Source organism: Pseudomonas sp. 31 R 17, assembly GCF_900004915.1.
Classification (GTDB): Bacteria; Pseudomonadota; Gammaproteobacteria; order Pseudomonadales; family Pseudomonadaceae; genus Aquipseudomonas; species Aquipseudomonas orientalis_A.
In genome coordinates this window covers 1-51,486 of record NZ_CVTN01000041.1, presented here as the reverse complement: position 1 = coordinate 51,486, position 51,486 = coordinate 1, and the positions used below count along the sequence as shown (strand labels likewise).

Below are 51,486 nucleotides of genomic sequence, written 5' to 3'. Positions count from 1 at the left end.
AGAGCCCTTTGGTTACTTTGGGGCTTTTCCAAAGTGACCCGCCGTCAGGGCGGAACCCTAAGTGGCCGTTACCGCAGAAACGGATATGTACTCGATCTGATCCAACATCCTGGTCGGCCCAAAGGCCGCCATCGGGGGCAAGCCCCCTCCCACATTGGATCATGGAGCACCAGTAAGATAGCTACAGGCTGCCGGACCAGGACAGGAGGCAAGCCCCCTCCCACATTTTCAGTGCCCGCCTGGGGTCAGGCGATTTCAGCAACGACCGCCGCCAACGCCTTAGCCGGATCGGCCGCCTGGCTGATCGGACGGCCAATCACCAGATAATCCGTTGGTGCTGAAGGTCAGCTGACACACGCCATTTACAACTGTGGGAGGTGGCTGGCTCCAATGCCAGTCAAGGCTTTTTGTAGGAGCGAGCTTGCTCGCGAAAAACTCACAGGCACCGCGTTTATTCAGGAAGCACGCGTTATCGTTGACGTTTTTCGCGAGCAAGCTCGCTCCTACAGAGGGCGGTGTACGCTTAACTGACTGGCATAGGTACCCACACCACTCCACGATGCGAAGCGAGACGCTTTTGATCTTAGGCGCCCCGTTAAACCACGCTGGCCGAACGCAGGCTTGAATCCGTGGGCAACCCGGCAGGACGCCGGATTAGCCGCCCCGCGCCATGGATGGCGCGTGGCGGCGGCCCACGGATTCAAGCCTGCGTTCGGGCACACCGAGCCTAGGCGAGGTGCCGAGTGGTGGGGCAAGAGCGTTTTGCTTACTTTTGCGCTTTTCAAAAGTGAGCCGCTGTAAAAGCGGAACCCATAGCAGCCATGACCGCAGAAACGGATATGTACTCGATCTGATCCAAAATACTGGCCAATCCTGAGACCGCCATCGGGGGCAAGCCCCCTCCCACATTTTTCAGTGCCCGCCTGGGTATCAGGCGACTTCAGCAACGACCGCCGCCAACGCCTTCGCCGGATCGGCCGCCTGGCTGATCGGACGGCCAATCACCAGATAATCCGAACCGGCATCCAGCGCCTGACGCGGCGTCAGAATACGGCGCTGATCATCCTGGGCGCTGCCCGCCGGACGAATGCCTGGCGTGACCAGTTGCAACGACGGATGAGCCGTCTTGAGCGCCTGGGCTTCCAGCGCCGAACACACCAGGCCGTCCAAACCAGCTTTCTGTGCCAGAGCGGCCAGGCGCAGCACCTGCTCCTGCGGCTCGATATCCAGGCCGATACCGGCCAGGTCTTCGCGCTCCATACTGGTCAGCACAGTTACCCCAATCAACAGCGGTTTCGGCCCGCTGCGCTGCTCCAGCACTTCACGACAGGCACTCATCATGCGCAGGCCACCGGAACAGTGCACATTGACCATCCACACGCCCATCTCGGCCGCAGCCTTGACCGCCATGGCGGTGGTATTGGGGATATCGTGGAATTTCAGGTCGAGAAACACTTCGAAGCCCTTGTCACGCAGGGTGCCGACGATTTCCGCCGCGCAACTGGTGAACAGCTCCTTGCCGACCTTGACCCGGCAAAGCGCGGGGTCCAACTGGTCAGCCAGCTTCAGTGCGGCGTCACGGGTGGGGTAGTCCAGGGCGACGATGATAGGAGTCTGGCAGACGGACATTGGAATGGGCTCTCAGGCAAGTCGAAATCGGCGCGGATTGTAGCGCAAGCGGCGCCGTTGCGGGATCCGATGATCGGGAAATACTGATTCTGCGTGGATTGGCGCAGGTTTGCGGCCATTGTTTCAAAGTCGATACATTCACGACATGCCCCCAACACGCCCCACCACTAGCCTCGCCGCACGACCGACCGTCCAGCACTTCCAGCCATGGGGCTGGGCGCCTATGCTGACCGTAACAATCAGGCAGATGATCGCACTATGCATACTCCTTCCGTCCCGGTAAACGATGCGCACACAGGCGCGGTGATCGCCGACGACAAGCGCTGGAACACTCGCGCGCTGATCGTCGATGACGATGTGCCGATTCGTGAATTGCTGATCGATTACCTGGCGCGCTTCAATATTCTCGCCACGGGTGTGACCGACGGCGCGGCGATGCGCCAGGCCATGCAAGGCGAAACCTTCGATGTGGTGGTGCTCGACCTGATGCTGCCCGGCGAAGACGGCCTTACCTTGTGCCGCTGGCTGCGGGCTGAATCGGACATTCCGATCCTGATGCTCACCGCCCGCTGTGAACCGACCGACCGGATCATCGGCCTGGAACTGGGCGCCGACGACTATATGTCCAAGCCGTTCGAACCGCGCGAACTGGTGGCCCGTATCCAGACCATCCTGCGCCGGGTGCGCGATGATCGTACCGAGCAGCGCGCCAATATTCGCTTCGACAGCTGGCGTCTGAACAGCGTGTTGCGCCAACTGGTGGCCGACAACGGCCTGGTGGTGCCACTGTCCAACGCCGAATTCCGCCTGCTGTGGGTGTTCATCGAACGCCCGCGCCGCGTATTGAGCCGCGAGCAATTGCTGGATGCCGCGCGCGGACGCTCCATCGAAGCCTTCGACCGCAGCATCGATCTGCTGGTCTCGCGCCTGCGCCAGAAACTGGGAGACGACCCCAAGGCCCCGCAATTGATCAAGACCGTACGCGGCGAAGGCTACCTGTTCGACGCGCGGGATATCGGTTGATGCGCGCCACCTTCAATACGTTGTTCGGGCGGCTGTTCGGCGTGCTGCTGGTGGCCATCGTGCTCGCGCATCTGCTGGCGTTTTTCTGGTTCCATCATTACGGTCCGCCACCGCCACCGCCGCAGGACACCTTCGTCGACCAGCCGGATGGCTCGATGAAGCCGCTGGTCAAGCCTCACCGTCCCTGGTTCGGTGGCCCGGTGGTGCCGCTGACGTTTCAATTCATCTCGCTGATCATCGCCGCGTGGTACGGCGCCAAGCTGCTGAGCCGGCCGATCCAGCGCCTGAGTGCGGCGGCCGAGCGTTTGAGCCTTGACCTCGACAGCCCGCCCCTCGAAGAGTCCGGGCCCCGCGAAGCGCGCCAGGCCGCGTCGACCTTCAACCTGATGCAAAGGCGCATCCGCGAACAAGTCAGCCAGCGCGCGCGCATGCTCGGGGCGGTCTCCCATGACCTGCGCACGCCGCTGTCGCGGCTCAAGCTGCGCCTGGAACAGATCGAAGATACCCGGCTGCAAGGTCAGATGCGCCAGGACCTGGACGACATGATCGGCATGCTCGACGCCACCTTGAGCTATCTGCATGAACAGCGCACCAGCGAGACCCGACACTGGCTCGACGTGCAGGCCCTGGTGGAGTCGCTGAGCGAAAACGCCCAGGACCAAGGCAGCGATGTGCACGTTGGCGGCACCTGCGCGCCGTTGCACGTGCAGCCCATGGCATTGCGTTCGTGCCTCAACAACCTGATCGACAATGCCTTGCGCTATGCAGGTTCAGCCCGTGTGGAACTGGCGGACAGCCGCGGGGCGCTGGTGATCCGGGTGATTGACCATGGCCCCGGCATCGCCGCCGACAAGCGCGAAGCGGTGTTCGAACCGTTCTTTCGCCTGGAGGGCTCACGCAACCGTAATTCCGGCGGCGTCGGCCTGGGCATGACGATCGCCAGGGAAGCGGTCGAGCGCCTCGGCGGCCACCTGAGCCTGGAAGACACGCCAGGCGGCGGATTGACCGCAGTGATGTGGCTGCCCAGGGCTTAAAGCGGCTTGTCTTCGCGCCGCGCCTGGGCCTGGGTCGCGCTCCAGTCCGTCAACAGGCTGTAGGCCACCGCGAGCAAGGTCGGGCCGATAAACAGGCCGATAAAACCGAACGCGATCAAGCCGCCGAACACGCCCAGCAACACGATCACCAGCGGCAGGTTGCCGCCACGGCTGATCAGGTAAGGCTTGAGCACGTTGTCGACACCGCTGATGATGAAGGTGCCCCACACGCCAAGGAACACCGCGTAGGTGTAGTCGCCCTTCCACGCCAGCCAGGCCGTGGCCGGGATCCACACCAGCGGCGGGCCCATGGGAATCAGGCTGAGCAGGAACGTCACGCCGCCCAGCAGCAGCGCACCGGGCACCCCGGCGATCAGGAAACCGATCAGCGCCAGCACCGCCTGGGCCGCAGCCGTGCCGATCACGCCGTTGACCACCCGCTGCACCGTACCGGCCACCAGTTCGATGTAGTAACTGGCACGGTCGCCGATCAGGCGTTCAAGCAGCCGATGCACGAACATCGCCAGGCGCGGCCCGTCGCGGTAGAAAAAGAACACAAAGACCAGGCTCAAGGTCAGTTCGAGGATACCGCCGCCAATCTGCGCACTGCGCGCCAGCAACCAGTTGCCGACCTGGCCGAGGTACGGCTTGATGCTGAGCATCAACGCCGCGCCCTGTTGGTCGATGCTGTCCCATGTCGCCACCAGCCGCTCGCCGATAACCGGGATCGAGCCCAGCCAGCTCGGCGCATCGGGCAGGCCGTCGACCTGGATATCCTTGATCAGCACCACGGCATCGCGCACATGGTCCGCCAGGTTGAACCCCAGCCACACCAGCGGCAGCGCTACCAGCAACATCCAGCCCAGCGTCAGGATACCGGCCGCCAGCGATTCGCGACCGCCCAGCCCGCGTGTCAGCAGTACCATCAGCGGCCAGCTCGCGAATGCCAGCACCGCGCCCCAGAACAGCGCCGACCAGAACGGCGCCATGACCCAGAAGCTGGCACCAAACAGCACCAGCAGCAGGATTTGCACCAGCAGGCGATCGTTATTGAGCATGGGGTATCTCGAAAAGAGTCGGTAGAAGAGAGCTTAGGCGAACGGCGCGGGTCCGTTCGCCCAGTGACGTTAGCGTATCAGACGCACGTGCAGGCCCTCGGCGTCACCCGAACTGTTTTCCAGGCGTGCGGCGCGCACACCGTTGTCGATCAGCCCCTGACGCCAGGCTTCGGCGTTGGGGCCGGACAGGCTGACACGCAAGGTGGTGTCGAGGTTCAACCCCCTGGAGATCAACGTCAGCCACGTGTCATCAGGCTCGGCACCGAGGGTGGGGAAGTCCAGCTCACCGGTGCTTTTCAACTCACGCAACAGCGTTGCCGAGGTGGGCAGAAGACTCCCCAGCGGCGTGCCGGCGTCCATCTGCTCGACATGCAGATAGGCGCGGCGATTGCCACGGGTGATGCCGTACAGCGCCACCAGCGTGTTGTCCTGCGGGGCCGCCAGACGTAAAAGCAGGTATTCCTGCTGGCCGTCGGCCCCTACCAGCTTGGCGTTGCCGAACACTTCGTTGGCCCACAGGCTGCTTTCGCCACAATCGCGGGCCTGGCACCAGAACAGCAGCTGTGCGCCCTTGGCCTGCAGGGCTTCGCGGGTGGCGGTAAAGGCGGCACTGGAGCTGTGTTCGGCAGGCAGTTCGTAGGTGATCGCGGTGGTTTGACCGCGTGCGGTGGCCTGGCCTTCGGAACGCAATTGGCCGCTGATCTTGCGGATAGCGCCCATGGGGTAGATGCGTTCGCGGTCTTCAGCGGGGCGATAGTCGACGATCTGCGCGTCCACCTGGCGGGCAATGGCCGGCAAGTCCTGGCTTCCCGGCACATCGGCGGCGAACACGAGCGGGCTGAAGCAGCACAGCCCAACGGCACGTAAACATCCTTTACCCAGGCTCATCGGATCACTGAGCCGTGGCCATGGAGGGTCGCAGCGGTTTGAAGATGGTGCATGGTTGACTCCCTTTCAATCCGCCCAGCCTCGGCAGTTGACCGCGTCAAGTCAAGGCGTGGAGAAGAACCGATTGAAACAGTCTGCAACAAGAACCGCACCGGGCTCGTCATTCAGGTGCAAATGATGACCACCCGGCAGCGTCGTCACGGTAAAGGGCAGCCGTGAAAGCAATTCAGGATGTTTCGCCACCATACCGTCAGCCGCCACCACTAACTGCGTAGGGCAACTCACGCGTCGTACGAAAGCCATGGCTTGTTCGTCGGTCAGGCGCATCGGTGATGCCAGGGTCAGGCGACTGTCGCTGCGCCAGGTATAGCCGCCCGGCACCGGCATCAAACCGCGCTGGGCCAGCAGTTCTGCGGCTTCGCGGCTGACCGCGACCACGCCATGCATGCGCGCCTCGACGGCCCGGTCCAGGCTGGCATACACCGGTTTGCGCTTGCCTTGCAGGCTCAATTGCGCCTGCAAGGCCATGCCCAGCCGTTCAGCTGCGTTCTCGCCGCCGGCGGTCGGCGGGATCACGCCGTCAATCAATCCAAGATGCGTCACGCGCTCCGGTAACGCCCCGGCGAGCACCAGGGAGACGATGGCGCCCAGGGAATGGCCAAGTAATGCAAAACGTTGCCAGCCCAGTTGCTCGGCCACTTGCACTACATCGTGCACGTAATCCCACAAGGCATAACCGGCCCCCGCCGGACGATGGGCCGAGTGCCCGTGGCCGGCCATATCCAGCGCGACAATGCGTAAACCCTGGAGCTTGGGTGCCAGGCGCGCAAAGCTGTTGGCGTTGTCCAGCCAGCCATGCAGGGCAATGACCGGCAAACCGTCTTCAGGTCCAAATAGATGTGCGGCCAGCTCGATATGCGGCAGGCTCAGGCGTACTTCTTCCTCCGGCGTACTCATGCGCAACTGCGCTCACGGGCCTGCCAGCGGGAAAACAGCTGTTTGATCAACATGGCGGTGTCCTGGGGTCGCTCGAGGGGGAACATATGGCCGCCGGGCATGGTGAGCATTTCACCCATGGGCAGGCGACCTACGCCGCTGGCATGATGGCGCATCACCACACGGCTCTGACGGCCGCGCACCACGGCCAGCGGTACTTTCAACCGGCGCACCTGGCCGGGGCTGGTGTGAGGCACGCCTCGATAGATGCTGATTTCGGTCGCCGGGTCGAAACGCAAGCGCAGGCGGTCGCCCACTTGCTGCAGGCCATGTTGCAGATACGCCTCAAAGCACTCGGGGTCGAAACTGCGAAACAGGGTCTTGCCGGCGAAGTAGGCACGCGCGGCGTCCAGGTCGCTGAATTCCTCGCGGCGGCCCAGGGTGCGTCCGGCCGGGGTCAGGCGGTCGATGAAGCCAAAGCGCTTGGCGGCGCGAATCACCCAGCGATCCGCGCGGGTCAGCACCGGCGAGTCCAGCATCACCACGCCACGGTACAGCTGCGGGCGGCGCATCGCGGCATGCAAATGCAACACTCCGCCCAGGGAATGGCCGACGCCCCAAACCGGCTCCGGTTGCTGCTGCAGATGATGGATCAGTTCATCCACCAGGTTCTGCCAGTTGTCGTCCACCGGGAACCTGGGGTCATGGCCGTGCTGCGGCAGATGCGCCACTGCATACTCCGGGGCCAGGGCGTCGAACAACTTGCCGTAGGTGGCCGACGGAAAGCCATTGGCGTGGGCGAAAAATACAGGCTGCGACATACCGGCTCGCTCTAGAGGAACAGACCTCGATTGTCACCAAGCCCGGCCCCTTCGGCAATGACCGTAACCGCCAGGAATGATGACACTCACGCCATGCCTATCGCGCCGGTGGCTGCTCGCCCAGCGGCACCACGGCCACGGTCAGACGCGAAATGCAACTGGCCTTGCCCTCGTCATTGGTCAGGCGGATGTCCCACACTTGGGTCGTACGGCCAATGTGGATGGCCTTGGCCACCGCCGTTACTCGCCCACTGCGCACGCCGCGCAGGTGATTGGCGTTGACCTCCAGGCCCACGCAGTAGAATTTGCTGGCATCGACGCACAGGTAGGCCGCCATGGAGCCGACGCTTTCGGCCAGCACCACGGAGGCGCCGCCATGCAGCAGGCCGTAGGGCTGATGGGTACGGTGGTCGACCACCATGCTGGCGGTGAGGGATTGGTCGTCGAAGCTTTCGAAGCGGATGTCGAGCAATTCACCGATGGTGTTTTTCTGACTCGCGTTGAGGTGTTCGATATTCGGTTGCGTGCGCCACAGGCTCATAGGGGTGTCCTTATTGGTTTTATTACGACCCTAATCCTGCCACAAAACAGAGCGCACGCGCACAACCTGTCGATATCGCCTACGGGTTTTTCACGCTGACCAGGCTCATCAGCCCGGCCAGCGGGAAATCCCCTTCCAATTCCGCCAGGCTGGCGGTGTGCATCGGTTCTGGCTGGCGCTGATGACCATGCTGCGCAACGCTGATCAGGCCACCCACCAATGGCTGATGGCTGACCAGCAGCACGTTGTCATCGCTGTCGAGTTTTTCCAGCACCAGCAGCGGGTTGCCCTCCGGCGTCAGCCACGGCACCGTGCGAATGTCCAGCTCAAAGCCCAGCGCCTCGCGCACCAGTTGCGCCGTCTGCTGCGCACGCACATAGGGGCTGGCGATAATGGCGCCGAGCGGCTGGCCGATCAGATGCGCAGCGCTGCGCAACACTTCGGCCCTGCCGTGCGCGGTCAGGTTGCGCTCGGGGTCGGTGCGAGCGTGTGCCTCGGCTTCACCGTGGCGCAGAATCCACAGCTTCATAGCTTGGGCTCTTCGTCACGCACCGGGTGCGGTGCCGGCGGCACGCTATGAGCGGCTTCGCCTTCCGGTGCACGTGGGGTTGGCCAATCGGCAAACGGCCAGGGTTTTTGCTCGGTGTGGAAGCTGCCGAAGCGACCGATCTGCGCCAGGAACTGGCTGAGGCTGTCGCCTAAGTTCATCAGGCCCAGGTTCGGCGCGCCGTAGATCAGTCGGTAAATCAGTTGCACAATCACCAACGCGCCGAGCAGGAACTGCGCCACCTGCCACACCAGGGCAAACACCAGCATCCACAGGATGCGCAGCACAATGGACTCATACTTGGGGGCTGCTTTGGAATCGTTCATGCCGCGTTCCTCAGTTGAAACCGCTGGTGGAAATAAAGTCGACATCGGTTTTCGGCTCGGCGCGCATCAGCAGCTCGATGACCTGGCTCAAGGTGCGTCCTTCGAACAGGATCGCGTGCAGCCCGGCCACCAGCGGCATATACACGCCGACTTCCTGGGCCTTGGCTTTCAGCACTTTGAGGGTGTTGACCCCTTCGGCCACTTCGCCCAGGCGTGTCACCGCCTCTTCCAGGCTCAACCCCTGGCCCAGCGCGAAACCGACTTGATAGTTACGGCTCTTGGGCGACGAGCAGGTGACGATCAGATCGCCGACGCCCGCCAGGCCCAGGAACGTCATCGGGTTGGCGCCCTGATTCACGGCGAAACGGGTCATTTCGGCCAGGGCGCGGGTAATCAGCATGCTCTTGGTGTTTTCGCCCATCTCCAGGGCCACCGCCATGCCGGCGATGATGGCATAGACGTTCTTCAACGCACCGCCCAGCTCGACGCCGAAGCGATCGCCACTGGCGTAGACACGAAAGGTGCGGCCATGCAGCACCGCCTGGACGCGCTCGCATAGCGCCTCATCCTCACTGGCGATCACCGTGGCGGTCAGCGCATGCTCGGCCACTTCCCGCGCCAGGTTCGGCCCGGACAGCACGCCGATGCGCGCCTGGGGTGCGATCTCCGCGAGGATTTCGCTCATCAGCTTGAACGTCTGCGCCTCGATGCCCTTGGTCAGGCTGACCAGCAGCTTGCCCGCCAGACGTTCGGCGTGGGGCGCCAGCACCGAGCGCAAGGCGCTGGAGGGCAGCGCGACGAAGCACAGGTCGCAGTCGGCAAGGGTTGCGAGCAGATCAGTCACCGGCTCGACCGCCGGATGAATCTTGATGCCTTTGAGGTAACGCGGGTTTTCGCGGTGCACGCGAATGGCCTCGGCCTGCTCGGGATCGCGCATCCACTGGCGTACCGCGTGGCCATTTTCAGCCAGCAGGTTAGCCACGGCGGTACCAAAACTTCCGCCTCCCAGGACCGCAATAGGGCGCTGTTCAGTCATATGCAATCCGTTAATCCATACCAGTGGCGATGGCGGCATTATACGGGGCGACCCGCTTGCGGCCAGCCCCCGTGTGAATTCGTGGGCCTGTCGGAAAATGCCACACTTGAGTGAAGTAATTGCAAGTCTCACGACTGGCAAAATGCCTGACCTCAGTTAACATGGGCGGCTATCCGCAATTATCAAGGCCGTGCCGTGTATCCGGGCCCTCCTCTCCGCTCATCCCTGCCATTGATGCTGCCCCTGGTGCTTGCGTGCAGCGCCAGTGCGTCGGCAGACGACCTGTTTCTCGACAGCCAGCCGCTGCCGCAGGTATTGACCGCCACCCGCCTCAAGCAATCGGCCGCCGCCGTTCCCGGCAGCATGACCGTGATCGACAGCGAATTGATCAAGGCCAGCGGCGCGCGTGACATTGCCGAGCTGTTACGCCTGGTGCCCGGGATGATGGTCGGCTACACCACCGGCAATCAGGCCGCGGTGAACTACCACGGCACCAGCGCCAGCGATGCACGGCGCATGCAGGTATTGATCGACGGGCGCTCGGTGTATCGCGCAGGCCTGGCCACGGTGGACTGGAGCGATATTCCGGTGGCCATGGAAGACATCGAGCGTATCGAGGTGTTTCGTGGCCCCAATACCGTCAGCTACGGCGCCAATGCACTGATGGCGGTGGTCAATATCCTCACCCGCTCACCGGCCAACAGCCAGGGCACGCGGGTAAAGGTCATCCAGGGTGAACGCGGGATCAACGATGTCTATGCCAGCCAGGGTGTGGGCTGGGAAACCGGCGATCTGCGCCTGTCGCTGTCAGGGCAGCAGGACGATGGTTTCGACCGCGATGCCGTCGGCGCCGACCGCCGCGACAGCCGCCGCCTCAGCCGTTTCAGCCTGGCCGTCAGCCAGACGTTGAATGCGCAACAGAGCATCGACTGGCAACTGAATGCCAAGGAGGGCACCAATCAGCGCCCCTACACCTACACTCCGGTATTCGCCGGGATTACCGAGGGCGGTACCAATTCCGACGTCAACGCCAGGGACTACGCCGGTTCGATGCGCTGGAACTTCGACTTCAACCCCGAACACAGCCTGTATATTCAGGGGTCGGCCCAGCAATGGGACCGTCGGCAGATCTGGAAAGCCTGTGACGCCAAGGTCTCGTTCAGCCCCGAATTGACCCGGTTGTGGCAGCTCAACCCCAACTACGCCGAACGGCTGGCGCGGCACATGGATACCTTCAGCCAGGGCAGTGCCCCGCCCGGCAGCGCCGCTGAACAGGCGCTGGGCAACCAGGTACTGGACCAGTGGCGCAACGGCGCCAACCAGAGCGTGTGCGGCGATATCGACCAAAGTGCCACGGAAAGCCGCTACGACGTGGAGTTGCAAGACACTCTCAGCCTCTCCGACAGCCTGCGCCTGGTCAGCGGGATGAATTACCGCTACGACCGCGCCGACTCCGACACCTACTTCAACGGGACGCTGGACGACACCACCTGGCGCCTGTTCGGCCACCTGGAATGGCGGGCCAGCGAACACTGGCTGCTGCAGGGCGGCGCGATGTACGAAGACACCCACCTGAGCGGCAACTCGCTGACGCCGCGCGTGGCGGTCAACTACCTGATCAACCCGCGCCACGGCCTGCGGGCGGTGTACTCCGAGGCGATCCGTTCGCCGGACATGTTCGAGAACAACGTCAACTGGAGCTACCGCGTCACCAACCTCAGCTCGCCGGTCTACGGGCAGAATTCCGGGCAATATTTTGTGGTGACACGCGGCCCCGGCAATCTTGATAAAGAGTTGATGCGCTCGCGCGAACTGGGCTACAACGGCTTCTTTGCCGACCTCGGACTGAATGTCGATGTGAAGCTCTTCTACGACGAAATCACCGACATGATCAGTTCGCCGTTGCGCAACAATCAATACATCGCCAGCAACGCCAACAGCTCGCGCTTTACCGGTGCCGAATCACAGTTCGACTGGCGCGTCAGCGACGCCGACCGCCTGCGCCTGACCTATGCTTACGTCGATGCGAGCGCCAGCAACCCGCTGGACAAGACGCAGACCGCACGCAACAGCGGCTCGGCCGGCTGGTTGCGTGAATGGGGCCACGGCTGGTCGAGCGCCTTGTTCTATTACGGCGACGACGCACTCAACGAGTATCGCTTCGAACGGGTCGACCTGCGGGTCGCCAAGCGTATTGCCCTGGGCAAGACCAACGTGGAGCTGGCCGGCATGCTGCAACAACGCCTCGACAACCAGCCGACCACCTGGCCCGACAACAATTACGACCATCGCCATGTGCTCTATTTCAGCGCGCAGCTAGAGTTCTGACATGGGCGATCAGTCACGGATGACCCTCCCTCTTGTTTCACAGCTGTGGCGGCGCGCCTTGCTGCTGGTGTGCCTGCTGTTCACCACCCCGGTGTGGAGCGCCGATATCCTGCTGACCGCCGCCGAGGACAGTGCCGGTGTCCAGGGGTTTACCCAGGCCCTCGCCCGGCAGCGCCCCGAAGACCATGTCACCTTCACCCTGCTTGCAGATTTGCCGGCGCCGAGCCATCTGCCCGCCACTACCCGCCTGATCCTGCTGGACCTGCCCGGCCTCGACTGGCGCTTGCAGGATAGCCAGGGGCCACCGACCCTGGTGCTGCGCATCAGCCGCCTGCAAGCTCACCAGCGCCTGGGCAACGCGCGCCCGGCCAGAATCAGCCTGCTGTGGAGCGACCCGCCGCTGGCGCGCCAGTTGCGCCTGATCGCCAACATCCTGCCCCAGGCCCGGCGGATCGGCGTGCTTTACGGCGCCGACAGCCAATTCCTGCTGCCTGAGCTTGACCGGTACGCCGCGCCACTGGGCCTGGAAATCGTGCGCCAACGCTGGGACAACACCAACGACAGCCGCACCCTGCAAACCCTGTTCAAGAACAGTGACGTGCTGCTGGGCCTGGACGACCCGCAACTGTACAACCCGAAAACCGCCAAGAACCTGTTGCTGAGCAGCTATGCCCAGCAATTGCCGCTGATAGGGCCCAATGCCGGGTTTGTCCGCGCAGGCAGCCTGGCCAGCACCTACAGCGACCAGTCCGACTGGCTCGCCGTACTCGATCGCCTGCTCGACCATCCGCCGGCCACCTGGCCGCGCACGCTGTACCCGCAACACTTCAAAGTGGCAGGCAATCCGCAAGTCGCACGCTCACTGGGCATCGAACAGGTCGACGAAGCTGCCGTCGCCGCCCGCCTGGCCGAAGGAGATGAACGCCCATGACCTTGCGCCGTCGCTGGGACATCAACACCCGCACCCAACTCATCACCCTGGGGCCTGCGCTGCTGCTGACCTTGCTGTTGATCAGCTTCTTTACCTTCGTGCGTATCCAGGACTTGCGCCAGGAGCTGGACCACACCGGCCAGTTGATCGCCAACCAACTGGCGCCTGCCACCGAATACGGCGTTATTTCCGGCAACAACGATGTGCTCGACGCCTTGCTGCGCGCGACGCTGGCCACGCCCCACGTGCGCTTCCTGGAGATCCAGGACAGCGCCGAGAACATTCTGGTGTACGTCGAGCAGCCGTCGGAGAAGCACGACCGTTCACTCTCGGTAAAAGTGTTCCAGGCGCCGATCCGCCTGCAGCATATCCAGCTGGGCAATGACTTCTTCCAGGACAACCTCAACGAACCCAAGGCGCCGCGAGCGGACTACCTGGGCCGGGTGATTGTCGGTATGTCCAATGACGCGTTCAGTCAGCGCCAGCAGGAAATCCTGTTCAAGGCCGGCATTCTGGCGCTGTTCGCCCTGCTGTTTACCTTCCTGCTGGCGCGACGCCTGGCCGCCAGCCTGTCGCAACCGATCAGCGCCATGGGGCATGCGGTGAAGGCGATCCAGCAAGGCGACTACAAGACGCCGCTGCCGATTGTCGACGACTCCGAACTGGGCGACCTGGCACGGCACATCAACAACCTGGCCGCGGGCCTCAATCAGGCCAGCCGCGAGCAGCAGCAGGCCATGGCGCAATTGATCCAGACCCGCGAGGAAGCCGAGCGGGCGAACAATGCCAAGTCCGAATTCCTGGCGATGATGAGTCATGAGCTGCGCACGCCGATGAACGGTGTGCTGGGCATGCTGCAACTGCTGGAAACCACCGAGATGACCGAAGAGCAGGCCGAATACGCGGCGCTGGCCTCCGAGTCCACCGAGCACCTGCTCAAAGTCATCAACGACATCCTCGACTTCTCGCGCATCGAACGGGCGGCGCTGGAGCTGGAACATATTGCCTTCAACCTGGCCGAGCTGATCAGCAGTTGCGCCCAAGCGTTCCAGCACAGCGCGCAGCAGCGCGGGCTGGCCCTGGAGCTGTCGATTCCCTCGGGCATGGAGGCCCTGCGGGTGTGCGGTGACCCGACACGTATCCGGCAGATCCTGGTAAACCTGATCGGCAACGCCTTGAAGTTCACCGAGCACGGTACCGTGCACGTGGAGGCCCACTGGCAAACCCTGGACCATGAACTGGTGTGGTTCACCTGCACCGTGCGCGACAGCGGTATCGGTATTTGCGCCGAGCGTCTGGAACTGATGTTCGATGCGTTCCAGCAGGCCGACAGCTCTATTTCAAGACGTTACGGAGGCACCGGCCTCGGCCTGCCGATCGCCCGCACCCTGGCCGAACGCATGGGCGGCACCCTGCGCGCCCAAAGCGAAGAGGGCCGGGGCTCGGTGTTCACCCTGGAAATTCCGTTGGCTATTGATCAGCAAAGCCTGCCCGCCATCGCCCCAGACGCCGTGGGCAAGACCAGTGCCGGCGACGGGCGGCACATACTGCTGGTGGAAGACAACCCGGTTAACCGCACCGTGGTCGAAGCCATGCTGCGCAGCCTGGGTTTTGAAGTCAGCCTGGCCACCGATGGCGCCGAGGCGATCCGCAGCGCCGAAAGCCTGATCTTCACCGCGATCCTGATGGACTGCCGCCTGCCATTGATCGACGGCTACGAGGCCACCCGGCGAATTCGCCGACTGCCGGGCTGCGCCGATTTACCGATTATCGCCTTGACCGCCAATGCTTTGCAGGGCGACCGCGAAGCCTGTCTTGCAGCCGGAATGAACGATTACCTGGCCAAACCGTTCAAACGCACGGATTTGCAGCAAATCCTCCAGCGCTGGGTGCACTAGCAGTCGTGGCTAAGCCAACTCCGACTGGCGTGGAGGACGAAAGTGCGGCAGTCTTAGGCACCCGAACGGGCCGATAAACAGGTCCGGTTTAACATTTCAGTGAACAAGTGTACATTGAGTACCTTGACGCTGTGACTTTCACTACAACGCAATAGTCTATGTGTAGGCTGCCGCTATGAGGCATGAACGCTTCATCCGGTTCGGGAAGATTTGCCCTACCCTGCCGCATGGGATTATTGAGGAGCTCGCATGACCAAACAAAACGCCTTTACCCGGGAAGACCTGCTGCGCTGCAGTCGCGGTGAGCTGTTCGGCCCAGGTAACGCGCAACTGCCCGCCCCGAACATGCTGATGGTGGATCGCATCACCCATATCAGCGAAGAAGGTGGCAAGTACGGCAAAGGTGAATTGGTCGCCGAGCTGGATATCACCCCTGATCTGTGGTTCTTTGCCTGCCACTTCGAAGGCGATCCGGTGATGCCGGGCTGCCTGGGCCTTGATGCCATGTGGCAACTGGTCGGCTTCTACCTGGGCTGGCAAGGCCTGCCGGGCCGCGGTCGCGCCCTGGGTTCGGGCGAAGTGAAGTTCTTTGGCCAGGTCCTGCCGACCGCCAAGAAAGTCACCTACAACATTCAAATCAAGCGCGTCCTCAAGGGCAAGCTGAACTTGGCCATCGCCGACGGTTCGGTGACTGTCGACGGTCGCGAGATCTATACTGCCGAAGGCCTTCGGGTCGGCGTATTCACTTCCACTGACAACTTTTAAGGGTTATCCGCATGCGCCGCGTCGTTATCACTGGTCTGGGCATCGTTTCTTGCCTGGGCAATGACAAAGAGACCGTCACCGCTAACCTGCGTGCAAGTCGCCCTGGCATCCGCTTCAACCCGGAATATGCCGAAATGGGTCTGCGTAGCCAGGTTTCCGGCTCCATTGACCTGCCCCTCGAAGAACTGATCGATCGCAAGATCTATCGCTTCGTCGGCCACGCTGCCGCCTACGCCTACCTGGCCATGAAAGACGCAATCGCCGACTCCGGCCTGAGCGAAGACCAGGTGTCGAACGTACGTACCGGCCTGATCGCCGGCTCCGGCGGCGCATCCACCCTGAACCAGATGGAAGCGCTGGACATCCTGCGCGAAAAAGGCGTGAAACGCGTTGGCCCGTACCGTGTAACGCGGACCATGGGCAGCACCGTTTCGGCTTGCCTGGCCACGCCGTTCGCGATCAAGGGCGTGAACTACTCGATCTCCTCCGCCTGCGCCACCAGCGCCCATTGCATCGGGACTGCCGTTGAGCAGATCCAGTTGGGCAAGCAGGACATCGTATTCGCCGGCGGCGGTGAAGAAGAACACTGGAGCCAGTCGTTCCTGTTCGACGCCATGGGCGCGCTGTCCACCCAGTACAACGAAACCCCGGAGAAGGCCTCCCGTGCCTACGACGCCAAGCGTGACGGTTTCGTCATCGCCGGCGGTGGCGGCATGGTGGTGGTCGAGGAGCTGGAACACGCTCTGGCCCGTGGCGCGAAGATCTACGCGGAAATCGTTGGCTACGGCGCGACGTCCGACGGCTACGACATGGTTGCGCCAAGCGGTGAAGGCGCCATCCGTTGCATGCAGATGGCCATGTCCACCGTGGATACCCCGATCGACTACCTGAACACCCACGGCACTTCGACTCCGGTCGGCGATGCCAAGGAGATGGAAGGCGTGCGTGCGGTATTCGGTGACAACGCGCCGAAAATCAGCTCCACCAAGAGCCTGTCGGGTCACTCCCTGGGCGCCGCCGGCGTTCACGAAGCGATCTACTGCCTGCTGATGATGGAAGGCAACTTCATGGCCGGCTCGGCCAACATCGACGAGATCGACCCGGTCGTCGCCGATATGCCGATCCTGACCAAGACCGTTGAAGATGTGAAAATCGACACCGTGATGAGCAACAGCTTCGGCTTTGGTGGCACCAACGCCACCCTGGTGCTGAAACGCTGGCAGGGCAAGTAAGGCCTGGCGCTTGAGCGATGAAAAGCCCCGACTGGTTCGGGGCTTTTTTATGGGCGATTGAATGAGACCGAGTCACGTGCATCGGGGGCAAGTCGAGCCGGCGCACCGCTCCTCTCACATTTGGCCGAGTTGGCCTGGAGAATGCGGTCGAATGTGGGAGGGGGCTTGCCCCCGATGGCGGCCTCTGGACCGACCAGGATGCCGGATCAGACCGAGTACATATCCGTTTCTGCGGTAACGGCTGCTATGGGTTCCGCCCTTACGGCGGCTCACTTTTGAAAAGCGCAAAAGTAAGCAAAACGCTCTTGCCCCACCACTCGGCACCTCGCTTAGGCTCGGTGTGCCCTCTCTCCGGCTTGAATCCGTGGGCCGCCGCAATGGGCCATCCATGGCCCAGTGCGGCTAACCCGGCGTCCTGCCGGGTTGCCCACGGATTCAAGCCTGCGTTCGGCCAGCGTGGTTTAACGGGGCGCCTAAGATCAAAAGCAGAGCAAGATCAAGAGCGGCTCGCTTCGCATCGCGGTTTGCGTTGGGCGCTACACCGTTGTGAAGATACCTATGCGCGATAGGATCACCTCAATTACACAACACCAAAACCCGACCTCAATGCACGCCCTCATTGCGGGTCGACTTGGGCAGGATGGCCAGAAAGTTATCCCGCGCGACCTTGTGGGCGATGTCTTCAGGTAATGCGTCGAGGAAAGGGTCAAAACCGCGCATTTCCTTACCCAGCTTGTTGAAACGCCCTACCACGTCAGAGCCCAGCATGAAGCGATCAGGGAAGCGCTCCACCAGTTTGACCCACTCCGGCCTGGGCTTGCCCGCATCATCCAGCAGGTAGGGCGTGAGCACGCTCCAGGACAGGTCGATATACAGGTTGGGGTAAGCCTCGAGCAGGCGGCTCAGGGTAGGCAGCAGGAAATCCATTTGCACCTGATGGCGGTGAATCTCCTTGCTGGTACCGGCGTGGGCCCAGATGAAGCGTGTGTGCGGGTGGTTGCGCAACGGCTGCTCGACTTCGGCCAGGTACAACGGGTTGCGCTCGCGCTTGGAGGTGATGTTGGAGTGCAGCATCACCGGCAGGTCGTTCTCCGCCGCCAAGTGATAGATGCGCGTCATGGCCTCGTTGTTGGCGCGTGGCGTATCACCCGAGGTCAGCGCGGTGAGATCGTCGTGGCGGGTAAACACTTCGCCAATGCCCTGCCACAGCCCTGGGTTGAGGTCGAGCATGCGCTGGATGTGGGCGGCAGAGTTTTTGTCGTTGGGATTGAAACCGGCCAGGAACGGATGAAAGTGCCGGCGCTGTTCCGGGGCGAGCTTATTGACCGCAGCGGCGACGATCACATCGGTGGCGCTGTACCAGTAGGCATCGGCATCGTCGCCTGCGTAATAGCGCGGGCGCTTGGGTTCGTCCTCGTGCCATTTCTTGGCCACAGGAATGCCGGAAATCATCACATGCTCGATGCGATTTTCCGTCATGGCCTTGAGCAGCTTGTCCATGCCCGCGGTTTCCTGGAAAAAGTCCACGTAATGCAGGTGGGCGTCGCTGTAGGCATAGTCGCGGGCCTGCACGGCAAGACTGCTGGCGGCGAGCATCAGGGCAAAACTCACACGGGTCCAGAGCACGGTGATACCTCGATAGGAACTGATACGGGTAGACCCTGCCCCGCGCATCAGGGTTCAGCAAGGACAAAAACCTGGAACCCCCAGGTGCCGGCATGCTCTATTACTGCATGACCGTCATCCAAACCTTGTGAGGTTCGCCATGCCTGTTACCGTCAATACGCTGAACGCCGAAAATTTCCGTCACAGCGTCGCCATCAACAACCACGAGCTGTTTACCGACCTGCCCAAGAGCCTGGGCGGTGATGATTCCGCCCCCTCTCCTCACGACTATTTCGATGCCGCGCTGGCGTCGTGCAAAGCCTTGACCGTCAGACTCTACGCACAGAAGAAAGACATTCCGCTCACCGGCGTTACGGTAGAAGTTACCCACGACGCCGCCGAAGAGCAAAAAGGTAAATACACGCTCAACGTCAAGTTGACCCTCAAGGGCGTGCTCACCGACGCTCAGCGTGATGAGCTGCACCGCGTCGCCGACAAGTGCCCGGTGCACAAACTGATGACCACGGCCGAAGTCAGCATTGAGACAACACTTTCGGAGGGCGCCTTCAGCCAATAACGCGAACTTCCGTTCGAGCAGGCGCGGCAGCGATGGGCGGCTGGGGATTGGCTCACTGTGCAGGGGCGTCAGAAAGAATTGAGTTGCCTGTGAAATAGCCATCGGGGGCAAGCCCCCTCCCACATTTTGGATGTATTCACAATTCAAGTGTGGGAGGGGCGGTGCGACGATTCGACTTGCCCCCGATGATGCCCGGACAGGCGCTGAAGAATCAGCCCTTGAACACTTCATCCAGCAAGTTATGCATCGACTGGAACGCCCGCGCAGCGGTCCTGGCGTCGTACATCATCTTGCCCGGCACATTGGCATGGGGGTCCGTGAAGGAATGCACCGCGCCACCGTAGCTGAGCAGTTGCCAATCCACACCCGCTGCGTTCATTTCATCTTCGAACGCCGGCAGTTGTTCTTTCGGCACCAGTGGGTCGGACGCGCCATGCAGCACCAGCACTGAACCCTTGATGTTCTTCGCATCCGCGGGGTTCGGCGTGTCGAGGGTGCCGTGGAACGAGATAGCCGCTCTCACCGGCGCGCCGGTACGGGCCAATTCCAGGGAGCAGCAGCCACCGAAGCAGAAACCGAAGGTCGCCAGTTTCGACGTATCCACCGCTGCCTCGGTCTGGCCTTGCAGTTGTTCAAAGGCCGCGTGCATACGCTTGTTCAACAACGCACGATCATTTTTCAACGGCATCATCGCCGCGCCAGCTTCATCGCCATTGGTCGGCCGCACCGTTTGCCCATACAAGTCGGCAATCAGCACCACGTAACCTTTGCCGGCAACGCTCTTGGCGATTTCTTCGGCACCCGCGCTCACGCCCATCCAGTTCGGCGCCATCAGCAGCCCCGGCAGCGGGCCCTGGTGGCTGGCATCGAACGCCAGGCGGCTTTCATAAGACTGGCCATCAATCTGATAGACCACGGAACGTACTGTGACTTGGCTCATCATTTTCTCCAGTTGGGAGGGATTGAACGAAAAAACCCGCCGAAGCGGGTTTTTTCTACAACGGTGTTAAACCGACAGTTCAACCAACAGCTTGTTCAGTCGGCGCACATAAGCGGCCGGGTCCTTGAGGCTGTCGCCAGCGGCCAGGGCCGCCTGGTCAAAGAGGATGTGCGACAGGTCGCCAAAACGCTCCTCGCTCTGCTCACCGTCGAGTTTCTCGATCAGTGGGTGAGCCGGGTTGAATTCGAAGATCGGCTTGGAATCCGGCACCTTCTGGCCGCTGGCTTCAAGGATCTGACGCATCTGCATGCCCAGGTCCTGTTCGCCAATGGCCAGGATCGCCGGAGAGTCGGTCAGGCGATGGGAAACCCGCACTTCGCTGACCGCCTCACCCAGGGATGCCTTGATCCGCTCAACCAGGCCTTCCTTGGACTTGGCGACTTCCTCGGCGGCTTTCTTGTCTTCCTCGGAGTCCAGATTACCCAGGTCCAGGTCGCCGCGTGCCACGTCCACAAAGGATTTGCCGTCGAACTCGGTGAGGTAGCTCATCAGCCACTCATCGATACGGTCGGTCAGCAGCAGGACCTCGATGCCTTTCTTGCGGAAGACTTCCAGGTGCGGGCTGTTCTTGACCTGAGCGTAGGTTTCGCCGGTGAGGTAGTAGATCTTGTCCTGACCTTCCTTGGCGCGTGCCAGGTAGTCGGCCAGCGACACAACCTGTTCGCCGTCTTCACCTTGAGTCGAAGCAAAACGCAGCAGGCCGGCAATTTTTTCCTTGTTGGCAAAATCTTCCGCCGGGCCTTCTTTCATGACCTGGCCGAAGTTTTTCCAGAAGCCCTGGTATTTTTCAGGCTCGTTCTTCGCCAGTTTTTCCAGCATGTCGAGTACGCGCTTGGTCAGCGCCGACTTCATGGAATCGATGATCGGGTCTTTCTGCAGGATCTCCCGCGACACGTTCAGCGACAGGTCGTTGGAGTCGACCACACCCTTGATAAAGCGCAGGTACAGCGGCAGGAACGATTCTGCCTGGTCCATCACGAACACACGCTGTACGTAAAGCTTCAGGCCCTTCGGCGCTTCGCGCTGGTACAGGTCAAACGGCGCACGCGCCGGCACGTAGAGCAGCGAGCTGTATTCCAGCTTGCCTTCGACCTTGTTGTGGCTCCAGCTCAGCGGGTTTTCGTAGTCGTGACCGATGTGCTTGTAGAACTCCTGGTATTCCTCGTCCTTGATCTCGGTACGCGGACGGGTCCACAAGGCACTGGCGCGGTTGACGGTTTCCCATTCCTCGGCCGGCTTCTCCTCACCTTCGCCGGCAGCCTGTTCCTTGGGCAGCTCGATCGGCAAGGCGATGTGGTCGGAGTACTTCTTGATGATGTTGCGCAGGCGCCAGCCATCGGCGAATTCGTCTTCACCATCCTTGAGGTGCAGCACGATACGGGTGCCACGATCAGGCTTGTCGAGGGTGGCGATTTCAAACTCGCCCTCACCTTTGGACGCCCAGTGCACGCCTTCGCTGGCGTCAAGGCCGGCACGGCGGCTGAACACTTCAACCTTGTCGGCGACGATGAAAGCCGAATAGAAGCCCACGCCGAATTGGCCGATCAGGTGCGAATCTTTTTTCTGGTCGCCAGACAGGTTCTTCATGAAATCTGCGGTGCCGGATTTGGCGATGGTGCCCAGGTGGGTGATCGCGTCCTCACGGCTCATGCCGATACCGTTGTCTTCGAGGGTGACGGTCTTGGCGTCTTTGTCGTAGCTCACACGGATTTTCAGTTCGGCGCCACCTTCCAGCAACTCAGGCTTGGACAGGGCTTCGAAACGTAATTTGTCGACAGCGTCAGAGGCGTTCGAGATCAATTCGCGAAGGAAAATTTCCTTGTTGGAATACAACGAATGGATCATGAGGTGCAGCAGTTGCTTCACCTCGGTCTGGAAGCCCAGGGTTTCCTTTTGAGTTTCCACACTCATGGTCATCAAACTCCAATTGGATGGCAGTGGCCGCGCCCGAAAGGGTTGGCGGCGGGTTGTCATCAAAGTTGGGGGCTAAGACCGGGATTTCAAGAGCGGCAATTCCTCGATCTTGAAATGGGCGCGAGCGGTGGCAATCGGTTCAGTGGGGGCCGTTTGCCAGGCGGTGACCGCCACATTGGCGACACGCCTGCCCTGGCGGCACACCTGGCAGGTGGCGTAGGTGTCGCGAAACTGGCCGGCGCGCAGGTAATCCAGGGAAAAATCGATGATTTTCGGCAGGCCAGGGGCGCCGGTGAATACCAGCAAGTGCAAGGCCGCCGACAGCTCCATGAAGCCGGCGATTACCCCGCCGTGCAGCGCCGGTAATATAGGGTTACCAATATTGTCTTTGTTGGCCGGCAGGCGAAACAACAGTTCGTCCCCCGAGCGTGTGCATTCGACGCCAATCAGCTTTGCGTAGGGAACCAGATCGAGCAGTGCCGCGTAATCGCCGCGCTCAAGTGCTTGCTCCAGATACGTCTTGAATCGATGGCTCATGCCTGCTCTCCCTTGATCGCGCCGCCCATGCCCTGGCTGTCCTTGAGATGCTTGCCCATGCGCATGAATGTGCCCACCACATGGGCAATGGGCTGCTGCGGGTCGTCCTGATAGGCGAAGCCGCGGGTGAAGATTACATCGGTGGTTACCCGGTAGCATTGGGCAAAGCCATACACCGGCTTATGCGGCTCGGCGGGATGCATGTAGTCGATGCGCAAATCCAGGGTCGGGCAGACCTCGAACTCGGGCAGTACGCACAGCGTGGCCAGGCCGCAGGCGGTGTCCATCAATGACGTCAGCGCACCACCGTGGATGATGCCGCTGCGGGGATCACCCACTATGTGCGCGCCATAGGGCAACACCAGGGTCATGCCCTCCCCCGTCGCTGCGTGGACGGTTATCCCCAGTACATGGCAGTGGCGAAGCGCCGAAACGAAGCGGGTGGCTCGGTCTAACAAGGGGGTCTGGGTCATGGTTTTTAAATTCTTATTAGTGTGGGGGAGCAGGATAGGTAATAATTTGGAAAGTTCCTGGCGAAAAAGCTTTATATATCTGTGGAACAAAAGGAACTAATGCTGGCCCCTTGAGTTCGAAAGGCCAGTAGATATCTTCAATAAGGAGAAACACCCATGCGCAACACATTAGCTATTTCCATGATGCTGGCCGCTGCCCTCGGCCTGGCTGCCTGCGACAAGAAATCCGAAGACAAAGCCCAGGATGCCGCCGCACATTCTGAGCAAGCTCAGCAAGACATGGCGAAAGCACAGGATAAAGTGAACGACGCTGCAAAAGAAAACGCTGAAGCTGCCAAAGCTCAGGCTGAATCGAATGCTGCCGCCGCTAAAGAAGCTGCACCTGCCGCACCTGCTGCTACACCTGCAGAGCCTGCCAAGCAGTAATTGCATGGCGTAAAGCTGTAGTGCTGTAAAAGATAGCCCGCTTATAGAGCGGGCTTTTCTTTGTCTGCTGTTTATGCAGGCTTTTAAATCACGCTCTCTTTTGCCGGGTCCTGGGCGTGCATATTCGTCGGCGTATACACCATCACCTGCAAAACGTCGGAGTGAAACTCACGGCGGTACAGCACCAGCACCACCCCGCTGCTCATCAACATGAACAACCAGGGGCTGACGAACCAGGCCAGCATGGTCATGCCGAAGTAATACGCCCGCAAGCCGAAGTTGAACTGGTTGGCCGCCATCGAAATCACCCGCGCCGCGCGCAAGGCAAATGCATTGCGCTCCTGCTCCGACACATGCCGCTCACCAATCATCGGTGCCGAGCCCACCAGCACGGCGGCGAAGTTGTATTGGCGCATGCACCAGCTGAAGGTGAAGAACGCGTAGACAAACACCAGCGCCAGGCACAGCAACTTAATTTCCGACATGCCCTGGGAGGCCTGCTGTACCAAGGGGATATCCGCCAGCAATGACACGGCTCGCTCCGAGGCACCCAGCACGGTCAGGATGCCGGCGAGGATGATCAACGTGCTGGAGGCGAAGAACGAGGCGTTACGCTCCAGGTTACCGATCACACTGGCATCGGCGATGCGGTTATCGCGCAGCAGCATGCGACGCATCCAGTCTTCGCGATACAGGTGCAACACGCTGGCCAGGCAGGCGGTGTCCCGGGCCTTCCAGGTGGCGTAACGGGTATAGCCGCCCCAGCAAAGAATGAACCATAGGGCGGCGAGCAGGTGGGCTTGATTGGTTTGGACAAACGACATGTGGGTCCTTTTACACGGTGTTGGATAACTGAATGCTTTCAAAATGTGGGAGGGGGCTTGCCCCCGATTGCTTGCTGCTCGCCGTCTGTAGGAGCGAGCTTGCTCGCGAAAAACGTCAACGATAAAGCGTGCTTTCTGAATGAACGCGGTGGCTGTGAGTTTTTCGCGAGCAAGCTCGCTCCTACCTGACTGGCATTAGGGCCAGCCCCTTCCACATTTTTTAAGTATTTCAACTTTAGAAGGTCGTAGCCTCTCAAGCATAAAAAATGCCCCGTATCGATTGATACGGGGCATTTCGGTAATGCGTTGAACCGCTATTATGCGATGGCTTCGCTGCGCTTGCCCAACATGCGATCAACCACCACCGCTACAACCAGCACCATCACCGACGGCACCAGCCACGCCAGGCCTTGCTCGCTAAGCGGCAAATTAGCCAGCTGCGCCGGCATCCAGTCAGCCAGGCCCGCGCCCTTGAGTGCATCAATGCAGCCGAAGATGAACGACACCAGCATCACCGGACCCACGATACGGCCCTGCTCCTGCCAGAAGTCTTTACAGAAGCTCAAAGCCACCAACACGATGCACGGCGGGTAGATCGCAGTAAGCACCGGAATGGAAAACGCGATCAGCTTGGTCAGGCCCAGGTTGGACACGAACAGCGAGAACAGCGCGAGGATCACCACCAGGGTCTTGTAGGACAGCGGCAGGACTTTGCTGAAGTACTCGGCACAGGCACAGGTCAGGCCCACAGCGGTCACCAGGCACGCCAGGGAGATCAGCACAGCGAGGAAGCCGCTGCCCAGGGAACCGAAGGTATGTTGCACATAGGCATGCAATACAGCGGCACCATTGGCCGCCCCGGCGGCGACTTCATGGCTGCCCGAACCCAGACGGAACAGGCTGACATACACCAGCGCCAGGCCCACGCCGGCAATCAGCCCGGCAATGATCGCGTAACGCGTGATCAGCTTGGGCGACTCAACGCCACGGGAGCGAATCGCGTTGACGATGACGATGCCAAATACCAGCGCGCCGAGGGTATCCATGGTCAGGTAGCCATTGATAAAGCCCTGGGAGAACGGCGCAGCGACGTATTCCGGCGTGGCGACACCGACCTCACCGGCCGGCAAGGCAAACGCGGCAACGCCGAGGATGGCCAACGCGATGATCTTCAGCGGCGCGAGAAAACGGCCGACGGTATCCAACAGTCGACCCGGATACAGGGAGACAAAGAACACCACCAGGAAGTACACCGAACTGTAGAGGAACAGCGCCAGCGGGCTTTCCCCGGTCAGCGGCGCCAGGCCCACTTCGAACGAGACGGTGGCCGTGCGCGGCGTGGCGAACAGCGGCCCTACCGCCAGGTACGCCGCCGCCGCCAGCAGGCCACCGGCGATCTTGCCGATCGGGCTGCTCAACGCATCCATACCGCCGCCGACCTTGGCCAACGCGATCACGGTGACGACCGGCAGGCCGACTGCCGTAATCAGGAACCCCAGGGCCGCCATCCACACGTGAGGCCCGGACTGCAAACCAACGATAGGCGGGAAGATGATGTTCCCGGCGCCCACGAACAGGGCAAAGGTCATAAAGCCTAACGCCAGGATATCCTGGCTTTTCAACACTTTCATTTTGAGGAAATACCACACTACTGAATCGGAATTTAGAGGGGGATTCCCTGTGGATGAGGGAAATACCGCCGGCCCTTATGGGGGCCGACCGGTCTGGCGCGCAGCTTCCTTTTGGGATACGGGCGCATAAAGAGGCGGCTAGAGTACAGAATTAGACCGACAAACGCACTGTTGCGGGGCGCACTGTCCGATAAGCGACATTCAAATGTCGCGTTTTCATACTTAATCTAGCCATACACACAAAAAAAATGTGGGAGGGGGCTTGCCCCCGATAGCGGTGGTTCAGTCACATCATCATGACCGACCCCCCGCAATCGGGGGCAAGCCCCCTCCCACATTTGGATCTTCACCAAGCTCAGGTACTTTGCTGAGCCCAGAATGCACAAAGGCCACCCGAAGGTGGCCTTTGTGGGGTGAAGCGTCAGCTAAGCGCGAGGCTTACTTGACGGCCCAACCGGTCAGCTCGGCCAGGGCCTTGCCGATGTCTGCCAGCGAACGCACGGTTTTCACACCTGCGTCTTGCAGCGCAGCGAATTTCTCGTCTGCAGTGCCTTTGCCGCCGGAGATGATTGCGCCAGCATGGCCCATGCGCTTGCCCGCAGGGGCAGTCACACCAGCGATGTAGGAAACAACCGGCTTGGTCACGTGTGCCTTGATGTAGGCAGCCGCTTCTTCTTCAGCCGAACCGCCGATCTCACCGATCATCACGATCGCTTCGGTCTTCGGGTCTTCCTGGAACAGCTTCAGGATGTCGATGAAGTTGGAGCCCGGGATCGGGTCACCGCCGATGCCGACGCAAGTCGACTGACCGAAACCGGCGTCAGTGGTCTGCTTCACAGCTTCGTAGGTCAGGGTGCCGGAACGGGAAACGATACCGACTTTACCTGGCAAGTGAATGTGACCCGGCATGATGCCGATCTTGCATTCGCCTGGGGTGATCACGCCTGGGCAGTTAGGGCCGATCAGGGTGATACCCAGTTCGTCGCACTTAACCTTGGCGTCCAGCATGTCCAGGGTAGGAATGCCTTCGGTGATGCACACGATCAGCTTGATGCCGCCGAAGGCCGCTTCCAGGATCGAGTCCTTGCAGAAAGGAGCTGGAACGTAGATCACGCTGGCGGTGGCGCCAGTGGCTTCTACTGCTTCTTTCACGGTGTTGAACACTGGCAGGCCCAGGTGCTCGGTGCCGCCTTTGCCCGGCGTTACGCCGCCAACCATCTGGGTGCCGTACTCGATGGCTTGCTGGGTGTGGAAACTACCTTGCGAACCGGTAATACCCTGGCAGATAACTTTGGTGTCTTTATTGATCAGGACGCTCATTACTTGCCCTCCGCAGCTTTGACAACTTGTTGAGCAGCGTCGGTCAGGCTGGTAGCCGCGATGATGTTCAAACCGCTTTCTGCCAGTACTTTAGCGCCCAGTTCAGCGTTGTTACCTTCAAGGCGAACAACAACCGGGATTTTAACGCCGACTTCTTTCACTGCACCGATGATGCCTTCGGCAATCATGTCGCAACGAACGATGCCGCCGAAGATGTTGACCAGTACTGCTGCGACGTTGGAGTCGGACAGGATGATCTTGAACGCTTCGGTTACGCGTTCCTTGGTAGCGCCACCGCCTACGTCGAGGAAGTTGGCTGGCTTGCCGCCATGCAGGTTGACGATGTCCATGGTACCCATGGCCAGACCGGCACCGTTGACCATGCAGCCGATGTTACCTTCCAGCGCTACATAGTTCAGTTCGAACTTGGCAGCGTGCGCTTCGCGCGGATCGTCTTGCGACGGATCGTGGAAAGTCTTCAGCTTTGGCTGACGGTACATGGCGTTGGCGTCGATGTTGATCTTGGCGTCGAGGCAGTGCAGATCGCCGTCAGCCTTGATCACCAGCGGGTTCACTTCCAGCAGGGCCAGATCGTGATCCTGGAACAGTTTGGCCAGACCGACGAAGATCTTGGCGAACTGGGCAACTTGCTTGCCTTCCAGACCCAGCTGGAAAGCCAGCTCGCGACCCTGGAATGGCTGAGCGCCAACCAGTGGATCGATAGTGGCCTTCAGAATTTTTTCCGGGGTTTCGTGAGCGATCTTCTCGATGTCCACGCCACCTTCGGTGGACGCCATGAACACGATGCGACGGCTCGAACGGTCAACGACAGCGCCCAGGTACAGCTCTTTAGCGATATCAGTGCACGATTCAACCAGGATCTTGGTGACTGGCTGGCCATTGGCATCAGTCTGGTAAGTCACCAGACGCTTGCCCAGCCACTGCTGTGCGAAGGCCTTGGCGTCTTCTTTGCTGCGAACCAGCTTGACGCCGCCCGCTTTACCGCGACCACCGGCGTGGACCTGGGCTTTGACAACCCACTCGCTGCCGCCGATTTTGTCGCAAGCTTCTGCTGCTGCTTCCGGGGTGTCTACTGCGTAGCCCTTGGAAACTGGCAGGCCGTATTCAGCGAACAGCTGCTTACCCTGATACTCGTGAAGATTCATGCTTTTTACCGTCTTCGTTAGGTACTGCGCATTCGGCGCTGCGCTCATTATGAGTGCCGCACCACCTGTGACTGCTGCTTGCGCAACCTGCGGGGCTTATGGCCCGTAAAGCTGCACAAGGCTGCGTCCAGCGGATATTCCGCGGTGAGTCTTGCGCGCAAGGCTCACGACGGGCAACTCCGCCGTGGTTTCTTATTATCTCGCTTAGCGCTTCTTGCGGTTGGCAATGTGGATGGCGCCGCCATTCACTGCCAACGCTGCTTCGTGCAACGCTTCGGACAGGGTTGGATGGGAGAAGACCATCATGCCCAGGTCCTCGGCACTGGTGCCGAATTCCATACCGATAGCGCCTTGCTGAACCAGTTCTGCAGCGCTTGGACCAATCACGTGGACGCCCAATACGCGGTCAGTCTTGGCATCAGCGATGACTTTGACAAAACCACCGGTGTCGTTGGCTGCCATGGCACGGCCAGAAGCGGCGAACGGGAAGGTGCCGACGTTAACTTCAACGCCTTCAGCTTTCAACTGCTGTTCGTTCTTGCCGACCCATGCGATTTCCGGGTGGGTGTAGATAACCGATGGAATCAGGTCGTAGTTCATCTGGGTCTTGTGACCCTTGATGCGCTCGACCACCATGATGCCTTCTTCGGAAGCCTTGTGGGCCAGCATCATGCCACGAACCACGTCGCCGATCGCATAAACGCCCGGTACGGTGGTTGCGCAATGATCGTCAACGTGGATGAAACCACGCTCATCGATGCTCACGCCGCTGTCGGAGGCCAGCAGGTCGGTGGTCACGGGGCGACGACCGACGGCTACGATCAGCTTGTCGAAGGTGATGGTCTGCTCGCCTTCCTTGTCGGTGTAGGTCACGACAACTTCTTCGCCGTTGACCTTGGAACCGGTAACGCGCGCGCCCAGCTTGATGTCCAGACCCTGTTTGGTCAGGGTCTTGTAGGCTTCCTTGGACACGGCGGTGTCGGCGGCCAGCAGGAAGGTGTCCAGGGCTTCGAGCACGGTCACTTGCGAACCCAGGCGGGACCATACCGAACCCAGCTCCAGGCCGATGACGCCGGCGCCGATCACACCCAGGCGCTTGGGCACGGCCTGGAATTCCAGGGCGCCGGTCGAATCGACGATCACGTTCTGATCGACTGGAGCCGGTGGAATATCGATTGGACGCGAACCGGGTGCCAGGATCACGTTTTCGGCTTCGATGACTTCAACCGAGCCGTCCGGCTTGGTGATTTCAACTTTCTTGCCGGCCAGCAGCTTGCCGTGGCCTTGCAGGGAAGTCACGCCATTGGCCTTGAACAAGGTGGCAACGCCGGAAGTCAGGCCTTTGACGATGTTGGCTTTACGGCCGACCATCGCGGGCACGTCCATGGTCACGCCGGCATGGTTGATACCGTGGATCGCGAAACCATCCTGGGCTTCGTGGAATTTCCAGGAGCTGTCCAGCAGCGCCTTGGAAGGAATGCAACCGACGTTCAGGCAGGTACCGCCCAGCGCCAGTTTGCCTTCCTTGTCGGTGTATTTTTCGATGCAAGCAGTCGAGAGGCCCAGTTGTGCAGCCTTGATGGCGGCAACATAGCCGCCAGGGCCTGCACCAATCACTACAACGTCAAATTTCTGTGTCATGAAAATAGATCCTCTATTTGCGACAAGCTTCTAGCCCCAAGCTGCAAGCCAAGCTGCTTTTTCCTACAGCTTGTAGCTCGCAACCTGGGGCTGCTTCAATCAGATATCCAGCAGCAGGCGAGCCGGGTCTTCCAGCAGGTTCTTGATGGTCACCAGGAACGTCACGGCTTCTTTACCATCGATCAGGCGGTGATCGTAAGACAGCGCCAGGTACATCATTGGGCGGATCACGACCTGGCCGTTGATGGCCATTGGACGCTGGATGATGTTGTGCATGCCCAGGATCGCGGCTTGCGGTGGGTTGACGATCGGCGTCGACATCATCGAACCGAAGGTACCACCGTTGGTGATGGTGAACGTACCGCCGGTCATCTCGTCGATGGTCAGCTTGCCGTCACGGGCTTTCTTGCCGAAGCCGGCGATGCCGCCTTCGATTTCGGCCAGGCTCATCAGCTCGGCGTTACGCAGAACCGGAACCACCAGGCCACGGTCGCTGGACACGGCAACGCCGATGTCTGCATAGCCATGGTAGACGATGTCGGCGCCATCGATGGAAGCGTTGACTGCCGGGAAGCGTTTCAGCGCTTCGGTGGCCGCTTTCACGAAGAACGACATGAAGCCCAGGCGCACGCCGTTGTGGGACTTCTCGAACAAATCCTTGTACTTCGAACGCAGCGCCATGACTTCAGTCATGTCGACTTCGTTGAACGTGGTCAGCATCGCCATGTTCGATTGTGCTTCAACCAGGCGCTTGGCCACGGTGGCACGCACACGGGTCATCGGTACGCGCTTCTCGGTGCGGTCGCCGGCAGCGAACACAGGCGCGGCGGCGGCCGGTGCGGCAGCCTTGGCGGGTGCGGCAGCCGGAGCGTTTTTCTTCGCTTCAACCGCAGCCACCACGTCTTCCTTGGTGACACGGCCGTCTTTGCCGGTGCCCTTGATGGACGCCAGGTTGATACCGTTTTCTTCAGCCAGCTGACGAGCAGCCGGTGCAGCGATTGGATCTTCACCACCCGCAGCCGGAGCGGCGGCAGGTGCGGAAGCGGCAGCCGGTGCAGCGGCAGGAGCAGGGGCAGCAGCGCTGCCCTCTTCGATCGAGCCCAGTACCTGGTTCGACAGGACGGTAGCGCCCTCTTCGGCCACGATTGCGCCCAGCACGCCGTCGGCTTCGGCCAGCACTTCGAGCACGACTTTGTCAGTTTCGATGTCGACGATCAGGTCGTCACGCTTGACGGCCTCGCCTGGTTTCTTGTGCCAGGTGGCAACGGTGCCATCGGCAACCGATTCCGGGAATGACGGGGCTTTGATTTCGATAGCCATTATCTGTAGGTCCTTAAAATTCGGTTTCAGTCAGCGCGAAGGCGTTAAACAGTGAAAGCAGCTTGCAGCAGTTTTTCCTGCTGCTCGGCGTGCATCGACGCATAACCACAGGCAGGTGCAGCAGACGCATCACGACCGGCATACTCCAGGCCCAGGGCCTTGTTGTGGTTGCCGATGCTGCGACGCAAGTGATGCTGGCTGCTGTACCACGCGCCCTGGTTCATCGGTTCTTCCTGACACCACACCACATTCGTGAGGTTGGTGTAAGGCGCGATGATCTCCATGAGGTCATCTTCCGGGAACGGGTAAAGCTGCTCGATACGCACGATGGCGATGTCTTCGCGGCCTTCGGCACGGCGTTTTTCCAGCAGATCGTAATAGACCTTGCCGCTGCACAGGATCAGGCGAGTGACCTTGGCGGCGTCCAGCGTATCGATTTCCGGAATAACGGTCTGGAACGAACCTTCGGCCAGATCTTCCAGGGTCGAAACGGCCAGTTTGTGACGCAACAGCGATTTCGGAGTCAGCACGACCAGTGGCTTGCGCAGCGGGCGGATCACCTGGCGGCGCAGCAAGTGGTAGATCTGCGCCGGGGTCGTCGGCACGCACACCTGAATGTTGTGCTCGGCGCACAGCTGCAGGTAACGCTCCAGACGGGCCGAGGAGTGCTCGGGGCCCTGACCTTCATAACCGTGTGGCAGCAGCATGGTCAGACCGCACAGACGGCCCCACTTGTGCTCGCCGCTGGTGATGAACTGGTCGATAACCACTTGGGCACCGTTGGCGAAGTCGCCGAACTGGGCTTCCCAGATCACCAGCGCGTTAGGCGTGGTGGTGGAATAGCCGTATTCGAACGCCAGCACGGCTTCTTCGGACAGGAACGAATCGTACAGGTCGAAACGTGGCTGGCCTTCGTACAGGTTCTGCAACGGGATGTAGGTGCCCGCGTCTTTCTGGTTGTGCAATACGGCATGACGGTGCGAGAACGTACCGCGGCCGATGTCCTGGCCGGTCATGCGGATCGGGTGACCTTCGAACGCCAGGGTCGCGTACGCCATGGTTTCGGCGTAACCCCAGTTGATCGGCAGGCCGCCGGCTTGCATCTTCTGACGGTCTTCGTAGATCTTCGCAACCTGGCGCTGAACCACAAACCCTTCAGGGATTTCCAGCAACTTGGCAGACAACTCCTGCAACGTCTTCAAGTCGAAGCTGGTGTCATGGCGCGCAGTCCAGGTGTGGCCCAGGTACGGACGCCAGTCAACGAACAGCTCTTTGTTCGGTTCCTTGACCAGGCTTTTCACCACATGCAGGCCGTTATCCAGCGCATTGCGGTATTCGTCGATCTTCGCCTGGACACGCGCATCATCCAGCACGCCGGCCTTGGTCAGGCTTTCGGCGTACAGCTCACGGGTGGTGCGCTGCTTGGTGATCTGCTGGTACATCAACGGCTGGGTGCCGCTTGGCTCATCCGCTTCGTTGTGACCGCGACGGCGGTAGCACACCAGGTCGATGACCACGTCACGCTTGAACTGCATGCGGTAGTCGACAGCCAGCTGGGTCACGAAGAGTACGGCTTCCGGATCATCGCCATTCACGTGCAGGATCGGCGCCTGGATCATCTTGGCAACGTCGGTGGCGTACTCGGTAGAGCGCGCATCCAGCGGGTTGCTGATGGTGAAGCCAACCTGGTTGTTGATGACGATATGAACCGTGCCGCCGGTCTTGAAGCCGCGAGTCTGCGACATCTGGAACGTTTCCAGGACCACGCCTTGACCGGCGAATGCCGCGTCACCGTGGATGGAAATCGGCAGGACCTTCTCGCCGGTAGCGTCGTTACGACGATCCTGGCGCGCACGCACCGACCCCTCGACCACCGGAGAAACGATTTCCAGGTGGGATGGGTTGAATGCCATGGCCAGGTGAACTTCACCGCCGCTGGTCATCACGTTGGACGAGAAGCCCTGGTGATATTTAACGTCACCGGAACCCAGCTCGACCTTCTTCTTGCCTTCGAACTCGTCGAACAACTCGCGCGGGTTCTTGCCGAAGGTGTTGACCAACACGTTCAGGCGACCACGGTGAGCCATGCCGATCACGACTTCCTTGGTGCCATAGGAGCCGGAACGCTGGATCAGTTCGTCGAGCATCGGAATGAGGCTTTCGCCGCCTTCCAGGCCGAAACGCTTGGTGCCCGGGTATTTGGTACCCAGGTATTTTTCAAGACCTTCAGCGGCGGTCACGCGCTCGAGCAGATGGCTGCGCACATCGGCGGACAAGACCGGACGGCCACGCACGCCTTCCAGGCGATGCTGGAACCAATGGCGCTGCTCGGAATCGGTGATGTGCGTGAACTCGGCGCCGATGGTGCGGCAATATGTCTGCTGCAACGCTTCGTGAATTTCGCGTAGGCTCGCTTCCTCTTTGCCGATGAACAGGTCGCCGGCACGGAAGGTCGTATCAAGATCGGCATTGGTCAAGCCGTAATGATTGATCGACAGGTCAGCAGGTGCAGGACGCTGCCAGAGCCCCAGCGGGTCAAGCTGGGCCGCCTGGTGGCCGCGCATCCGGTAAGCCTGGATCAGTCGCAGTACTTCAACTTGCTTCTTCTCGTGCTCACTGCTCACGCTGCCGGCGGAAACCGGTTGGGCGCGGCGCTGGTTCTTTGCCAGCAACACGAAATGATCGCGAATCGCAGCATGCGATACATCGGTGGCAGCGTTGCCGTCTGAAGACAACGTCTGAAATTTGGTGCGCCATTCTTCTGGCACAGCGTTAGGGTCGTGCAGGTAGAGCTCATAAAGCTCTTCCACATAGGCAGCGTTACCACCTGAAAGATAGCCGCTGTTCCACATGCGCTGCATCACGCTTTCTTGCATGCTTGGTCACCCTCGATTTGGGGACACCACCGGCGAAAACACCGAGTTTGCTTGCAAAAGGCCAAGTGCAGCGACCAGAACAAGCCACTAGGATCACGCTGATAGTTCGGGTACCAACCCGAATGCCCCTGCTTGTCTCATTTCTTCAAAATAAGAGCCGCGGCTTTGTAAGTCGCTGCTCAAGTTAAAACTACGGCGCCGGTTGAAGCCTGCGCCGCAGCATTTACGGGCACAACGGTCCTGCTTTTACTGCAACGTCAGTTACACGCCGCTCTGCAGCAGCATGTTACGGATGTGACCAATGGCCTTAGTCGGGTTCAGGCCTTTGGGACATACGTTGACGCAGTTCATGATCCCGCGGCAGCGGAATACGCTGAACGGGTCATCCAGTGAAGCCAGACGCTCGGACGTCTTGGTGTCACGGCTGTCTGCCAGGAAGCGGTAGGCTTGCAGCAGCGCAGCCGGGCCCAGGAACTTGTCCGGGTTCCACCAGAAGGACGGGCACGACGTCGAGCAGCAAGCGCACAGGATGCACTCGTACAGGCCGTCGAGTTTTTCGCGCTCTTCCGGGGACTGCAGACGCTCGATGGCCGGAGCCGGCGTGTCGTTCTGCAGGAACGGCTTAACTTTCTCGTATTGCTTGTAGAAGATGCTCATATCGACGACCAGGTCACGGATAACCGGCAAACCTGGCAGTGGACGAACGATCAGCTTGTTGCCCTTGACCACGGCCGACAGCGGCGTGATGCACGCCAGGCCGTTTTTGCCGTTGATGTTCATGCCGTCGGAACCGCACACACCTTCACGGCAAGAGCGACGATAGGAGAAACCCTCGTCCTGCTCTTTGATCAGTGCCAATACATCCAGCACCATCAGGTCTTTACCGCCGGTATCGACCTGGAATTCCTGCATGAACGGCGCGGCGTCCTGATCAGGGTTGTAGCGATAAACACTGACTTTCAACATGGCAGCCACCCTTAGTAAGTCCGAATCTTCGGTTCAAACGTCGGCACCGTCTTCGGCGAGAAGTTCACGGCACGCTTGGTCACGCGCTTGTCACCCGGGAAGTACAGGGTGTGGCACAACCAGTTCTCGTCGTCGCGGTCTTCAAAGTCTTCACGGGCGTGAGCACCACGGGATTCCTTGCGAACCTCGGCGGCGATCGCCGTCGCTTCAGCCACTTCCAGCAGGTTCTGCAGCTCAAGGGCTTCGATACGAGCGGTGTTGAACGCCTGGCTCTTGTCGTTGATCTTGACGTTGGCGATGCGTGCGCGCAGGTCGGCCAACTGGGCGATACCCTTCTGCATGTATTCGCCGGTACGGAACACACCGAAGTAGTTCTGCATGCAGCTTTGCAGCTCGCGACGCAGGGTTGCCACGTCTTCGCCGTCAGTGCGCTCGTTCAGAGCGTTCAGGCGCGCCAGGGCGGCTTCGATGTTGGCGTCGGTGGCGTCATCGTATTCGATGCCGTCGGTCAGGGCTTTTTCCAGGTGCAGGCCGGCAGCGCGGCCAAATACCACCAGGTCGAGCAGCGAGTTGCCGCCCAGGCGGTTGGCACCGTGAACCGATACGCAAGCCACTTCGCCTACTGCGAACAGGCCGTGAATGATCTCGTCCACGCCTTCGGCATTCTGGGTGATGGCCTGGCCATGAATGTTGGTCGGCACGCCGCCCATCATATAGTGGCAGGTCGGAACCACCGGAACCGGAGCAACCACCGGGTCAACGTGAGCAAAGGTCTTGGACAGCTCACAGATACCTGGCAGACGGCTGTGCAGCACTTCTTCGCCCAGGTGATCGAGCTTGAGCAGTACGTGGTCGCCGTTCGGGCCACAGCCGTTGCCGGCGATGATCTCTTTAACCATCGAACGGGCCACAACGTCGCGACCGGCAAGGTCTTTCGCGTTCGGAGCATAACGCTCCATGAAACGCTCGCCGTGCTTGTTGATCAGGTAGCCACCTTCACCACGGCAACCTTCGGTCACCAATACACCGGCGCCGGCGATGCCGGTCGGGTGGAACTGCCACATTTCGATGTCCTGCACCGGCACGCCTGCACGCAGGGCCATGCCGACGCCGTCACCGGTGTTGATCAGGGCGTTGGTGGTGGACGCGTAGATACGGCCTGCACCGCCGGTCGCCAGCACGGTAGCCTTGGCGCGGATGTAGGTGGTTTCACCGGTTTCGATGCAGATGGCGATCACGCCGACGAACTCGCCCTTGCCGTTCTTCACCAGATCGACAGCGTAGTACTCGTTCAGGAACGTGGTACCGGCTTTCAGGTTGCCCTGATAAAGGGTGTGCAGCAGCGCGTGACCGGTACGGTCGGACGCGGCGCAGGTACGGGCAGCCTGCCCGCCTTTACCGTAATCCTTCGACTGGCCGCCGAATGGACGCTGGTAGATACGGCCTTGCTCGGTACGGGAGAACGGCAGACCCATGTGGTCCAGCTCGAACACCGCAGCCGGGCCTTCCTGACACATGTATTCGATAGCGTCCTGGTCACCGATGTAGTCGGAACCCTTGACGGTATCGTACATGTGCCAGCGCCAGTCATCGTTCGGATCGGCGGAAGCGATGGCGCAGGTGATGCCACCCTGGGCCGATACAGTGTGCGAACGCGTCGGGAACACCTTGGTGATCACGGCGGTCTTGTGGCCACCCTGGGCCAGCTGCAGCGCAGCGCGCATGCCGGCACCGCCGCCACCAATAATGATGGCGTCGAATGAAATAGTTGGAATGTTAGCCATGAATCAGATACCCCAAAGAATCTGCACACCCCAGACGAAGTAAGCGAACATCGCGATGCCGCATACTGCCTGGAAGAGGAAACGGACTGCGGTCGCGGACTTGCCCAGCGCCATTGGCGTCAGGTAGTCGGTCGCGATGGTCCACATGCCGACCCAGGCGTGAGCGCCCAGGGCGACAAGGGCCAGCAGGCTGAAGATTCGCATCGCATTGTGGGCGAACAGGCCGTGCCACTGCTCAAAGCCGATGCCCGGGTTTGCGACGAGGTATCCGATCAGGAAAATGAAATAAGCCGCGAGAACGACCGCAGACACACGCTGTGCCATCCAGTCATAGAGGCCCGAACGCGACAGATTCGTTACGCTGGTTACCATATCCAAACTCCTGCCAGAACGATCAGCACCACGGAAATGGCGATGATGATTTTCGAGCCCAGGCGGCCGCCTTCCAGCGTCTCACCGATACCCGCATCCATGATCAAGTGGCGCACGCCGGCTACCAGGTGATACAGCAGAGCGGACAGGAGGCCCCATGCTACGAACTTGGCCAGCGGGCTGGTCAAGGTTGCCTTCACCTCGGCAAAACCTTCCTCGGAACCCAGGGATTTGCTCAATGCGTAAAGCATGATGCCCAGGCCCAGGAACAGGATGATGCCGGAAACACGGTGCAGGAACGACGTAACGCCGGTGATGGGGAGTTTGATGGTCCTTAGGTCTAGGTTTACAGGTCGTTGGCTATTCACGGCTTTTTTTCACACTGAAGAGCCCCTAACAATCAGGGCAAAGTTGTTGGGGAGTGCGACTGGTCAGGTAAGCACCACCCAGGGAGTGCGACCCCCAATGAAAGCAAGCCCAAAAGCCCTTGGCGGTCGGTGGCCGAGTATAGACAGTTAGGTTACTAATGACAACGCGCACACCTCACCCTAATAGCTGATTGCGCTGACGGGATAAAAGGCGTAAATGGCAGGCAATTTCGACGAAAAAGTACGGTTAAAGCCTTCTGGAGCAAGACTTTAGGCAAATTGACATCTGAATTTATCTCACTATAGTGGTGCGGGCCCTGCGTGGGGGGTCTGTCTGATGATTTGAAGCATAAATAGGAGGCCACATGGCTGACAAAAAAGCGCAGTTGATCATCGAGGGCGCAGCCCCCGTCGAGCTGCCCATTTTAACCGGCACCGTTGGTCCCGATGTTATCGACGTACGGGGCCTGACGGCCACGGGCCGTTTCACTTTCGACCCAGGCTTCATGTCGACCGCCTCTTGCGAGTCGAAGATCACCTATATCGATGGCGATAATGGCATTCTGCTTCACCGCGGCTACCCGATCGAGCAACTCGCCGAACAGTCGGACTATCTGGAAACCTGCTACCTGCTGCTAAATGGCGAATTGCCAACAGCCGAGCAGAAAGCCCAGTTCGTCAGCACCGTGAAGAACCACACCATGGTTCACGAGCAGTTGAAGACCTTCTTCAACGGCTTCCGTCGCGACGCCCACCCGATGGCCGTCATGTGCGGCGTGGTCGGCGCCCTGTCGGCCTTCTATCACGACTCCCTGGACATCAATAACCCGCAGCATCGCGAAATTTCCGCGATCCGCCTGGTTGCCAAGATGCCGACCCTGGCCGCAATGGTTTACAAGTACTCCATGGGCCAACCCATGATGTACCCGCGCAACGACCTGACGTACGCGGAAAACTTCCTGCACATGATGTTCAACACGCCGTGCGAGATCAAACCGATCAGCCCGGTGCTGGCCAAGGCTATGGACCGGATCTTCATCCTCCACGCCGACCACGAGCAGAACGCCTCCACCTCTACCGTACGTCTGGCGGGCTCTTCGGGTGCCAACCCGTTCGCCTGTATCGCCGCCGGTATCGCCGCACTGTGGGGCCCTGCCCACGGCGGTGCGAACGAAGCCGTATTGACCATGCTCGATGAAATCGGCGATGTCTCGAACATCGACACATTCATCGCCAAGGCCAAGGACAAGAACGACCCGTTCAAGTTGATGGGCTTCGGTCACCGGGTCTACAAGAACCGCGACCCGCGCGCCACCGTCATGAAGCAGACTTGCGACGAAGTGTTGAAGGAACTGGGCATCAAGAACGATCCGCAACTCGAACTGGCCATGCGCCTGGAAGAGATCGCCCTGACCGACCCGTACTTCATCGAACGCTCGCTGTACCCGAACGTCGACTTCTACTCGGGGATCATCCTCAAGGCGATCGGCATTCCAACCAGTATGTTCACCGTGATCTTCGCCCTGGCGCGGACCGTGGGCTGGATCTCCCACTGGAAGGAAATGCTTTCGAGCCCGTACAAGATTGGCCGCCCGCGTCAGTTGTACACCGGCTACGAGTCGCGTGATATCACCAAGCTGGAAGATCGCAAGTAAGCAATTAGCTGCAAGCTGTAATGAGAACGGCCTCCCTTAGTGGAGGCCGTTTTTATTTGTGTCGCCTGAGCTGGCCTCATCGGGGGCAAGCCCCCTCCCACACTGGATTGGGTTCACACATCTGAACCTGTGAATACAGTCAAATGCGGGAGGGGGCTTGCCCCCGATGAGGCCAGACCAGACACCACAACCCCCCAGACAAAAAAATACCCCAGCCTTTCGACCGGGGCATTTCTCTATGCAGTGAAAAGCTTAGTGGTTAACCGCCCCACTCGCCCCCAGGCCCGTCTGCGAACGCACAAATTGCGGGAAGTACAGCGCACGCTCTTTCTCCGCCGCCGCCGACTTGTCGGTGATGGAGAAGAACCAGATACCGACGAACGCAATGATCATCGAGAACAGCGCCGGGTACTCGTACGGGAAGATGGCTTTTTCATGGTGCAGGATCGAGACCCAGATGGTCGGACCCAGCACCATCAGGCCCACGGCACTGACCAGGCCCAGCCAGCCACCAATCATGGCGCCACGGGTGGTGAGGTTTTTCCAGTACATGGAAAGCAGCAGTACCGGGAAGTTACAGCTGGCGGCAATCGAGAACGCCAGGCCGACCATGAACGCAATGTTCTGGCTTTCGAACAGAATCCCCAGGCCGATAGCCAACACCGCCAGGGCGATGGTGGTGATCTTCGACACGCGAATCTCGTCCTTCTCGTTGGCCTTGCCTTTCTTGATCACACTGGCGTACAGGTCGTGGGACACCGCCGAGGCACCTGCGAGCGTCAAGCCGGCAACCACCGCAAGGATGGTGGCGAAGGCCACGGCCGAGATGAAGCCCAGGAAGATACTGCCGCCCACCGCGTTGGCCAGGTGCACCGCCGCCATGTTGTTGCCGCCGAGCAGAGCACCGGCCGCGTCCTTGAACGCCGGGTTGGTGCTGACCAGCAGGATCGCGCCAAAACCGATGATGAACGTGAGGATATAGAAGTAGCCGATAAAGCCGGTGGCATACAGCACGCTCTTACGCGCTTCCTTGGCGTCACTCACCGTGAAGAAGCGCATCAGGATGTGCGGCAGGCCCGCAGTCCCGAACATCAGGGCAAGCCCCAGGGAGAACGCCGAGATCGGATCCTTCACCAGGCCGCCGGGGCTCATGATCGCCTCACCTTTGGGGTGAACCTTGATCGCCTCGGAGAACAGCATGTTGAAGTCGAAGTTGACGTGCTTCATCACCATCAGCGCCATGAACGAGGCACCGGACAGCAGCAGCACTGCCTTGATGATCTGTACCCAGGTGGTCGCCAGCATGCCGCCGAACAGCACATAGAGGCACATCAGGATGCCCACCAGGATCACCGCTACATGGTAATCGAGGCCGAACAGCAGCTGGATCAGTTTGCCCGCGCCGACCATCTGCGCGATCAGGTAGAACGCCACCACCACCAGCGAGCCACAGGCCGACAGGCTGCGGATCTGGGTTTGGCCCAGGCGATAGGACGCCACGTCGGCAAAGGTGTACTTGCCCAGGTTGCGCAGGCGCTCGGCGATCAGGAACAGAATGATCGGCCAGCCCACCAGGAAGCCGATCGAGTAGATCAGGCCGTCATAGCCGGAGGTAAACACCAGCGCGGAAATCCCCAGGAAGGACGCGGCCGACATATAGTCGCCGGCAATCGCCAGGCCGTTCTGGAAACCGGTGATCTTGCCGCCGGCCGCATAGTAGTCGGCCGCCGAGTTGTTGCGCTTGGAGGCCCAGTAGGTGATGCACAACGTCGCGCCGACAAAGGCCACGAACATCAGGATCGCTGCAATATTCAGCGGTTGCTTGTGCACTTCACCGGTCAATGCATCGGCCGCCCAAACGGCGGGCGCAAAGACTGAAGCGCCGAATACAGCCAATAGACGACGGATCATTGCGCAGCCTCCTTGAGAATCGCATTGTTCAGGTCGTCGAATTCGCCGTTGGCGCGTCGTACATAGATGCCGGTGAGGATGAAGGCCGAGACAATCAGCCCGACCCCGATGGGGATGCCCCAGGTGATGGATGAACCAGGGCTGAGCTTGGCCCCCAGCACTTGGGGCCCGTAGGCGATCAACAGGATGAATCCGGAGTAAAGCCCTAGCATGATCGCCGAGAGAATCCAGGCGAACCTTTCCCTTTTCCTGACCAGCTCCTTGAAACGCGGGCTGTTTTGAATCGAGAGGTAAATGCTGTCGTTCATTGTTTTTATCCTCGCAGCACAGCTTTTTTATTATTGGAACATGGCCACTGTATGCGGCTGCGGAACAGGTTCCAGACGACCTTAGTCTTAGATCGAGTGTAGCGAGGGATTGTGAGAACGCAGGAAGATTTGCGGGGGACAAAAATCAATGTGGGAGGGGGCTTGCCCCCGATAGCGGTGGGTCAGTCAAAATAGCTGTGACTGACATGCCGCAATCGGGGGCAAGCCCCCTCCCACAGGTACATCAGTGGCTTTTATTTAGCGGTCCACTCGGCGACGCGCTCAGGGTGCTTGGCGACCCAATCCTTGGCCGCTGCGTCCGGCTTGGCACCTTCCTGGATCGCCAGCATGACTTCACCGATTTCATCCTTGGAGGCCCACTGGAATTTCTTCAGGAAAGCCGCCACTTCCGGCGCTTTCGCCTCCAGGCCCTTGCTGCCGATGCTGTTGACGGTTTCAGCAGCACCATAAACGCCTTTCGGGTCATCCAGGAAACGCAGTTTCCACTTGGCGAACATCCAGTGCGGCACCCAACCGGTGACCGCAATGGAATCCTGCTTGTCTTCGGCGCGGGTCAGTTCGGCGATCATTGCGGCGCCCGAGCTGGCTTGCAGTTTGTAGTCGAGCCCGTATTGCTTGATGGCCTCGTCGGTCTTGAGCATCACGCCTGAACCGGCGTCGATGCCGACGATTTTGTTTTTGAAGGTGGTGTCGGTCTTGAGGTCTTCGATGGACTTGGCCTTGACGTACTCCGGCACGATCAGGCCAATTTTCGCATCCTTGAAGTTGGGGCCGTAGTCGACCACCTTGTCCTTGTTCTTGGTCCAGTATTCGCCGTGGGTCACCGGCAGCCAGGCGGACAGCATGGCATCGAGCTTGCCGGTGGCCACACCCTGCCACATGATCCCGGTGGCGACCGCTTGCAGCTTCACGTCATAACCGAGCTTTTGCTTGATCACTTCAGCCGCCACATGGGTGGTGGCCACGCTGTCGGACCAGCCATCCACATAGCCGATGCTCAGGGTTTTGCTGTCGGCACTAACCAGTGTGGAGCCCATCGCAACTACCAGAGTGGCAGCTGCGCCCAAGAGTCGTCGCATCTTCATATTACTTCCCCGAAAGTGCTGCGCCCGACGAATGCCGAGCGACGTCAACCTGTTGTTATACGGTGCACCGCGCCCCCTTCACGCGCATCGATCCGGTCGCTGAGGCATCAGTGGAGTACTGACGGTTTTATCATCAACCTGCCGAGGCCTTTACCCTGCTCTGTCAGCGACCTTGGTTGAGCAGGAAACGACATCACATCGCCAGCAGGACGTTTTGTAGGAGTTATCGTCAGAATCACGCCCGAAGTTTGCATGTCAAAATCATGCAGCCGCACTGGCACGCGCCAAATCCGGGTAAGATGCGCGCCTTTGCTCTCCCAGATAAGCCAACCATGCCCGCGACTGCCCGCTTCCCCGCCGTGCCCTATTTTCTTGCTTTGATCCTGGGCGTGCTCGCCCTTGTCGGCTACTGGTATGGCCTCGGCCGGCCGGTGGTGCTGCCGGATGTGGCGAGCGCCAGCCACAAGCTGCAATGTGCGTCCTATACGCCGTTCGACAAGGACCAATCGCCGTTCGACCAGCCCTTCCAGCTGCGTCCCGAACGCATGGACGCCGACCTGGCCCTGCTGGCCACACGCTTTGAATGCATTCGCACGTACTCCATGACCGGCCTCGAAGCGTTGCCGCAGATGGCGCGCAAGCATGGCCTGAAGGTGATGGCCGGGGCCTGGGTGAGCAGCGACCCGGTGGCGACTCAAAAGGAAATCGACGAGTTGATCACGGCCGCCAATGCCTACCCGGACGTGGTGACCTCGGTTATCGTCGGCAACGAAGCGCTGTTGCGCAAAGAGGTCACCGCTAAACAGCTGGTGACGCTGATCCAGACCGTCAAGCGCCAGATCAAGCAGCCGGTCACCTACGCCGATGTGTGGGAATTCTGGCTGCAGCACCCGGAAATCGCCCCGGCGGTGGACTTCCTGACCATCCACCTGCTGCCGTACTGGGAAGATGAGCCATCCGGCATCGACCAGGCGCTCAAGCATGTAGGCGATGTACGCCAGACCTTCGGGCACAAGTTCGCGCCCAAGGACATTCTGATCGGCGAGACCGGCTGGCCCAGTGAAGGACGCCAGCGCGAAACCGCCGTGCCGAGCCGGGTCAATGAAGCCAGGTTCATGCGCGGCTTTGTCGCCATGGCCGAAGCCAATGGCTGGCGCTACAACCTGATTGAAGCCTTTGACCAGCCGTGGAAGCGCGCCAGTGAAGGGGCCGTGGGCGGTTATTGGGGGCTGTTCGATGCAGACCGCCAGGACAAGGGCATCCTCGCAGGGCCGGTGACCAATGTGCCGTACTGGCCGCTATGGCTGGGCGTCGGCGGGATGATTCTGTTGGGGACGTTGGTACTGGGCGGACGAGTCCGTACAACCCGCGCGGCCCTTGCACTGCCATGGCTCGGTGCGATCGCGGCGTGCTCTATCGGCACCTGGGCTGAACTGACCCGCGTGACTGCTCGTTTTAATGATGAGTGGGTGTGGGCCGGCTTGTTGCTGGTATTGAACCTGCTGGTACTGGCCCACGCCGCACTGGCGCTCGGCGCCCGTGATGGCTGGCGTGAGCGGGCGTTCAACTGGCTGGAGCAACGGGCGGGCGGGCTGGTGGCGATTGCCGGGTTTGCCGGCGCTGTGATGATGCTCGCATTGGTGTTCGATCCGCGTTATCGAAGCTTCCCGAGCGCGGCACTGGTACTGCCGGCCCTGGTGTACCTGGTGCGCCCGGTGACCGGGCCGCGTCGGGAGATTGCGCTGCTGGCCTTTATCATCGGTGCGGGCATTGCGCCGCAGTTGTACCGTGAAGGCTTGTTGAATCAGCAGGCTTGGGGGTGGGCGGTGGTGAGTGTGCTTATGGTTGTGGCTTTGTGGCGTTGCTTGCGGGTGCGCAAGGCCTAACACCGCCATCGGGGGCAAGCCCCCTCCCACATTTGGAATGCGTTCCCCTGTGGGAGGGGGCTTGCCCCCGATTGGCCCTGTCAGACGACGCGAGGCTTCCTGACCAACCGCAACCCCGCAATCACCACGGCAAACACCGCAAACGTAGTGTTGTACAACGCCAACGCCGGCACCCCGAACACCAACCCCAACACCGCCAGGCCCCACCCCGCACGGCCCGGCACGCAAAACCCCAGCACCGACGTGATCAATGCCGCCCAACCCAGCACCTTGAAATGAATCATCAACCCCAGGTTCGAACGCACCTGGCATTCCCAGCGGCTGGCTTCATCAGCACAAATGCCGACCCACTGCCCATCCTCCATGAAGCCATACCGCGCGGCATAACTGGCCGCCAACCATAACGGCAGGGCGATAAGCAGCAGGATCAATGGCAAACGACGGGACATAGGGCACTCCGATAGGCAAAAACGGCGCTCAGCTTAATCCCCCGGCGGCCGTTAGCAAGGTGTCTGCGCAGATATCTGTTCATCAATGCGTGGCAAAGTGTATCGTCTGCCAGCTATTACTCCGATTCCGACGTTTTTTTCCGACTTTTCGTGCCGAAGGCTGGCACTTCGGTGGCAACGCGGTGGTCATAGCCTGCGAATTTCATTCAGCACCTTTCCTCTTAGGGATTAAGTCATGCTCCGTTCCTTGCGCTGTGCTGCCTTGCTGGGCAGCCTTTTTTTGAGTGCGTCAGCACTGGCCGTCGATATCGACCAAGCCAGCTATGGCTACCCTTTGACGAACCCGTTCGAAGCGACCATTGCCACCACTCCACCCGATCTTCGGCCCACGTTGCCGACCGACGACGAGATCAATCAATCCGATTACACCCTGAACATGCGCCCCGAGCGCGAGTTCAGCCTGCCGGACAATTTCTGGGCGGTGAAGAAACTCACCTACCGCATCGCCAAGCAGGACCGCGCCGCGCCGTTGATCTTTCTGATCGCCGGTACCGGTGCGCGCTTTGACAGCAGCATCAACGAATACCTCAAGAAGCTGTATTACCAGGCCGGCTACCACGTGGTGCAGTTGTCATCGCCGACCAGCTTCGACTTCATCAGCGCCGCATCGCGTTTCGCCACCCCGGGTATCACCCAGGAAGACGCCGAAGACATGTACCGCGTGATGCAGGCCGTGCGCGCGCAGAACGCTTCGTTGCCGGTGACTGATTTCTACCTCACCGGCTACAGCCTGGGCGCCCTGGATGCAGCGTTTGTCAGCAAGCTCGACGAAACCCGTCGCAGCTTCAACTTCAAGAAAGTGCTGCTGCTCAACCCTCCGGTCAACCTCTACACCTCGATCACCAACCTCGACAAGCTGGTTCAGACCGAGGTCAAGGGCATCAACAACACCACCACCTTCTATGAACTGGTGTTGAGCAAGCTGACCCGCTACTTCCAGCAAAAGGGCTACATTGACCTCAATGACGCCCTGCTCTACGACTTCCAACAGTCCAAGCAGCACCTGACCAACGAACAGATGGCCATGCTGATCGGCACCTCGTTCCGCTTCTCGGCTGCCGATATCGCCTTTACTTCGGACCTGATCAACCGCCGCGGCCTGATCATCCCGCCCAAATACCCGATCACCGAAGGCACCAGCCTCACGCCGTTCCTCAAGCGTGCCCTGCAGTGCGACTTCGACTGCTACCTCACCGAACAGGTGATCCCGATGTGGCGCGCCCGTTCCGACGGCGGCAGTCTGCTGCAACTGGTGGACCAGGTGAGCCTGTATGCGCTCAAGGACTACCTGCATGCCAGCCCGAAGATCGCCGTGATGCACAACGCCGACGACGTGATCCTTGGCCCGGGCGACCTGGGTTTCCTGCGTAAAACCTTCGGCGATCGCTTGACCGTCTACCCGCTGGGCGGCCACTGCGGCAACCTCAATTACCGCGTCAACGCCGACGCCATGCTGGAGTTCTTCCGTGGCTAAATATCTTCTGCTGCTTGCCGCACTGATGTGCGCAGGCGTGGCCAATGCCGACAACAGCAAGGCCCACGAACCGGTCAAGGTCGATGCCGACGGCTTCAAGGAGCCGCTGACCAAACTCAAGTTCAACGCAGGCCTGGACCAGCGTGAATTCGAGCGCTCGTCGTTGACCGCGCTCAACGTCTATGACCCGCTGGAGTCGTGGAACCGCCGCGTTTACCACTTCAACTATCGCTTCGACCAGTGGGTGTTCCTGCCGGTGGTGGACGGTTACCGCTACGTCACCCCAAGCTTCCTGCGCACCGGCGTGAGCAATTTCTTCAACAACCTGGGCGACGTGCCCAACCTGTTGAACAGCCTGCTGCAACTCAAGGGCCATCGCTCCCTGGAGACCACCGGACGCCTGCTCGTCAACACCACCATCGGCATCGCCGGCCTGTGGGACCCGGCCACGGCCATGGGCCTGCCGCGCCAGAGCGAAGACTTCGGTCAGACCCTGGGCTTCTACGGCGTGCCCGGCGGCGCCTATGTGGTATTGCCGATCTTCGGCCCGTCGAACCTGCGCGACACCGGCGGCCTGCTGGTGGACTACACCGCCGAGTCGCAGATCAACTTTCTCAACGTCTCCGAAGTCAGCTCCAACCACCCGGAAATCTGGGCCCTGCGCGCCGTGGACAGGCGCTACCAGACCAGCTTCCGCTATGGGCAGATGAACTCGCCGTTCGAGTATGAGAAGGTGCGCTACATCTACACCGAATCGCGCAAGTTGCAGATTGCCGAGTAAACGACACACACAAAAAAGGCCATTCAATCGAATGGCCTTTTTTGTTTCTGTCGATCAACCGTGAAAGGCCCACGGGATAGCATGTCTGCCTAGTAGCGAGGCCGCGCCCAAATCTGTAGGCTTCGGACCAGCGAACCCCCTTCCGCCAATCAACGAGGTTCGGATATGTTGATGTCGATCGATCTAAAAAACTTTAAGAGCTACGGTAATGCCACACTCCCGCTGGCAGCCCTGACATTTTTGATCGGAGCCAATGCTTCCGGCAAAAGTAACGTGCTCGAAGCCATTCGCCTGCTCAATTGGCTGGCAAAAGGCTCTCGTCTGGATGACATTACTCGCTCCATCCAAAGCGGTGATGCAGTTGTTCGTGGTCAAGCCAATGACTTGTTTCGAAACCTCAAGACCAGCGTCTGCCTAGGTGCCCACTTTGGGGATGCTAAGGAAGGATGGAACGATTTTGAAATTTCGATTGATCTCATCGCAGATCAATTAGTTGTGACCGGAGAAAAAGTCGAAAAGAAAGGTGAGAAATTTCCACTATATCAAGTGGACGGAGTTTCCAGCCCTCACACTGACGAAATTAGCGTGGCCTACAACAACTTCGCGCGTGGTAGAAACAAACCCCATATATCATGTTCCAACCGACAGGCCATTTTTTATCAACTTGAAACACCTGCCAGGTTTAAAGCCGGCCATAGCGAGTCCCAAAGAGTAATCCCGCTGGTGACTAAAGCGGTGCGTGAAACCTTGCGCAATGTCGTTTTTCTTGATCCACGGCCCGCCCTTATGCGGGATTACGCGTACCTGAAAGACGATCAAATAAGTGAAGACGGCAGCAACCTTTCTGCCGTTCTATACGGCCTTTCACAAACACCTGAGGAAAAACAAAAACTACTTGGTTTTATAAAATCATTGCCCGAGCAGGATATTACCGATATCCAGTTCATCAAGACTGATCGCAACGATGTAATGGTTCGCCTCGTCGAAACGTTCGGTCAAACCAGCCGCAATGTAGATGCGCCTTTGCTCTCGGACGGAACATTACGCGTACTCGCAATAGGTGCAGCGCTGCTGACAGCCCCGACCGGTTCGTTAGTCATCATTGAGGAAATTGACAATGGTGTTCACCCCAGCCGCGCAGAAACGCTGGTACGTCAACTTCAAAGTATTGCTTCTGACCGCAAGTTACGGGTGTTACTGACCTCACATAATCCAGCACTGCTGGACGCATTACCTGATAGCGCGTTAGCGGATGTCGTCGCTTGCTATCGCGACCCCGATGAAGGCGACAGTCGTCTTGTTCGGTTGGGCGACCTCGAACGTTACCCGGAACTCGTCGCCCAAGGTCCACTGGGCCAGTTGATGACCCGCCGCGTTTTGGATCGCTTTCTTAAAGACAAAACCACAGAGCAGGAGCGAGAAAACAATGCGATGGATTGGTTTGAACAGCTCAAAGCAAGCACTTCGGGGGCCAAGAAATGACTGCAGTATGCCTGCTGGACACCTCGATTTTCTTGGAAATCCTCAACGTTCCCTCTAAGGCATTGCAGCATGAGGCGATCATGGCGCAGCTTAGAGAACGCCTTCTGCTTAAAGAAACCTTATTTCTGCCTATGGCGACTATCTTGGAGACGGGCAACCATATCGGTCAGAACGGAGACGGCCGAGAACGTCGCGCCTGCGCACAAAGATTCGTAAAGCAGGTGAGCGACGCGCTCAAAGGAGGATCACCGTTCAAGCCGATCAGTTTTCTGAGTGAGAAAGAGATGGCTATTTGGCTAGCTGAATTTCCAGAGCATGCGGCTACCGGAAGCGGGCTTGGAGACCTGTCGATCATGCATGACTGGAAACGTCTTTGCTCACTGCATCGAGGTCAGCGTGTTTACGTCTGGTCATTGGATGTACATCTCAGCGCATTCGACAGAGCGCCAGAACTGTAAGGATGAGGCCGCAACACCTACATATTGCGGCCTTATCACTAAGCTCTAAATGCCTTTGAAACTTTACTCACGCTCATTACAGCGGCCAACACCACAGCCCCTGCAATAATCCCCGCCACCGCATTCAACAACGTCGGCATCAACCACGCCAGCGCCCCGCTGTTCTGGCTCACGGTTTCGATCCAGTGATGCACCACCGGCACGCCATGGGTGAGGATGCCGCCGCCGACCATGAACATCGCCGCCGTACCGATCACCGACAGGCTCTTCATCATGTAAGGCGCCGCACTGAGGATGGCGCCGCCGATATTGCGTGCCACTTGGCCCGGTTTCTGTGTCAGCCACAACCCCAAGTCATCCAGCTTGACGATACCCGCCACCAGCCCGTAAACGCCGGCGGTCATGACGATGGCGATGCCCGACAGCACGATCACCTGCTGCGTCAACGCCGCATCGGCCACGATACCGAGGGTGATGGCGATGATTTCGGCCGACAGAATGAAGTCGGTACGGATCGCCCCTTTGATCTTGTCCTTTTCGAAGGCCACCAGGTCGGTCGCCGGGTCGGCCACCGCTTCGGTCAACTGCGCGTGTCCGGCCTGGTCTTCAGCCTTGCTGTGCAGAAATTTGTGCGCGAGTTTTTCGAACCCTTCGAAACACAGGTAGGCGCCGCCCAGCATCAACAGCGGCGTCACCGCCCAGGGGGCGAAGGCGCTGATCAACAGTGCGGTCGGCACCAGGATCAACTTGTTGACGAACGAGCCCTTGGCCACCGCCCACACCACGGGAATTTCCCGCTCGGCGCGCACGCCGGAGACTTGCTGGGCATTGAGCGCCAGGTCATCGCCGAGTACACCCGAAGTCTTCTTCGCCGCCATTTTTGTCATCAGTGCAACGTCATCGAGTACCGCGGCGATATCGTCGAGCAAAACCAACAAGCTGCTTCCTGCCATGAATCGGGTATCCGTTGAGTGAGAGATGAGGCGAGCATAGCGCGGCGCACTGCTGAGCGGGCACATTGTTGAGGCGCGCGGATGGCCGGTGCTACCATGCGCCACCGCCTGTCATGGCAAGGAAACGTCCGGTTTATGAGCAGCATTCGCGAGCGCAACAAAGAAAAGATCCTGCGGGCGGCGAGCGAGGAGTTTGCCGACAAGGGCTTCGCCGCGACCAAAACCAGCGACATCGCCGCCAAGGCCGGGCTGCCCAAGCCCAACGTCTACTATTACTTCAAGTCCAAGGACAACCTCTACCGCGAGGTGCTTGAAAGCATTATCGAGCCGATCCTGGCCGCTTCCACGCCGTTCAACCCCGAGGGCGACCCCAAGGAAGTGTTGAGTAACTATATCCGCTCGAAAATCCGTATCTCCCGCGACTTGCCGTTTGCTTCCAAGGTGTTCGCCAGCGAAATCATGCACGGCGCCCCGCACCTCAGCGCCGAACAGGTCGAACAGCTCAACGCCCAGGCCAGGCACAATATCGACTGCATTCAGAGCTGGGTGGAGCGCGGCCTCATCGCGAAGATCGAGCCTAATCACCTGATGTTCAGTATCTGGGCGGCGACCCAGACCTACGCGGATTTCGACTGGCAGATCTCGGCGGTGACCGGCAAGGCCAGGTTGGATGAGGCCGATTATGAGGCGGCGGCGCAGACCATTATTCGGTTGGTGCTCAAGGGGTGTGAGCCGGACTGATAGACCGCAGTGCCTGTGCCAATCGGGGGCAAGCCCCCTCCCACATTGGACCGTATTCTCAAAGTGGAAATCGGTGAAGTGTGGGAGGGGGATAGCTATCTACACAGCTTTGATATGACACCGACATGTGGCGAGGGAGCTAGCTCGCGATGGCGGTCTCTGGGCCGACCAGGATGTTGGTGTCGATCCCGGTCCAAATGTGGGAGGGGGCTTGCCCCCGATGGCGGCCTCTGGGCCGACCAGGATGTTGGTGTCGATCCCGGTCCAAATGTGGGAGGGGGCTTGCCCCCGATGGCGGCCTCTGGGCCGACCAGGGTGTTGGATTAGATCGAGTGCATATCCGTTTCTGCGGTAACGGCTGCTATGGGTTCCGCTTTTACAGCGGCTCACTTTTGAAAAGCGCAAAAGTAAGCAAAACGCTCTTGCCCC

At 60.1% G+C, this 51,486-nt stretch carries 46 protein-coding genes and 1 pseudogene; 16 read left to right on the top strand and 31 right to left on the bottom strand.

Annotation, left to right across the window (positions count from 1 at the left end):
* Nucleotides 1-245 precede the first annotated feature (245 nt).
* Nucleotides 246-338: pseudogene (locus tag BFP89_RS28235) on the bottom strand (orotidine-5'-phosphate decarboxylase); the annotation flags it as partial.
* Between the two features lie 592 nt (nt 339-930).
* On the bottom strand, nt 931-1,629 hold the full coding sequence (gene pyrF, locus BFP89_RS03965) for an orotidine-5'-phosphate decarboxylase (RefSeq protein WP_065884276.1): 699 nt from the start codon (nt 1,627-1,629) through the stop codon (nt 931-933).
* Nucleotides 1,630-1,887: 258 nt separating this feature from the next.
* On the opposite strand from pyrF, the gene BFP89_RS03960 reads away from it, so the two are divergent.
* Nucleotides 1,888-2,652, top strand: coding sequence for a response regulator (locus BFP89_RS03960; RefSeq protein ID WP_065884275.1), 765 nt, complete (start codon nt 1,888-1,890; stop codon nt 2,650-2,652).
* Nucleotides 2,652-3,686 (top strand): sensor histidine kinase, encoded by a 1,035-nt coding sequence (locus tag BFP89_RS03955; protein WP_065884274.1) that lies wholly within the window; start codon nt 2,652-2,654, stop codon nt 3,684-3,686. Before BFP89_RS03960 ends, BFP89_RS03955 begins: the two co-directional genes overlap by 1 nt.
* On the opposite strand, the gene BFP89_RS03950 is transcribed toward BFP89_RS03955, so the two are convergent.
* The 8 genes from BFP89_RS03950 to BFP89_RS03915 all read right to left on the bottom strand — a co-directional run bounded on the left by BFP89_RS03950 (nt 3,683) and on the right by BFP89_RS03915 (nt 9,839).
* Entirely contained in the window at nt 3,683-4,744 is a 1,062-nt protein-coding gene (locus BFP89_RS03950; RefSeq protein WP_065884272.1) for an AI-2E family transporter, read from the bottom strand. The two genes, BFP89_RS03955 and BFP89_RS03950, sit on opposite strands and share 4 nt — an antisense overlap.
* 69 nt (nt 4,745-4,813) lie before the next feature.
* Nucleotides 4,814-5,632: a DUF4892 domain-containing protein gene (locus tag BFP89_RS03945; RefSeq protein WP_065884270.1), complete on the bottom strand. Its 819-nt coding sequence runs from the start codon at nt 5,630-5,632 to the stop codon at nt 4,814-4,816.
* A gap of 102 nt (nt 5,633-5,734) precedes the next feature.
* The gene (locus tag BFP89_RS03940) at nt 5,735-6,589 is read right to left on the bottom strand and encodes an alpha/beta hydrolase (protein ID WP_065884268.1); all 855 of its coding nucleotides are present in this window, start codon (nt 6,587-6,589) and stop codon (nt 5,735-5,737) included.
* Entirely contained in the window at nt 6,586-7,389 is an 804-nt protein-coding gene (locus BFP89_RS03935) for an alpha/beta fold hydrolase (protein ID WP_065884267.1), read from the bottom strand. Before BFP89_RS03935 ends, BFP89_RS03940 begins: the two co-directional genes overlap by 4 nt.
* Before the next feature lie 97 nt (nt 7,390-7,486).
* Complete coding sequence (locus BFP89_RS03930; RefSeq protein ID WP_065884264.1) at nt 7,487-7,930, bottom strand: hotdog fold thioesterase; 444 nt, start codon at nt 7,928-7,930, stop codon at nt 7,487-7,489.
* Nucleotides 7,931-8,009: 79 nt separating this feature from the next.
* Nucleotides 8,010-8,459 (bottom strand): phosphohistidine phosphatase SixA, encoded by a 450-nt coding sequence (gene sixA, locus BFP89_RS03925; RefSeq protein ID WP_065884262.1) that lies wholly within the window; start codon nt 8,457-8,459, stop codon nt 8,010-8,012.
* Complete coding sequence (locus tag BFP89_RS03920) at nt 8,456-8,803, bottom strand: DUF4389 domain-containing protein (RefSeq protein WP_065884259.1); 348 nt, start codon at nt 8,801-8,803, stop codon at nt 8,456-8,458. Before BFP89_RS03920 ends, sixA begins: the two co-directional genes overlap by 4 nt.
* A 10-nt stretch (nt 8,804-8,813) precedes the next feature.
* Nucleotides 8,814-9,839: an NAD(P)H-dependent glycerol-3-phosphate dehydrogenase gene (locus tag BFP89_RS03915; protein WP_065884257.1), complete on the bottom strand. Its 1,026-nt coding sequence runs from the start codon at nt 9,837-9,839 to the stop codon at nt 8,814-8,816.
* 195 nt (nt 9,840-10,034) lie between these two features.
* On the opposite strand from BFP89_RS03915, the gene BFP89_RS03910 reads away from it, so the two are divergent.
* From BFP89_RS03910 to fabB, 5 genes are all read left to right on the top strand, one after another.
* A complete protein-coding gene (locus tag BFP89_RS03910) occupies nt 10,035-12,167 on the top strand; it encodes a TonB-dependent receptor plug domain-containing protein (RefSeq protein ID WP_083208012.1) in 2,133 nt (710 codons plus the stop codon).
* Nucleotide 12,168: 1 nt separating this feature from the next.
* Entirely contained in the window at nt 12,169-13,098 is a 930-nt protein-coding gene (locus BFP89_RS03905; protein ID WP_065884253.1) for an ABC transporter substrate-binding protein, read from the top strand.
* Complete coding sequence (locus BFP89_RS03900; protein WP_065884251.1) at nt 13,095-14,996, top strand: ATP-binding protein; 1,902 nt, start codon at nt 13,095-13,097, stop codon at nt 14,994-14,996. The genes BFP89_RS03905 and BFP89_RS03900 overlap by 4 nt, the downstream gene beginning before the upstream one ends.
* Before the next feature lie 249 nt (nt 14,997-15,245).
* Nucleotides 15,246-15,761: a 3-hydroxyacyl-[acyl-carrier-protein] dehydratase FabA gene (gene fabA / locus BFP89_RS03895; RefSeq protein ID WP_003210552.1), complete on the top strand. Its 516-nt coding sequence runs from the start codon at nt 15,246-15,248 to the stop codon at nt 15,759-15,761.
* A gap of 11 nt (nt 15,762-15,772) precedes the next feature.
* Nucleotides 15,773-16,993, top strand: a complete 1,221-nt coding sequence (gene fabB, locus BFP89_RS03890; RefSeq protein WP_065884250.1) for a beta-ketoacyl-ACP synthase I — start codon at nt 15,773-15,775, stop codon at nt 16,991-16,993.
* A gap of 603 nt (nt 16,994-17,596) precedes the next feature.
* Here the strand turns inward: fabB and BFP89_RS03885 are convergent.
* Nucleotides 17,597-18,589, bottom strand: a complete 993-nt coding sequence (locus BFP89_RS03885; protein WP_065884279.1) for an amidohydrolase family protein — start codon at nt 18,587-18,589, stop codon at nt 17,597-17,599.
* Between the two features lie 169 nt (nt 18,590-18,758).
* On the opposite strand from BFP89_RS03885, the gene BFP89_RS03880 reads away from it, so the two are divergent.
* Nucleotides 18,759-19,175, top strand: a complete 417-nt coding sequence (locus BFP89_RS03880; RefSeq protein ID WP_065884248.1) for an OsmC family protein — start codon at nt 18,759-18,761, stop codon at nt 19,173-19,175.
* Between the two features lie 211 nt (nt 19,176-19,386).
* Here BFP89_RS03880 and BFP89_RS03875 read toward each other — a convergent pair whose 3' ends face one another.
* The 4 genes from BFP89_RS03875 to BFP89_RS03860 form a co-directional block, all read right to left on the bottom strand.
* Entirely contained in the window at nt 19,387-20,115 is a 729-nt protein-coding gene (locus BFP89_RS03875; protein WP_065884246.1) for a dienelactone hydrolase family protein, read from the bottom strand.
* A 66-nt stretch (nt 20,116-20,181) separates the two neighbouring features.
* Nucleotides 20,182-22,086, bottom strand: a complete 1,905-nt coding sequence (htpG, locus tag BFP89_RS03870) for a molecular chaperone HtpG (protein ID WP_065884278.1) — start codon at nt 22,084-22,086, stop codon at nt 20,182-20,184.
* A gap of 75 nt (nt 22,087-22,161) precedes the next feature.
* The gene (locus BFP89_RS03865; protein WP_065884244.1) at nt 22,162-22,626 is read right to left on the bottom strand and encodes a PaaI family thioesterase; all 465 of its coding nucleotides are present in this window, start codon (nt 22,624-22,626) and stop codon (nt 22,162-22,164) included.
* Nucleotides 22,623-23,099: a PaaI family thioesterase gene (locus BFP89_RS03860; protein ID WP_065884242.1), complete on the bottom strand. Its 477-nt coding sequence runs from the start codon at nt 23,097-23,099 to the stop codon at nt 22,623-22,625. Before BFP89_RS03860 ends, BFP89_RS03865 begins: the two co-directional genes overlap by 4 nt.
* 156 nt (nt 23,100-23,255) lie before the next feature.
* Here BFP89_RS03860 and BFP89_RS03855 point away from each other — a divergent pair, with 156 nt between their 5' ends.
* Entirely contained in the window at nt 23,256-23,525 is a 270-nt protein-coding gene (locus BFP89_RS03855) for a hypothetical protein (protein ID WP_065884241.1), read from the top strand.
* Between the two features lie 83 nt (nt 23,526-23,608).
* Here BFP89_RS03855 and BFP89_RS03850 read toward each other — a convergent pair whose 3' ends face one another.
* The 11 genes from BFP89_RS03850 to sdhC form a co-directional block, all read right to left on the bottom strand.
* Nucleotides 23,609-24,349 carry a DUF599 domain-containing protein gene (locus BFP89_RS03850; protein WP_065884239.1) on the bottom strand — a complete coding sequence of 247 codons (741 nt, stop codon included), beginning with the start codon at nt 24,347-24,349 and terminating at the stop codon, nt 23,609-23,611.
* A gap of 317 nt (nt 24,350-24,666) precedes the next feature.
* Nucleotides 24,667-25,980, bottom strand: a complete 1,314-nt coding sequence (brnQ, locus tag BFP89_RS03845; RefSeq protein ID WP_065884277.1) for a branched-chain amino acid transport system II carrier protein — start codon at nt 25,978-25,980, stop codon at nt 24,667-24,669.
* 438 nt (nt 25,981-26,418) lie between these two features.
* The gene (gene sucD / locus BFP89_RS03840) at nt 26,419-27,300 is read right to left on the bottom strand and encodes a succinate--CoA ligase subunit alpha (protein WP_065884237.1); all 882 of its coding nucleotides are present in this window, start codon (nt 27,298-27,300) and stop codon (nt 26,419-26,421) included.
* Nucleotides 27,300-28,466, bottom strand: coding sequence for an ADP-forming succinate--CoA ligase subunit beta (sucC, locus tag BFP89_RS03835; protein WP_003190011.1), 1,167 nt, complete (start codon nt 28,464-28,466; stop codon nt 27,300-27,302). Before sucC ends, sucD begins: the two co-directional genes overlap by 1 nt.
* Nucleotides 28,467-28,670: 204 nt before the next feature.
* Complete coding sequence (gene lpdA / locus BFP89_RS03830; protein ID WP_057722679.1) at nt 28,671-30,107, bottom strand: dihydrolipoyl dehydrogenase; 1,437 nt, start codon at nt 30,105-30,107, stop codon at nt 28,671-28,673.
* Nucleotides 30,108-30,206: 99 nt separating this feature from the next.
* Entirely contained in the window at nt 30,207-31,427 is a 1,221-nt protein-coding gene (gene odhB, locus BFP89_RS03825) for a 2-oxoglutarate dehydrogenase complex dihydrolipoyllysine-residue succinyltransferase (RefSeq protein WP_065884235.1), read from the bottom strand.
* Between the two features lie 44 nt (nt 31,428-31,471).
* Complete coding sequence (locus BFP89_RS03820) at nt 31,472-34,303, bottom strand: 2-oxoglutarate dehydrogenase E1 component (RefSeq protein WP_065884234.1); 2,832 nt, start codon at nt 34,301-34,303, stop codon at nt 31,472-31,474.
* Nucleotides 34,304-34,564: 261 nt separating this feature from the next.
* Entirely contained in the window at nt 34,565-35,269 is a 705-nt protein-coding gene (locus BFP89_RS03815) for a succinate dehydrogenase iron-sulfur subunit (RefSeq protein WP_003172807.1), read from the bottom strand.
* Nucleotides 35,270-35,280: 11 nt separating this feature from the next.
* Nucleotides 35,281-37,053 (bottom strand): succinate dehydrogenase flavoprotein subunit, encoded by a 1,773-nt coding sequence (gene sdhA, locus BFP89_RS03810; RefSeq protein WP_065884233.1) that lies wholly within the window; start codon nt 37,051-37,053, stop codon nt 35,281-35,283.
* A gap of 3 nt (nt 37,054-37,056) precedes the next feature.
* Entirely contained in the window at nt 37,057-37,425 is a 369-nt protein-coding gene (gene sdhD, locus BFP89_RS03805; protein ID WP_065884231.1) for a succinate dehydrogenase, hydrophobic membrane anchor protein, read from the bottom strand.
* On the bottom strand, nt 37,419-37,793 hold the full coding sequence (gene sdhC / locus BFP89_RS03800; protein ID WP_065884229.1) for a succinate dehydrogenase, cytochrome b556 subunit: 375 nt from the start codon (nt 37,791-37,793) through the stop codon (nt 37,419-37,421). Before sdhC ends, sdhD begins: the two co-directional genes overlap by 7 nt.
* A gap of 365 nt (nt 37,794-38,158) precedes the next feature.
* On the opposite strand from sdhC, the gene gltA reads away from it, so the two are divergent.
* A complete protein-coding gene (gltA, locus tag BFP89_RS03795; RefSeq protein ID WP_003233249.1) occupies nt 38,159-39,448 on the top strand; it encodes a citrate synthase in 1,290 nt (429 codons plus the stop codon).
* Between the two features lie 252 nt (nt 39,449-39,700).
* Here the strand turns inward: gltA and BFP89_RS03790 are convergent, their stop codons facing one another.
* From BFP89_RS03790 to BFP89_RS03780, 3 genes are all read right to left on the bottom strand, one after another.
* Entirely contained in the window at nt 39,701-41,359 is a 1,659-nt protein-coding gene (locus tag BFP89_RS03790) for a cation acetate symporter (RefSeq protein ID WP_065884227.1), read from the bottom strand.
* A complete protein-coding gene (locus tag BFP89_RS03785) occupies nt 41,356-41,667 on the bottom strand; it encodes a DUF485 domain-containing protein (RefSeq protein ID WP_057014105.1) in 312 nt (103 codons plus the stop codon). The genes BFP89_RS03790 and BFP89_RS03785 overlap by 4 nt, the downstream gene beginning before the upstream one ends.
* A 254-nt stretch (nt 41,668-41,921) precedes the next feature.
* On the bottom strand, nt 41,922-42,773 hold the full coding sequence (locus BFP89_RS03780; RefSeq protein ID WP_065884225.1) for a glycine betaine ABC transporter substrate-binding protein: 852 nt from the start codon (nt 42,771-42,773) through the stop codon (nt 41,922-41,924).
* A gap of 332 nt (nt 42,774-43,105) precedes the next feature.
* On the opposite strand from BFP89_RS03780, the gene BFP89_RS03775 reads away from it, so the two are divergent.
* Nucleotides 43,106-44,659: a glycoside hydrolase family 17 protein gene (locus BFP89_RS03775; RefSeq protein WP_065884224.1), complete on the top strand. Its 1,554-nt coding sequence runs from the start codon at nt 43,106-43,108 to the stop codon at nt 44,657-44,659.
* Between the two features lie 80 nt (nt 44,660-44,739).
* Here BFP89_RS03775 and BFP89_RS03770 read toward each other — a convergent pair whose 3' ends face one another.
* Entirely contained in the window at nt 44,740-45,108 is a 369-nt protein-coding gene (locus tag BFP89_RS03770) for a hypothetical protein (protein WP_065884222.1), read from the bottom strand.
* Between the two features lie 235 nt (nt 45,109-45,343).
* Between BFP89_RS03770 and BFP89_RS03765 the strand changes: the two genes are divergently transcribed.
* From BFP89_RS03765 to BFP89_RS03750, 4 genes are all read left to right on the top strand, one after another.
* Nucleotides 45,344-46,642, top strand: a complete 1,299-nt coding sequence (locus tag BFP89_RS03765; RefSeq protein ID WP_057722697.1) for a serine/threonine protein kinase — start codon at nt 45,344-45,346, stop codon at nt 46,640-46,642.
* Nucleotides 46,635-47,423 carry an MlaA family lipoprotein gene (locus BFP89_RS03760; protein ID WP_065884221.1) on the top strand — a complete coding sequence of 263 codons (789 nt, stop codon included), beginning with the start codon at nt 46,635-46,637 and terminating at the stop codon, nt 47,421-47,423. Before BFP89_RS03765 ends, BFP89_RS03760 begins: the two co-directional genes overlap by 8 nt.
* A 165-nt stretch (nt 47,424-47,588) precedes the next feature.
* Nucleotides 47,589-48,905: an AAA family ATPase gene (locus BFP89_RS03755; protein WP_065884219.1), complete on the top strand. Its 1,317-nt coding sequence runs from the start codon at nt 47,589-47,591 to the stop codon at nt 48,903-48,905.
* Nucleotides 48,902-49,363, top strand: a complete 462-nt coding sequence (locus BFP89_RS03750; protein ID WP_065884218.1) for a hypothetical protein — start codon at nt 48,902-48,904, stop codon at nt 49,361-49,363. The genes BFP89_RS03755 and BFP89_RS03750 overlap by 4 nt, the downstream gene beginning before the upstream one ends.
* Before the next feature lie 38 nt (nt 49,364-49,401).
* Here the strand turns inward: BFP89_RS03750 and BFP89_RS03745 are convergent, their stop codons facing one another.
* On the bottom strand, nt 49,402-50,316 hold the full coding sequence (locus tag BFP89_RS03745) for a DUF808 domain-containing protein (protein ID WP_065884217.1): 915 nt from the start codon (nt 50,314-50,316) through the stop codon (nt 49,402-49,404).
* A 135-nt stretch (nt 50,317-50,451) separates the two neighbouring features.
* Between BFP89_RS03745 and BFP89_RS03740 the strand changes: the two genes are divergently transcribed.
* Nucleotides 50,452-51,057, top strand: coding sequence for a TetR/AcrR family transcriptional regulator (locus tag BFP89_RS03740; RefSeq protein WP_065884215.1), 606 nt, complete (start codon nt 50,452-50,454; stop codon nt 51,055-51,057).
* Nucleotides 51,058-51,486: the final 429 nt, after the last annotated feature.

Excerpts from the sequence above, each read along its gene's own strand:
- pyrF (WP_065884276.1), bottom strand. The coding sequence starts at position 1,629 with ATGTCCGTCTGCCAGACTCCTATCATCGTCGCCCTGGACTACCCCACC.
- BFP89_RS03960 (WP_065884275.1), top strand. The coding sequence starts at position 1,888 with ATGCATACTCCTTCCGTCCCGGTAAACGATGCGCACACAGGCGCGGTG.
- BFP89_RS03955 (WP_065884274.1), top strand. The coding sequence starts at position 2,652 with ATGCGCGCCACCTTCAATACGTTGTTCGGGCGGCTGTTCGGCGTGCTG.
- BFP89_RS03950 (WP_065884272.1), bottom strand. The coding sequence starts at position 4,744 with ATGCTCAATAACGATCGCCTGCTGGTGCAAATCCTGCTGCTGGTGCTG.
- BFP89_RS03945 (WP_065884270.1), bottom strand. The coding sequence starts at position 5,632 with ATGAGCCTGGGTAAAGGATGTTTACGTGCCGTTGGGCTGTGCTGCTTC.
- BFP89_RS03940 (WP_065884268.1), bottom strand. The coding sequence starts at position 6,589 with ATGAGTACGCCGGAGGAAGAAGTACGCCTGAGCCTGCCGCATATCGAG.
- BFP89_RS03935 (WP_065884267.1), bottom strand. The coding sequence starts at position 7,389 with ATGTCGCAGCCTGTATTTTTCGCCCACGCCAATGGCTTTCCGTCGGCC.
- BFP89_RS03930 (WP_065884264.1), bottom strand. The coding sequence starts at position 7,930 with ATGAGCCTGTGGCGCACGCAACCGAATATCGAACACCTCAACGCGAGT.
- sixA (WP_065884262.1), bottom strand. The coding sequence starts at position 8,459 with ATGAAGCTGTGGATTCTGCGCCACGGTGAAGCCGAGGCACACGCTCGC.
- BFP89_RS03920 (WP_065884259.1), bottom strand. The coding sequence starts at position 8,803 with ATGAACGATTCCAAAGCAGCCCCCAAGTATGAGTCCATTGTGCTGCGC.
- BFP89_RS03915 (WP_065884257.1), bottom strand. The coding sequence starts at position 9,839 with ATGACTGAACAGCGCCCTATTGCGGTCCTGGGAGGCGGAAGTTTTGGT.
- BFP89_RS03905 (WP_065884253.1), top strand. The coding sequence starts at position 12,169 with ATGGGCGATCAGTCACGGATGACCCTCCCTCTTGTTTCACAGCTGTGG.
- BFP89_RS03900 (WP_065884251.1), top strand. The coding sequence starts at position 13,095 with ATGACCTTGCGCCGTCGCTGGGACATCAACACCCGCACCCAACTCATC.
- fabA (WP_003210552.1), top strand. The coding sequence starts at position 15,246 with ATGACCAAACAAAACGCCTTTACCCGGGAAGACCTGCTGCGCTGCAGT.
- fabB (WP_065884250.1), top strand. The coding sequence starts at position 15,773 with ATGCGCCGCGTCGTTATCACTGGTCTGGGCATCGTTTCTTGCCTGGGC.
- BFP89_RS03885 (WP_065884279.1), bottom strand. The coding sequence starts at position 18,589 with ATGCTCGCCGCCAGCAGTCTTGCCGTGCAGGCCCGCGACTATGCCTAC.
- BFP89_RS03880 (WP_065884248.1), top strand. The coding sequence starts at position 18,759 with ATGCCTGTTACCGTCAATACGCTGAACGCCGAAAATTTCCGTCACAGC.
- BFP89_RS03875 (WP_065884246.1), bottom strand. The coding sequence starts at position 20,115 with ATGAGCCAAGTCACAGTACGTTCCGTGGTCTATCAGATTGATGGCCAG.
- htpG (WP_065884278.1), bottom strand. The coding sequence starts at position 22,086 with ATGAGTGTGGAAACTCAAAAGGAAACCCTGGGCTTCCAGACCGAGGTG.
- BFP89_RS03865 (WP_065884244.1), bottom strand. The coding sequence starts at position 22,626 with ATGAGCCATCGATTCAAGACGTATCTGGAGCAAGCACTTGAGCGCGGC.
- BFP89_RS03860 (WP_065884242.1), bottom strand. The coding sequence starts at position 23,099 with ATGACCCAGACCCCCTTGTTAGACCGAGCCACCCGCTTCGTTTCGGCG.
- BFP89_RS03855 (WP_065884241.1), top strand. The coding sequence starts at position 23,256 with ATGCGCAACACATTAGCTATTTCCATGATGCTGGCCGCTGCCCTCGGC.
- BFP89_RS03850 (WP_065884239.1), bottom strand. The coding sequence starts at position 24,349 with ATGTCGTTTGTCCAAACCAATCAAGCCCACCTGCTCGCCGCCCTATGG.
- brnQ (WP_065884277.1), bottom strand. The coding sequence starts at position 25,980 with ATGAAAGTGTTGAAAAGCCAGGATATCCTGGCGTTAGGCTTTATGACC.
- sucD (WP_065884237.1), bottom strand. The coding sequence starts at position 27,300 with ATGAGCGTCCTGATCAATAAAGACACCAAAGTTATCTGCCAGGGTATT.
- sucC (WP_003190011.1), bottom strand. The coding sequence starts at position 28,466 with ATGAATCTTCACGAGTATCAGGGTAAGCAGCTGTTCGCTGAATACGGC.
- lpdA (WP_057722679.1), bottom strand. The coding sequence starts at position 30,107 with ATGACACAGAAATTTGACGTTGTAGTGATTGGTGCAGGCCCTGGCGGC.
- odhB (WP_065884235.1), bottom strand. The coding sequence starts at position 31,427 with ATGGCTATCGAAATCAAAGCCCCGTCATTCCCGGAATCGGTTGCCGAT.
- BFP89_RS03820 (WP_065884234.1), bottom strand. The coding sequence starts at position 34,303 with ATGCAAGAAAGCGTGATGCAGCGCATGTGGAACAGCGGCTATCTTTCA.
- BFP89_RS03815 (WP_003172807.1), bottom strand. The coding sequence starts at position 35,269 with ATGTTGAAAGTCAGTGTTTATCGCTACAACCCTGATCAGGACGCCGCG.
- sdhA (WP_065884233.1), bottom strand. The coding sequence starts at position 37,053 with ATGGCTAACATTCCAACTATTTCATTCGACGCCATCATTATTGGTGGC.
- sdhD (WP_065884231.1), bottom strand. The coding sequence starts at position 37,425 with ATGGTAACCAGCGTAACGAATCTGTCGCGTTCGGGCCTCTATGACTGG.
- gltA (WP_003233249.1), top strand. The coding sequence starts at position 38,159 with ATGGCTGACAAAAAAGCGCAGTTGATCATCGAGGGCGCAGCCCCCGTC.
- BFP89_RS03790 (WP_065884227.1), bottom strand. The coding sequence starts at position 41,359 with ATGATCCGTCGTCTATTGGCTGTATTCGGCGCTTCAGTCTTTGCGCCC.
- BFP89_RS03785 (WP_057014105.1), bottom strand. The coding sequence starts at position 41,667 with ATGAACGACAGCATTTACCTCTCGATTCAAAACAGCCCGCGTTTCAAG.
- BFP89_RS03780 (WP_065884225.1), bottom strand. The coding sequence starts at position 42,773 with ATGAAGATGCGACGACTCTTGGGCGCAGCTGCCACTCTGGTAGTTGCG.
- BFP89_RS03775 (WP_065884224.1), top strand. The coding sequence starts at position 43,106 with ATGCCCGCGACTGCCCGCTTCCCCGCCGTGCCCTATTTTCTTGCTTTG.
- BFP89_RS03770 (WP_065884222.1), bottom strand. The coding sequence starts at position 45,108 with ATGTCCCGTCGTTTGCCATTGATCCTGCTGCTTATCGCCCTGCCGTTA.
- BFP89_RS03765 (WP_057722697.1), top strand. The coding sequence starts at position 45,344 with ATGCTCCGTTCCTTGCGCTGTGCTGCCTTGCTGGGCAGCCTTTTTTTG.
- BFP89_RS03755 (WP_065884219.1), top strand. The coding sequence starts at position 47,589 with ATGTTGATGTCGATCGATCTAAAAAACTTTAAGAGCTACGGTAATGCC.
- BFP89_RS03750 (WP_065884218.1), top strand. The coding sequence starts at position 48,902 with ATGACTGCAGTATGCCTGCTGGACACCTCGATTTTCTTGGAAATCCTC.
- BFP89_RS03745 (WP_065884217.1), bottom strand. The coding sequence starts at position 50,316 with ATGGCAGGAAGCAGCTTGTTGGTTTTGCTCGACGATATCGCCGCGGTA.
- BFP89_RS03740 (WP_065884215.1), top strand. The coding sequence starts at position 50,452 with ATGAGCAGCATTCGCGAGCGCAACAAAGAAAAGATCCTGCGGGCGGCG.